Annotated in this window: 54 protein-coding genes (1 of these 54 running past the window's edge); 25 read left to right on the top strand and 29 right to left on the bottom strand. The window is 73.3% G+C overall.

Annotated elements, in window-relative coordinates:
- The first annotated feature begins 6 nt into the window (after positions 1–6).
- On the top strand, positions 7–1,374 hold the full coding sequence (locus K7862_RS05415) for a glycoside hydrolase family 18 protein (RefSeq protein ID WP_222961175.1): 1,368 nt from the start codon (positions 7–9) through the stop codon (positions 1,372–1,374).
- 129 nt (positions 1,375–1,503) lie between these two features.
- Positions 1,504–2,373, top strand: coding sequence for an alpha/beta fold hydrolase (locus tag K7862_RS05420; protein WP_222961176.1), 870 nt, complete (start codon positions 1,504–1,506; stop codon positions 2,371–2,373).
- A 140-nt stretch (positions 2,374–2,513) separates the two neighbouring features.
- Here the strand turns inward: K7862_RS05420 and K7862_RS05425 are convergent, their stop codons facing one another.
- The gene (locus K7862_RS05425; protein WP_308011864.1) at positions 2,514–3,299 is read right to left on the bottom strand and encodes a LysR family substrate-binding domain-containing protein; all 786 of its coding nucleotides are present in this window, start codon (positions 3,297–3,299) and stop codon (positions 2,514–2,516) included.
- A gap of 153 nt (positions 3,300–3,452) precedes the next feature.
- Here K7862_RS05425 and K7862_RS05430 point away from each other — a divergent pair, with 153 nt between their 5' ends.
- A complete protein-coding gene (locus K7862_RS05430) occupies positions 3,453–3,845 on the top strand; it encodes a DUF5997 family protein (protein WP_222961181.1) in 393 nt (130 codons plus the stop codon).
- Positions 3,846–3,909: 64 nt separating this feature from the next.
- Here K7862_RS05430 and K7862_RS05435 read toward each other — a convergent pair whose 3' ends face one another.
- The 5 genes from K7862_RS05435 to K7862_RS05455 all read right to left on the bottom strand — a co-directional run bounded on the left by K7862_RS05435 (position 3,910) and on the right by K7862_RS05455 (position 11,095).
- Positions 3,910–6,663, bottom strand: a complete 2,754-nt coding sequence (locus K7862_RS05435; RefSeq protein WP_222961184.1) for an alkaline phosphatase family protein — start codon at positions 6,661–6,663, stop codon at positions 3,910–3,912.
- 2 nt (positions 6,664–6,665) lie between these two features.
- Entirely contained in the window at positions 6,666–8,045 is a 1,380-nt protein-coding gene (locus K7862_RS05440; RefSeq protein ID WP_222961186.1) for an ABC transporter permease, read from the bottom strand.
- Positions 8,042–9,127, bottom strand: coding sequence for an ABC transporter ATP-binding protein (locus K7862_RS05445; RefSeq protein ID WP_222961188.1), 1,086 nt, complete (start codon positions 9,125–9,127; stop codon positions 8,042–8,044). Before K7862_RS05445 ends, K7862_RS05440 begins: the two co-directional genes overlap by 4 nt.
- A 238-nt stretch (positions 9,128–9,365) precedes the next feature.
- A complete protein-coding gene (locus K7862_RS05450; RefSeq protein WP_222961198.1) occupies positions 9,366–10,130 on the bottom strand; it encodes an alpha/beta fold hydrolase in 765 nt (254 codons plus the stop codon).
- 62 nt (positions 10,131–10,192) lie between these two features.
- Positions 10,193–11,095: a bifunctional helix-turn-helix transcriptional regulator/GNAT family N-acetyltransferase gene (locus tag K7862_RS05455; RefSeq protein WP_222961200.1), complete on the bottom strand. Its 903-nt coding sequence runs from the start codon at positions 11,093–11,095 to the stop codon at positions 10,193–10,195.
- Between the two features lie 225 nt (positions 11,096–11,320).
- Between K7862_RS05455 and K7862_RS05460 the strand changes: the two genes are divergently transcribed.
- Both K7862_RS05460 and K7862_RS05465 read left to right on the top strand, forming a co-directional pair.
- A complete protein-coding gene (locus K7862_RS05460; RefSeq protein WP_222961203.1) occupies positions 11,321–12,271 on the top strand; it encodes a phosphatase PAP2 family protein in 951 nt (316 codons plus the stop codon).
- A gap of 71 nt (positions 12,272–12,342) precedes the next feature.
- A complete protein-coding gene (locus tag K7862_RS05465) occupies positions 12,343–13,479 on the top strand; it encodes an MFS transporter (protein ID WP_222961351.1) in 1,137 nt (378 codons plus the stop codon).
- 108 nt (positions 13,480–13,587) lie between these two features.
- On the opposite strand, the gene K7862_RS05470 is transcribed toward K7862_RS05465, so the two are convergent.
- Together K7862_RS05470 and K7862_RS05475 are read right to left on the bottom strand one after the other, a co-directional pair.
- The gene (locus K7862_RS05470; protein WP_222961205.1) at positions 13,588–14,331 is read right to left on the bottom strand and encodes a polysaccharide deacetylase family protein; all 744 of its coding nucleotides are present in this window, start codon (positions 14,329–14,331) and stop codon (positions 13,588–13,590) included.
- Entirely contained in the window at positions 14,328–15,698 is a 1,371-nt protein-coding gene (locus K7862_RS05475) for a glycosyltransferase (RefSeq protein WP_222961207.1), read from the bottom strand. The genes K7862_RS05470 and K7862_RS05475 overlap by 4 nt, the downstream gene beginning before the upstream one ends.
- A 430-nt stretch (positions 15,699–16,128) precedes the next feature.
- On the opposite strand from K7862_RS05475, the gene K7862_RS05480 reads away from it, so the two are divergent.
- The gene (locus tag K7862_RS05480; protein WP_222961209.1) at positions 16,129–16,824 is read left to right on the top strand and encodes a phosphatase PAP2 family protein; all 696 of its coding nucleotides are present in this window, start codon (positions 16,129–16,131) and stop codon (positions 16,822–16,824) included.
- A 120-nt stretch (positions 16,825–16,944) separates the two neighbouring features.
- On the opposite strand, the gene K7862_RS05485 is transcribed toward K7862_RS05480, so the two are convergent.
- The 3 genes from K7862_RS05485 to K7862_RS05495 all read right to left on the bottom strand — a co-directional run bounded on the left by K7862_RS05485 (position 16,945) and on the right by K7862_RS05495 (position 19,317).
- On the bottom strand, positions 16,945–17,583 hold the full coding sequence (locus K7862_RS05485; protein WP_222961211.1) for a hypothetical protein: 639 nt from the start codon (positions 17,581–17,583) through the stop codon (positions 16,945–16,947).
- A gap of 391 nt (positions 17,584–17,974) precedes the next feature.
- The gene (locus tag K7862_RS05490) at positions 17,975–18,913 is read right to left on the bottom strand and encodes a M56 family metallopeptidase (RefSeq protein ID WP_222961212.1); all 939 of its coding nucleotides are present in this window, start codon (positions 18,911–18,913) and stop codon (positions 17,975–17,977) included.
- 2 nt (positions 18,914–18,915) lie between these two features.
- On the bottom strand, positions 18,916–19,317 hold the full coding sequence (locus K7862_RS05495; RefSeq protein ID WP_222961213.1) for a BlaI/MecI/CopY family transcriptional regulator: 402 nt from the start codon (positions 19,315–19,317) through the stop codon (positions 18,916–18,918).
- Between the two features lie 438 nt (positions 19,318–19,755).
- Between K7862_RS05495 and K7862_RS05500 the strand changes: the two genes are divergently transcribed.
- The 4 genes from K7862_RS05500 (at position 19,756) to K7862_RS05515 (ending at position 23,645) form a co-directional block, all read left to right on the top strand.
- Positions 19,756–20,871, top strand: a complete 1,116-nt coding sequence (locus tag K7862_RS05500) for an LLM class flavin-dependent oxidoreductase (RefSeq protein WP_222961214.1) — start codon at positions 19,756–19,758, stop codon at positions 20,869–20,871.
- 91 nt (positions 20,872–20,962) lie between these two features.
- The gene (locus K7862_RS05505) at positions 20,963–21,994 is read left to right on the top strand and encodes an LLM class flavin-dependent oxidoreductase (protein ID WP_222961215.1); all 1,032 of its coding nucleotides are present in this window, start codon (positions 20,963–20,965) and stop codon (positions 21,992–21,994) included.
- Between the two features lie 92 nt (positions 21,995–22,086).
- Positions 22,087–22,836, top strand: a complete 750-nt coding sequence (locus K7862_RS05510) for an NADPH-dependent F420 reductase (RefSeq protein ID WP_222961223.1) — start codon at positions 22,087–22,089, stop codon at positions 22,834–22,836.
- 236 nt (positions 22,837–23,072) lie between these two features.
- Positions 23,073–23,645, top strand: a complete 573-nt coding sequence (locus K7862_RS05515) for a class IV adenylate cyclase (RefSeq protein WP_222961226.1) — start codon at positions 23,073–23,075, stop codon at positions 23,643–23,645.
- A gap of 52 nt (positions 23,646–23,697) precedes the next feature.
- On the opposite strand, the gene ychF is transcribed toward K7862_RS05515, so the two are convergent.
- Entirely contained in the window at positions 23,698–24,786 is a 1,089-nt protein-coding gene (gene ychF, locus K7862_RS05520) for a redox-regulated ATPase YchF (RefSeq protein ID WP_222961230.1), read from the bottom strand.
- Positions 24,787–24,956: 170 nt separating this feature from the next.
- On the opposite strand from ychF, the gene K7862_RS05525 reads away from it, so the two are divergent.
- Complete coding sequence (locus K7862_RS05525) at positions 24,957–25,508, top strand: DUF6542 domain-containing protein (RefSeq protein WP_308011852.1); 552 nt, start codon at positions 24,957–24,959, stop codon at positions 25,506–25,508.
- Here K7862_RS05525 and ppgK read toward each other — a convergent pair.
- Positions 25,429–26,166, bottom strand: a complete 738-nt coding sequence (gene ppgK / locus K7862_RS05530) for a polyphosphate--glucose phosphotransferase (RefSeq protein ID WP_222961232.1) — start codon at positions 26,164–26,166, stop codon at positions 25,429–25,431. The two genes, K7862_RS05525 and ppgK, sit on opposite strands and share 80 nt — an antisense overlap.
- A gap of 30 nt (positions 26,167–26,196) precedes the next feature.
- Positions 26,197–27,183: a 4-hydroxy-3-methylbut-2-enyl diphosphate reductase gene (locus K7862_RS05535; RefSeq protein ID WP_222961234.1), complete on the bottom strand. Its 987-nt coding sequence runs from the start codon at positions 27,181–27,183 to the stop codon at positions 26,197–26,199.
- Positions 27,184–27,250: 67 nt separating this feature from the next.
- Between K7862_RS05535 and xseA the strand changes: the two genes are divergently transcribed.
- The 3 genes from xseA (at position 27,251) to K7862_RS05550 (ending at position 29,626) form a co-directional block, all read left to right on the top strand.
- Positions 27,251–28,471, top strand: a complete 1,221-nt coding sequence (gene xseA / locus K7862_RS05540) for an exodeoxyribonuclease VII large subunit (RefSeq protein WP_222961236.1) — start codon at positions 27,251–27,253, stop codon at positions 28,469–28,471.
- A 63-nt stretch (positions 28,472–28,534) separates the two neighbouring features.
- The gene (locus tag K7862_RS05545) at positions 28,535–28,801 is read left to right on the top strand and encodes an exodeoxyribonuclease VII small subunit (protein ID WP_222961237.1); all 267 of its coding nucleotides are present in this window, start codon (positions 28,535–28,537) and stop codon (positions 28,799–28,801) included.
- Between the two features lie 231 nt (positions 28,802–29,032).
- On the top strand, positions 29,033–29,626 hold the full coding sequence (locus tag K7862_RS05550) for a malonic semialdehyde reductase (protein ID WP_222961238.1): 594 nt from the start codon (positions 29,033–29,035) through the stop codon (positions 29,624–29,626).
- 53 nt (positions 29,627–29,679) lie between these two features.
- Here K7862_RS05550 and K7862_RS05555 read toward each other — a convergent pair whose 3' ends face one another.
- Complete coding sequence (locus K7862_RS05555; protein WP_308011853.1) at positions 29,680–30,225, bottom strand: DUF4245 domain-containing protein; 546 nt, start codon at positions 30,223–30,225, stop codon at positions 29,680–29,682.
- A gap of 171 nt (positions 30,226–30,396) precedes the next feature.
- On the opposite strand from K7862_RS05555, the gene glpX reads away from it, so the two are divergent.
- Entirely contained in the window at positions 30,397–31,431 is a 1,035-nt protein-coding gene (gene glpX / locus K7862_RS05560) for a class II fructose-bisphosphatase (RefSeq protein ID WP_222961240.1), read from the top strand.
- Positions 31,432–31,510: 79 nt separating this feature from the next.
- Here the strand turns inward: glpX and K7862_RS05565 are convergent, their stop codons facing one another.
- Both K7862_RS05565 and K7862_RS05570 read right to left on the bottom strand, forming a co-directional pair.
- Positions 31,511–31,840 carry a WhiB family transcriptional regulator gene (locus K7862_RS05565; protein WP_262412729.1) on the bottom strand — a complete coding sequence of 110 codons (330 nt, stop codon included), beginning with the start codon at positions 31,838–31,840 and terminating at the stop codon, positions 31,511–31,513.
- 281 nt (positions 31,841–32,121) lie between these two features.
- Positions 32,122–32,808, bottom strand: a complete 687-nt coding sequence (locus K7862_RS05570; protein WP_222961242.1) for a DUF1707 SHOCT-like domain-containing protein — start codon at positions 32,806–32,808, stop codon at positions 32,122–32,124.
- A 259-nt stretch (positions 32,809–33,067) separates the two neighbouring features.
- Between K7862_RS05570 and K7862_RS05575 the strand changes: the two genes are divergently transcribed.
- From K7862_RS05575 to K7862_RS05610, 8 genes are all read left to right on the top strand, one after another.
- Complete coding sequence (locus K7862_RS05575; RefSeq protein WP_222961243.1) at positions 33,068–34,723, top strand: fumarate hydratase; 1,656 nt, start codon at positions 33,068–33,070, stop codon at positions 34,721–34,723.
- A 131-nt stretch (positions 34,724–34,854) separates the two neighbouring features.
- Positions 34,855–36,246: a class II fumarate hydratase gene (locus K7862_RS05580; RefSeq protein ID WP_222961244.1), complete on the top strand. Its 1,392-nt coding sequence runs from the start codon at positions 34,855–34,857 to the stop codon at positions 36,244–36,246.
- A gap of 23 nt (positions 36,247–36,269) precedes the next feature.
- Entirely contained in the window at positions 36,270–36,947 is a 678-nt protein-coding gene (gene fomD, locus K7862_RS05585) for a cytidylyl-2-hydroxypropylphosphonate hydrolase (RefSeq protein ID WP_222961245.1), read from the top strand.
- A 248-nt stretch (positions 36,948–37,195) separates the two neighbouring features.
- The gene (locus K7862_RS05590) at positions 37,196–37,861 is read left to right on the top strand and encodes a class I SAM-dependent DNA methyltransferase (RefSeq protein WP_222961246.1); all 666 of its coding nucleotides are present in this window, start codon (positions 37,196–37,198) and stop codon (positions 37,859–37,861) included.
- Positions 37,862–38,773: 912 nt separating this feature from the next.
- Positions 38,774–40,606 carry an ATP-binding SpoIIE family protein phosphatase gene (locus K7862_RS05595; protein WP_372461513.1) on the top strand — a complete coding sequence of 611 codons (1,833 nt, stop codon included), beginning with the start codon at positions 38,774–38,776 and terminating at the stop codon, positions 40,604–40,606.
- A 381-nt stretch (positions 40,607–40,987) separates the two neighbouring features.
- Entirely contained in the window at positions 40,988–41,512 is a 525-nt protein-coding gene (locus K7862_RS05600) for a PadR family transcriptional regulator (RefSeq protein WP_222961248.1), read from the top strand.
- Positions 41,509–42,192 carry an ABC transporter ATP-binding protein gene (locus K7862_RS05605; RefSeq protein WP_222961250.1) on the top strand — a complete coding sequence of 228 codons (684 nt, stop codon included), beginning with the start codon at positions 41,509–41,511 and terminating at the stop codon, positions 42,190–42,192. The genes K7862_RS05600 and K7862_RS05605 overlap by 4 nt, the downstream gene beginning before the upstream one ends.
- Positions 42,189–44,630 (top strand): FtsX-like permease family protein, encoded by a 2,442-nt coding sequence (locus tag K7862_RS05610; protein WP_262412692.1) that lies wholly within the window; start codon positions 42,189–42,191, stop codon positions 44,628–44,630. The genes K7862_RS05605 and K7862_RS05610 overlap by 4 nt, the downstream gene beginning before the upstream one ends.
- Before the next feature lie 143 nt (positions 44,631–44,773).
- Here K7862_RS05610 and K7862_RS05615 read toward each other — a convergent pair whose 3' ends face one another.
- The 4 genes from K7862_RS05615 to K7862_RS05630 form a co-directional block, all read right to left on the bottom strand.
- Positions 44,774–46,426 (bottom strand): AI-2E family transporter, encoded by a 1,653-nt coding sequence (locus K7862_RS05615; RefSeq protein ID WP_262412693.1) that lies wholly within the window; start codon positions 46,424–46,426, stop codon positions 44,774–44,776.
- Positions 46,427–46,588: 162 nt separating this feature from the next.
- Positions 46,589–47,260 (bottom strand): aggregation-promoting factor C-terminal-like domain-containing protein, encoded by a 672-nt coding sequence (locus K7862_RS05620; protein WP_222961252.1) that lies wholly within the window; start codon positions 47,258–47,260, stop codon positions 46,589–46,591.
- A 473-nt stretch (positions 47,261–47,733) separates the two neighbouring features.
- Positions 47,734–49,053 carry an RNA 5'-3' helicase PhoH2 gene (gene phoH2, locus K7862_RS05625; RefSeq protein WP_222961254.1) on the bottom strand — a complete coding sequence of 440 codons (1,320 nt, stop codon included), beginning with the start codon at positions 49,051–49,053 and terminating at the stop codon, positions 47,734–47,736.
- A gap of 235 nt (positions 49,054–49,288) precedes the next feature.
- The gene (locus K7862_RS05630; protein WP_222961256.1) at positions 49,289–50,050 is read right to left on the bottom strand and encodes an isoprenyl transferase; all 762 of its coding nucleotides are present in this window, start codon (positions 50,048–50,050) and stop codon (positions 49,289–49,291) included.
- Positions 50,051–50,183: 133 nt separating this feature from the next.
- Between K7862_RS05630 and mgrA the strand changes: the two genes are divergently transcribed.
- A complete protein-coding gene (gene mgrA / locus K7862_RS05635; RefSeq protein WP_222961258.1) occupies positions 50,184–51,227 on the top strand; it encodes an L-glyceraldehyde 3-phosphate reductase in 1,044 nt (347 codons plus the stop codon).
- Between the two features lie 100 nt (positions 51,228–51,327).
- On the opposite strand, the gene K7862_RS05640 is transcribed toward mgrA, so the two are convergent.
- Positions 51,328–52,041: a prepilin peptidase gene (locus K7862_RS05640; RefSeq protein ID WP_222961260.1), complete on the bottom strand. Its 714-nt coding sequence runs from the start codon at positions 52,039–52,041 to the stop codon at positions 51,328–51,330.
- A 35-nt stretch (positions 52,042–52,076) separates the two neighbouring features.
- Here K7862_RS05640 and K7862_RS05645 point away from each other — a divergent pair, with 35 nt between their 5' ends.
- Positions 52,077–52,472: a DUF192 domain-containing protein gene (locus K7862_RS05645; RefSeq protein WP_222961263.1), complete on the top strand. Its 396-nt coding sequence runs from the start codon at positions 52,077–52,079 to the stop codon at positions 52,470–52,472.
- A 7-nt stretch (positions 52,473–52,479) separates the two neighbouring features.
- Here K7862_RS05645 and K7862_RS05650 read toward each other — a convergent pair whose 3' ends face one another.
- From K7862_RS05650 to K7862_RS05680, 7 genes are all read right to left on the bottom strand, one after another.
- Positions 52,480–53,004 (bottom strand): hypothetical protein, encoded by a 525-nt coding sequence (locus tag K7862_RS05650; protein ID WP_222961265.1) that lies wholly within the window; start codon positions 53,002–53,004, stop codon positions 52,480–52,482.
- Between the two features lie 173 nt (positions 53,005–53,177).
- Entirely contained in the window at positions 53,178–53,819 is a 642-nt protein-coding gene (locus tag K7862_RS05655) for an OmpA family protein (RefSeq protein ID WP_222961266.1), read from the bottom strand.
- Between the two features lie 7 nt (positions 53,820–53,826).
- The gene (locus K7862_RS05660) at positions 53,827–54,414 is read right to left on the bottom strand and encodes a hypothetical protein (RefSeq protein WP_222961267.1); all 588 of its coding nucleotides are present in this window, start codon (positions 54,412–54,414) and stop codon (positions 53,827–53,829) included.
- 32 nt (positions 54,415–54,446) lie between these two features.
- Positions 54,447–55,070, bottom strand: a complete 624-nt coding sequence (locus K7862_RS05665) for a pilus assembly protein TadG-related protein (protein WP_308011854.1) — start codon at positions 55,068–55,070, stop codon at positions 54,447–54,449.
- 14 nt (positions 55,071–55,084) lie between these two features.
- The gene (locus tag K7862_RS05670) at positions 55,085–55,324 is read right to left on the bottom strand and encodes a hypothetical protein (protein WP_262412694.1); all 240 of its coding nucleotides are present in this window, start codon (positions 55,322–55,324) and stop codon (positions 55,085–55,087) included.
- 183 nt (positions 55,325–55,507) lie between these two features.
- Entirely contained in the window at positions 55,508–56,410 is a 903-nt protein-coding gene (locus tag K7862_RS05675) for a DUF5936 domain-containing protein (protein ID WP_222961270.1), read from the bottom strand.
- Between the two features lie 10 nt (positions 56,411–56,420).
- On the bottom strand, positions 56,421–56,572 hold the 3' portion of the coding sequence (locus tag K7862_RS05680) for a type II secretion system F family protein (protein ID WP_222961355.1). It continues 808 nt past the right edge of the window; the window shows 152 of its 960 coding nt (coding positions 809–960); its start codon lies beyond the right edge, outside the window; its stop codon occupies positions 56,421–56,423.

Genomic DNA, 56,572 nt, shown 5'->3' on the forward strand with positions numbered 1-56,572 from the left:
CCGGCCATGCGTCGTCGAATCCTCGGCCGTATGGCCGCGACGGCCGCCACCCTCTCGGTGGTCGCCGTCCTGCCCGCCCTCGCCGGCGGCAGCTCCGCGCAAGCCCACGACGGTACCGGCTTCCCCGCCAACTCGTCGTACAAGAGCGTCGGTTACTTCACCCAGTGGGGCATCTACGGACGCAACTACCAGGTGAAGAACGTCGAGACGTCCGGCACCGCCGCCAAGCTGACCCATCTCAACTACGCGTTCGCCAACATCGGCGCCGACGGGACCTGCTTCGAGGGCAACGTCCCGGGCCAGGCCGACGCGTGGGCCGACTACCAGCACCCGGTGGACGCCGCCACGTCGGTGGACGGCACCGCGGACACCGCCGACCAGCCGCTGGCCGGCAACTTCAACCAGCTCCGTGAGCTCAAGGCCGCCAACCCCGGCCTGAAGGTCATGATCTCGATCGGCGGCTGGAGCTGGTCCACCCACTTCTCGGACGCGGCCAGGACCGCCGCCTCCCGCCAGGCGCTCGTCGCGTCCTGCCTGGACATGTTCATCAAGGGCAACCTGCCGCTGCTCGACGGCAAGGGCGGCCCGGGCTCGGCGGCCGGCCTGTTCGACGGCGTCGACATCGACTGGGAGTGGCCCGGCTCCGCCGGCGACACCGCCACGGTCTACCGGCCCGAGGACAAGCAGAACTTCACCGCCCTGGCGGCCGAGTTCCGCCGGCAGCTCGACGCCTACGGCCGCACCACCCACAAGCACTACGACCTGTCCGCGTTCCTGCCCGCCGCCCCGGCGAAGATCGACGCGGGCTTCGAGGCACGGAAGATCTTCCGGTACCTCGACTTCGGCACCGTCCAGGGCTACGACTTCCACGGCCCGTACGAGGCGACCACCAACCAGCAGTCGGCGCTGCGCGCCCCGCGCACCAGCCCCGTCCCGAACGACTTCAGCGACAGCCAGGCGATCGGCGACTGGCTGCGCCGGGGCGCCCCGGCCCGCCGGCTCGTGCTCGGCGTGCCGTTCTACGGCCAGGGCTGGACCGGCGTGCCGGACGGCGGCACGGCGGGCCTGTTCCAGCCGTCCACCGGCCCGGCGCCGGCCACCTGGCAGGCGGGCAACGAGGACTACCACGCGCTGAAGGTCCTGGCCCAGTCCGGCACCTACACCGTCCACCGCGACGTCAAGGACGGCTTCGCCTGGCTCTACGACGGCACCGACTTCTGGACCTACGACGACCCGCAGGTCATCGCCCAGAAGACGGCGTTCATCCGGGACGCGCACCTCGGCGGGGCCATGGTGTGGTCGCTGGACGGCGACACCTCCGACGGTGAGCTGATGTCCGCGATCCACAACGGCCTGGCCTCCCACCACCGCTGAGGACCGGCCACCGCCCCTGACGGCGGGTCACCGCACGGTGCCCGGGCTCCCCACCCTGCCGGGGAGCCCGGGCACCGCCGTCCCCGGAAAGGGCTGGCCGCCCGGCCGGAAACAGGTGATCCTCGGGGTATGCCGACCTTCACCGCCCCCGACGGGACCACGCTCGCGTACCGCCTCGACGGCAGGGGCGGGCCCCTGGTCTGCCTGCCCGGTGGGCCGATGCGGGCCTCGGTCTACCTCGGCGACCTGGCCGGCCTCGCGTCCCACCGCACCCTGGTCCTGCTCGACCTGCGCGGCACGGGCGCGTCGCAGAAGCCGGCCGACCCGGAGACGTACCGCTGCGACCGCCAGGTGCCGGACGTCGAGGCGCTCCGCGTCCACCTCGGGCTGGAGCGGATGGACCTCCTGGCCCACTCGGCGGCCGGCGACCTGGCCCTGGCGTACGCCGCGGCGCACCCCGGCCGCGTCAACTCGCTGACCCTCGTGGCCGCGAGGGGCCGCACGCTCGGCATCGACTTCACCCCCGACCACCGCCGCGAGGCGGCGGCGCTGCGCGTCTGCGAGCCCTGGTACCCGGCGGCCGCCGTCGCCCTGGAGAAGTCCTTCGCGGGCACCGCCAGCGACGCCGACTGGGACGCGATGATCCCGCTGTTCTACGGCCGCTGGGACGCCGCCGCCCAGGCGCACAGCGCCGCGGACGTCGTCGAGTCCAACGAGGAGGCCGGCGACCGCTACGCCTCCGCCGGCGCGTTCGAGCCCGCGGCCGCCCGCAGGGCCGTCGCGGGGCTCACCGCGCCCGTGCTGTTCTACGCCGGGGAACTCGACGGCGGCCCGCTCCCCCGGGTGGCCGCCGAGATCGCCTCCCTCGTCCCCGACGCGCGGCTGGTCGTCCAGCCGGGCGGCGGCCACTTCCCCTGGCTGGACGACCCGGACCACTTCAGGCGCACGGTGGTCGCCTTCCTCGACGCGGTGCCGCCCGTCCCGGCGCGCGACGCCTGACGCGCTGACGCACCGCCGCCCGGTCCGCACACTCGGCCGCGGTCACCCGCCCGGCAGCCCGGAGGCGGCCGGTCGCCCGGCGCGCGGTGAGCCCGGGGAGCAGCCGGCCGAGCAGGGCGGGCCGGGCGCGCGGCAGCGGGTCAGGAGCGGCCGCGGGGCTTGCCGCGGCGGGCGCCGGAGCCGGAACGGGACCCCGCGGAACCGGACTGGGGACCGGGGGCGCGCTTGCCCGCCCTGGCGGTCCGGGAGGCGCCCTGGCCGGTCGAGGCGCCCTTGGCGCCCTTCCTGTCCCCCGCGCCCCCCGCCGCCTTGGCCCTGGCGGGCTTGGACTTCTCCGCGGCCCGCTCCTGGGCCGCGCGTCCGCGGGTGCTGTTGACCGTGCGGCCGCGGACGATGCCGATGAAGTCGTCGACCAGGTCGGTCGTCGCGTCCTCCCGCCAGGACAGGGCGACCTGGGACTGCGGGGCGTCGGTGAGCGGCCGGTAGGTCAGGTCCCTGCGGTGGTACAGCCGGGCCAGCGACTGCGGGACGACGAGCAGGCCCACGCCGGCCGCGACCAGCTCGATCGCGTCCGCGGTGGTGGCCGGGCGCTCGAACGCCGGACGTCCGGGGGGCCCGTCGGGCCAGTCGAGGCTGTCGTCGAGCGGGTGCTGCACGATCTCGTCCGCCAGGTCGTCCAGGGTCACCTCGTCGGCGGCGGCCACGAAGTGGTCCTTGGGGACCACCACCACGGTCGTCTCGGTGTAGAGCGGGATGGCGCTGAGGTCGGTGCGGTCGACGGGCAGCCGCAGCAGACCCGCGTCGGCGCCGCGCTCCCGCAGCAGCCCGCCGGCCCCGGTGGCGTCGACCGGGACCAGTTCGAGCCGGACCTCCGGCCGGCGCTCGTTCCAGATCCGCACCCACTTGCCGGGCGTCACGCCGGGCACGTAGGCGAGCCGGAACGGCGGATTCGCGGTGCCGGGCGAGGAACCGGAGGGAGTACCGGGGGCGGAGGGGGAGGGATCCGACGGGCCTGTCACCTGGCCAGGCTATCTCGGGGGCGGCGGGAGAGGGATCCCGCGCTGGTTACCCTGGACGGCATGACGTCGCAGAAGACCACCCAGACGATGAAGCCCGCCACCGCGGCGAAGAAGCTGGGTGTGTACCTCCAGGCCACCCCCGCCGACTTCCAGGAGGGCACCGTCTCCCGCGACGAGCTGAACGCCCTCCAGGCCGATCCGCCCGCGTGGCTGCAGGAGCTGCGCCGCAACGGCCCGCACCCGCGGCCGGTCGTGGCGGCCCGCCTCGGCGTCTCCATCGCGGGACTCGCCCGCGGCGGCGTCACCGAGCCGCTCACCACGACGCAGATCGAGGAGCTCAGGGACGAGAGCCCGGAGTGGCTGCTCCGTGAGCGCGCCACCCAGGCCGAGGTCCGCAAGGAGGCCGAGCGGATCAAGAAGAAGCACCAGGAGCAGGACGCCGCCGGCCACTGAGCACGGCAGGAGGGCCCCCGCCCGGCTTGCCGCCGGGCGGGGGCCCTCCTGTGTGATCAGATGATCAGTCGTCGCTGTCCGACGACGGGATGTACGCGCCGGGCACCTCGTCCGGCGTCAGGATCTTGCTGTCGCCCGGGTACGGCTTGGTCCAGTTGTGGCTGTCGTACCAGGTGTAGCGGTTCATCTGCTCCGGGTTGGCGAAGTCCGGCACCGCCTTGTCGCCGGTCAGCCGCTGGTGCGACTTCCAGGTGTTCCACTGCGCGGCGACGTTCTTCTCGGCCGCGGGCACGACCGCGCTCGTCGGCGCGGGCGCCGCGCTCGGGTCCTGCGCCGCGGGGGTGTCGACACCGCAGGTCGGCGCGGGCGAGACGCCGAGGGTCAGCGAGGTCTTGTTCTGCACCGCGGTGAACGGCGTGAAGTCGGGGTGGTTGGTGAAGGCCCCGTACATCGGCGTGGCGGCGCTGTCGAGCTGGTTCATCGGCTGGATGCCGAGGATCTGCTCGATGGTGCGCATCATCGTGATCTGCGAGTAGTAGTGGTTGTCGACCACGCCGTGCTGGGCGTACGGGCTGATGACCTGGATCGGCGCACGGTGGCCGTCGACGTGGTCGAGGCCGGCCTGGGAGTCGTCCTCGACGATGAAGATCGCCGAGTCCTTCCAGTACTTGCTGTGCGTGATCTCGTCCACCGTCCGGCCGACCGCGAGGTCGTTGTCCGCGACCTGGGCGGCCGAGTTGGCCGGGCCGCCGGTGTGGTCGTTGGAGTACCAGAACATGTTCAGGTTCGCAGGACCGTTCTTCTCGAAGTCCTGCTTCCAGATCTGCTCCTTGTAGACGTCCGGGACGCTGGTGTCGAACAGCGGGAAGCCGGGCGCCGACACCTTGTTCAGCGACGGGATCGCCGAGCCGGTCTGGATCGGGTACTGGGTCGCGGCGCCGGTGGAGTCCATCGTCTTCGCGTCGCAGTACAGGTTCTGCCACGTCGCGCCGGCCGGCTTGCTCTCCAGCGACTGGAACTCGCCGAAGTCCCGGACGGTCTTGCCGGCCGCCTGCGCGCCGGACCAGATGAAGCCGCTCTTCTGGTGGCCGAGGACGTCGTTCTCGGTGTCGTAGCTGCGGGTGTACTCGCCGGCCGACGACTCGGTGTACTCCGGGTTGTCGGACTGCATCAGCCAGTTGTGGCCCTCGGCCGAGTTCGTGCCGACGTCGTAGAAGTTGTCGTAGAGCCCGAACTGCTCGGCCAGCGCGTGCTGGTTGGGCGTGACGTTCTCACCGAACTGCGTCACCGACGGGTCGCCGTTGCCCTGCGGCATGTCACCGAAGACCTGGTCGTAGGTCCGGTTCTCCTTGACGAGCAGGAAGACGTGCTTGATCGTCGACGGGTCGCCGATCCGGCCGGGCACGGCCACGGCCTTGGCCTTCTTGCCCTGGGCCTGCTTGACGTCACCGTTGGTCCAGCCGTTCTGCTGGAAGACCTTGCCGGTGTAGGAGCGGATGACCTTGTCGCTCGGCAGCGTGAACTGCGTGAGGCTCGACGTGGTGTCGTGGGTGCCGTGCCCGGCCGCGGTGGTGGGGCGGCGGGCGTCGATGCCACGCGTGTTGGAGACGACGACGTTCTTGCCGACGGTGGTGATCTCCGCCGGGAAGTAGTCCGTCGGCAGCAGGCCGACGTACGACACCGGCTCCTGCGGGCTGGTGTAGCGGTAGACGGCGACCGCGTTGGCGCGGCCCAGCGTCACCAGCAGCCGGCCGTCGTCGGTGAGCGTCACCGCGTTGGGCTCGTAGCCGACCGACGCCTCCGGCCAGGGCTGGGTGGCGATGGTCTGCACGACCTTGTCACGGGCGGTGCTGATCACCGACACCTTGTTGTCGGCGGTGTTGGTGACGAACACCGCGCCGTTCCTGGCGTAGACGGCGGTCGGGTGCAGACCGACGTCGATGGTGCCGACGGCGGCGGACGCGTCCGCCACGTTGACGACGCTCACGGTGCCGGTGGTGGAGGCGCCCGTGTCGGCGTTGGCGACCACGTCGGTGCCGTACGAGTTGATGGTGGTGTCGCCGGCCTTCGCCGGACGGCCGCCCTCGTTGCTGACGTAGAGCTTGTCGCCGACCAGGGCGAGGCCGCGCGGGGCGTTGCCCACCGCCCAGCTCTGCTTGATGGCGCCGGTCGCGGAGTCGATGGCGACGACGCGGTTCTGGCCGTTGACCGCGGAGTACACGGTCGAACCGTCGGCCGAGAACACCGCGGCGCCGACCAGCGCGTGCTTGGAGCCGTCCACCGGGATCGCGACGTTCACGGGGTTGGCGAGGGTGCCGTCCGCGTTCACGGTGAACTTCGTGTAGCCGTCGCTCTGGCCCAGCCAGAGCTGCTTGCCGTCGGGCGAGTACGTCGGGCCCTCTTGGCCGACGGACGCGCTCTTGATCTTCAGGGTGTCGGCCGCGTTGGTGCCGACCTTCTGCTTCACCGCCCCGGTCTTGAGGTCCATCAGGACCAGCGCCGCGTCACCGTCGGTGACCGCGGCCGCCAGCGTCGTGCCGTCCGGGCTCACCGTCGACGACATGATCTTGCCGTCGTTGATGACGGTGCGGCTGCCGTAGGGGTTGATGTACTGGTCGTCGGCGACGACCTGGCCCTTGGAGGTGACCTGGCCGACCTGCTGGGTGCCGAACTGCTGCGTCGAGGCGACGGCGGTGCCCGTGACGCCCAGGGCGACCGTGATGCACGCCGTCACCAGGGTGGTCCTGCGGCCGACGCGCCGGCCGAGAAGGGTGAGTCCCGCCTTCTCGCTGGTGCGACGCTGCCGTATTACCTGCATGGTTATCCCTTCGGGGTGGTGGACAGCAGGTCGACGTTCCCGTCGAACTGCCACAACGGGTTCGGCGCGTCCCCCTGCGGGGTGTGCACCAGGAAGTAGCCGTTTACTTCCTTCGGTCCGTCGCCGTCGGCGACGTACCGCCCGTCTGCGGTGATGTCGAGCTGGTAGATGGCCGTCCCGGTGAGCTGGACGCCGGGGACGTGCCACGACACGACGCAGCGCCAGTCGTTGCCGGCGCCCTCCGCGTCGTGCTGCACGTCGCTCTTGGCGCACGCGGCCGTCGACCGCAGCTGTGCCTCGGTGACGGCGGGACGGTTGAGTTCGGCGGTCTGCATCCGGTACAGGTGCGCGAAGGCGGTGGCGAGCGAGCGCTCCACCTTCGCCTGGGTGATCCCGGAACTCGTGGAGGGAGTCGCCACGGCGACCACCGCGATCGTGGCGCCGAGCAGGGCGGCCAGCGGCACGAACCCGGCCGCGAACGCGCGGCGGCCGGAGGTGTCGCTGGTCAGGTTGGTGAAGTCGCGTCGCAGGAACAGCAGATACGCCAGCGTCGTGGCCAGCAGCGCCCACAGCAGGCTGACCGCGATGCCGAGCAGCAGCGGGCCGGTCTGCCGCGGGTCGGCGAACAGCCCGTTCCAGGCGATGAACGCGTAGCCGGGCAGCGCGACGCGGACCGCGACCGGCAGCGGCAGCATCTGGGCGAGCTGCATCGTCAGGGCGACCAGCGCGGGCAGCAGCAGCCCCATCGGGGACCGGCCGAGCGTGACCGACCCGAGCAGGCCGATCGCGGCCAGCGCCAGCGTCGGCGCGATGACGCACGCCCAGGCCAGGAAGACGTCCCCCGCGGCGGCCGACGGCGACAGCAGGTGGTCGTCCAGGCCGACCAGCGCGTGGTTGCCCTCCGCGAGGAGACCGCCCACCACACCGGAGACGGCGAGCCCGGCCACCATCAGCAGGATGACGGTGAGGCTGGCGAGCGCCTTCGCCGCGAAGATCCGCCGCGGCGAGCGCACCGCGACCAGCAGGTGGCGCCAGGTGCCGAGCCGGTCCTCGGAGGCGAACACGTCCCCGGCGACCACCGAGGTCAGCAGCGGGAGCGCCCAGGTGCCGGCGAAGCCGAGCACCACGAGCGGACCGGCCCAGCCGGTCGCGTGCATCCAGCGGCCGAAGAGGGTGTCCGTGGGAAGGGTGCTCTGCTGCCCCACGGCCGCGACGAACAGCCCGGGGGCGAGCCAGCAGGCCAGCACGAGGAGGCGGATCCGCCACTGCGAGACCAGCTTGACCACTTCGAAGCGGTAGCCGCGGGCGATGGAGACGGGGTGGGCGCGGGGGGCGGCACCGACAACGTTGTCGTCCTCCAGGGTCGCGGTTGCGGCGGTCATCGGGCGGCCTCCTGCGGCTCCTGCTCGTCCTGCGGGCTGTCCTCGTCCTGATGGTTCTGCGGTGCGTGCGCGGCGTCCGTGGCATGCGTGGTGTGCGCGGCGTGCGCGGTGTGCGCGGCGTGCGGCGCTTGTTCGCCGGGCTCGGCCGGCTCGTCGCGGCCGCCGGTCAGGGCCAGGAACGCGGCCTCCAACGGCGAGACGACGGGGGCGAGTTCACGGACCGCGACGCCGTCGCGGACCAGCCGCGCCACCAGGTCGTCGAGGGCCGGCACCAGGCCGCGCACGACCAGCGCCTCCGCGCCGCGCCACTGCCCGCCGTGCTCGACGACACGCATGCCGGGGGTGGCGGCGGCCAGTTCGCGGGCGGCCCTCGGATCGGAGGTCAGCAGCCGGTAGTCCAGCTCGCGGTTCTCCGCGGCGAGCTTGCCCAGCGGTCCGGAGAAGACGATCCGCCCGGTGGAGAGGATGGTGACCTCGGAGCACAGGGCTTCCAGGTCGTCCATGCGGTGACTGGAGAGCACGACAGCGGTGCCCTCGGCGGCCAGCCGGAGCAGGACGCCGTGCACGTGCTTCTTGCCAGCCGGGTCAAGGCCGTTGGCCGGCTCGTCCAGCACCAGCAGCCGGGGGCTGGTGAGCAGGGCGGCGGCGAGGCCGAGGCGCTGGCGCATGCCGAGGGAGAAGCCGCGGATGCGGTCGTCGGCGACGTCGGTGAGACCGACCTCGGCGAGAGCCCGGTCGATGCCGGGGGTGCCGGAGCCCTGGCCGCGGAGGGCGGCGAGCGCGGCGAGGTTCTGCCGGGCGGTGAGGGAGGGGTACAGGCCGGGGCCGTCGACGAATCCGGCGACACCGTCGGGGGCCGCCAGGGCCCGGCCGACCGGGGTGCCGAGGATCTCCAGGACCCCGCCGTCGGCCGCGGACAGTCCCAGCATCAGACCCAGCAGGGTCGTCTTGCCGGCGCCGTTGGGTCCGACCAGTCCGTGGACCTGACCCCGTGCGACGTCCAGGTCCACCCCGTCGAGCGCGACGACGTCACCGAAGCATTTGCTGATCCCACGTGCCCGTACCGCGAGGGCTGTCTCCATGGGTCCGCCTCCCTTCCCTGAGCCCCAAGGGAGGTTAGGGAGGCCGGAAAGCGCCTGCCTGGACCGGAAGTTGAACGGTCGGCGAACGACAGACGTCCGACCCGGTGCACTCATGTCCCGGGGTGGCGAAGGGAGTTGCGGCTCACCCTACGGAGCGGTAAATGCGCCCTCCGCGACGGACGGCCCCGCGGCCGAGCGGCGGCCCGGCACAGCGGCCACGCGCTCGGGCGGCGGTCGGTCAGACGGCGGCGCGCGGGTCGCGCAGGAAGTCGAGCATCATCCGGGTGACCTCGGCGGGGCGCTCCATGGAGGGCAGGTGACCGGCCCAGGGGAGCTCCACGTGGCGTGCGTCCGGGAGCAGGTCCGGCAGGCGGGCGGCGATGCGGCGGAAGTCGGGCAGGTCATGGGCCCCCGAGACGGCGAGGCAGGGCGCCTTGGCCGCGGCGATGTCGAAGTCGACTTCCAGCGAAGGGACTTCGGCGGCGGCGAGCTGCAGCTCGTAGGCCCGGCGCTGCATCACGCGGACCGCTTCCCTGACGGTGTCGCCTGCCTCCGGGCCGACCCAGGTGTCCACCATCAGCTCGACCGCTCCCGCGACGTCCCCGCCCTCGATCAGCGCGTCCTCGCGGTCGAGCACCGCCCGGAACTCCGGGGACTTCTCCTGCCGCACCGGCGACGCCGCGCACAGCAGGAGCAGTCCGGTCACCCGGTCCGGCCAGCGTGCGGCGACCTCCAGGGCGACGGCCCCGCCGAACGAGGACCCGACGACGACGGCGCGCTCGACACCGAGAGTGTCCAGCAGGTCGCGTACGTCGTCTGCGTCATCGCAGGGCTTATCCGCAGCCGGGCTCTCACCGAACCCCCGCAGGTCGCACCGCACCACCGTGCGTCCGGCCGCGGTCAGGGCGGCCCACTGCGGGTCCCACATCCGCCGGTCGCACACTCCGGAGTGCAGCAGCACCACCGCGGGGCCGTCCCCCGCCACGTCATGAGAAAGTGTCATCGGGCCCACCCTAGGACCCCTCCCCCGGCCCGGGCCGCCCATTTTCCGCGGGCGCCCGCCGGTCACTCCGGCGACGACGTGACGGCGACCCGCTTCTCGAACCAGTGGTGGGCGTAGGGCTCGTCGTTGAAGGCGGCCACCTCCTCGAAGCCGGAGGAGCGGTAGAGGCCGACGGCGGGGGTCAGGGCCTTGTTGGTGTCCAGGCGCAGCGTCCTGCGTCCGTGGGCCGCAGCCCGCGTCTCCAGTTCGGCCAGGAACCGGCGGCCGAGACCGAGCCGGCGCGCCCCGGGTGCGACCCACATGCGCTTGATCTCCGCGGGGGCGTCCGGCGGCAGCTTCAGCCCCGCGCAGCCGACGGGCTCGCCGTGCAGCCGCGCCACCAGGAACAGGCCGCGCGGCGGCCGCAGTTCACCGGCGTCGGGCAGCAGGCTGCGGGCGGGGTCGAAGCCGGTCGGGAACCGCTCGCTCAGCTCGGCGAAGTAGGCCTCCAGGCAGTGCCGGGCGTCGGGGTGACCGGGGTCGACCTCGTCCAGGGTGACCGTGGCGGCGGTCAGCAGCCGTTCGACCTCGTCCATGGCCGCGACCAGCCGGGCGCGCTGCGCCGAGTTGAGCGGTTCGAGCAGCGACCCGGCCAGTTCGTCGCTGCCGGCGTCCAACTGCCCGCGCTCGGAGCGGCCTTCCGCGGTGAGCCGCACGGTGCGCACGCGCCGGTCGTCGTGCTGCGCCTCGACCGTCACCAGGCCGGCGGTCTCCAGCGAGCGCAGCAGCCGGCTGACGTACCCGGAGTCGAGCCCGAGCCGCTCGCGCAGCCGCCGCACATCGGTGCCGTGCTCGCCGATCTCCCACAGCAGCCGCGCCTCCCCGATCGGCCGGTCACGGCCGAGGTAGTGGTCGTGCAGCACCCCCACGCGCTCGGTCACCGTGCGGTTGAACCGCCGTACCAGTTCGATCTGCGCCTGATCCATTCTCTGACTCTAGTCAGAGAAATGCCCGCGGGCTATCCGCGGGAGACCCTCGGGAGACCCGCGGGCCAGGGGAAAGGGGTAGGCCGGGCCGCCGCGAGCAGGAGAAGGCCATGCAACGCGAATCGAGGCCGGCGACCGGACCGCCTCGGGCACTCCCCCAGGCCCCCGGGCCCGTGTAGCGTCTACAGTCCTGTAGACGATGTGAGGTGGTCAGGTGTTTTCCGCATGAGTGCGTTCCCGCGCCGGTGGCCCGTGGTGACGGCGGCGGCCTGGATCCTGTTCGCCGCGCTGGCGGTCGTCCTCGCCGTGCACGGCTGGGGGTCCTTCGGGTTCGAGCGGGCGGCGATCGACTGGAGCGCCCAGCACCGGCCGGCGGCGGCCCGGCACGTCGCGATCGGCGTCACGGTGCTCGGCACGGGAGCGCCGCCCTACCTCGTCGCCCTGGCCGCCGGAGCCGTCCTGACCCTCATGGCGCGCGGCCCCCGGACCCGCAAGACCGACCTCGCGCTCCTGCTGACCCCGGTGCTCTGGCTGATCGCCGGGCAGCTCGTCCGCGAAGGGCTCATGCACGCCTTCGCCCGGCTGCGGCCCTCGTCCGTGCACTGGGCGACCACGGCGACCGGCTTCTCGTTCCCCTCCGGTCACTCCTTCTCCTCGGTGGTCTGCGCGGGCCTCCTCGTCCTGGCGATCGCCCGCCGCCGCCCGTCCTGGACCCGGGCCGCCTGCGCGGTGGCCGTCGTGTACGGGATCGCGGTCGGCCTCAGCCGCGTCTACCTGGGGGTGCACTGGCCGCTCGACGTCCTCGGGTCCTGGCTGCTGGCCGCCGGCTGGCTGGCCGCCGGGGCCGCCGTCCTCGCCCGCGTCGATCCGGTGGGCCGGGACGGGACGGGGGATCCGGGACGGGGTTCCGGTGCGGCGGACGGCCCCGGACGCGGAGCGGGCGACGGGGACGACGCCGGATCGGGCGCGGACGGCGCTGCCGGCGCTGACGGCACGGATGAACCGCAGGCGCCCGACGGCGGGGGCGGCCCGGAGCGAGCCGGCGGCGCAGCCGGCCCGGAGCGCGGGTCCGCCGGGCGGCGGGGACGCGCGGAACGTACGGGGCGCCCGGGACGGGCGGAAGGGCGGGGCCGCCTCGGACGCGGTGGCCGGCCGGGACCGGCGATCGCGTCGTGAGCGCCGCCGAGCCCGCGCGCACCGAGCCGCCGGTGACGCGGCCGGCCGGCGCCACCCCGCCCAGGCGCCACATGTGGCCGTTGTACGCGGCCGGGTTCACCACCGCCTTCGGCGCGCACGGCATCGCCGCCAACCTCGGGGCCCGCGGCGAGGGCGCGGTCACCTCGCTGCTGGTGCTGGGCGGGCTGCTGGCTCTGTACGACGGCGCCGAGGTGCTGCTCAAGCCGGTCTTCGGGACGCTGGCCGACCGGGTCGGCGCGCGTCCGGTGCTGGTCGGCGGCCTCGTCGCGTTCGCCGCCGCGTCGGCCGCTTACGCCGTCGCGGACAGTCCTGGCTGGCTGTGGGCGGCGCGGCTCGGCCAGGGCGCGGCCGCGTCGGCCTTCTCACCGTCGGCCTCGGCGCTGGTCGCCCGGCTCAACCCGGCGGCCGAACGCGGGCGGGCCTTCGGCAGTTACGGCTTCTGGAAGTCGGTCGGCTACACCCTGGGCCCGCTGCTCGGCGGGGTGCTCGTGTGGGGCGGCGGCCGGCGCCTGCTGTTCGTCGTCCTGGCCGTGCTGGGGGCCGCCGTGGCCGCCTGGGCGGCGCTGGCCGTCCCCGCGGTGCCGCCGCTGCCCAGGACCCGCCAGACGGTGGTGGACCTCGCCCGGCGGCTGGCCGACCCCGCCTTCCTCACCCCGACCGCCGCGCTGGCCGCGGCGACCGCGGCGCTTTCGGTCGGGGTGGGCTTCCTGCCGGTCTCGGGACGGGCGGCCGGCCTGGGGACCGTGGCCACGGGTGCGGCCGTGTCGGTGCTGGCGGCCTGCGCGGCCTTGGTCCAGCCCCGGGCCGGACGTGCCCTGGACCAGGGCGCCCTCACCACCCGCTCGGGCATCACGGCGGGACTGCTGCTCACGGCGGGCGGCCTGGCCTGCGCGATGCTGCCCGGCCTCACCGGGGTGCTGCTGGGCGCGGCCCTGATCGGCGTCGGCACGGGCCTGATCACCCCGCTCGGGTTCGCCGCCCTGGCCGCCGCCACCCCGGCCGCCCGGCTGGGCCAGACCATGGGCGCCGCCGAACTCGGCCGCGAACTCGGCGATGCGGGCGGCCCCTTGCTCGTCGCCGTGGTCGCCTCCCTGACGACCCTCACCCACGGCTACGCGGTCCTGGCGGTCCTCCTCGCCGTCGGCCCGGCGGTCGCCTGGGTCCGCGGACTCCGGGTCACGGTGTAAGGGGCCCGGCACACCTCACCGGCCGGAACCGGCACCCCGACGCCCGCGCCCGCCCCGACCGCTCGAGGGCGAGCACCCCATCGGGACAGCCCGGAGAGCCCCTGCGCCTCAGCCCGCGCTCAGCCCGGGGACCCCGTGGTCCCGCAGGGGTCCGACCTCCCAGCCGCGGGTGTGGCAGGTGTCGAGGATGGCGGGCAGGGCCCGCAGGGTCGTGCGCCAGGAGCCGGTGGCCGAGGTGCAGTCGGAGTCGTGCAGCAGGATCGTGCCGCCGCCGCGCAGGTCCCGCAGGACGGTGTCCTGGACGGACCGCGGGGTGGCGCGCCGGCGCCAGTCCTCGCCCCAGCAGGTCCACAGCACCGGCGTGAGGCCGAGGCGGCGGCAGGCCACGTGGGCCGCGGTGGACATCACCCCGTAGGGCGGACGGAAGAGCACCGGCGGGCGGCCGGTGACGTCGGCGACGGCGTCGCGCGCCCGGGCCAGGTCGTCGTAGGCGGCGCGCGGGCCGCGCAGCAGCAGCGGGCTGTGGTGCCAGCCGTGGATGCCGATCTCGTGCCCGGCGTCGGCCATGTCCCGGGCGAGCCCGGGCGAGCGGGCCAGCATCGAGCCGAGCAGGAAGAAGGTGGCGCGGAGTTCGCGGCGCCGCAGCAGGGCCAGGAAGTGCGGGGTGGAGAGGTGGTCGGGGCCGTCGTCGAAGGTGAGCGCGACGTGGCCCGGGCGCCCCTGTCCGGACAGACGCGGCATCGTCCTGGTGCGCAGCGGGCCGAACGTGGAGATCACCGGTGCGGCGTGCAGCGCGGCGAGCGCGGGCACGACGGCGGCCGAGGCGAGCAGGGCGGCGCGGGCGGGCGTCATGACCGGTCTCCGTGCAGGTAGTGGGTGACGGCCGTGAAGCGCCCCGGCGCGTGCTCGTAGGCGCAGGCCAGTGGTGCGAGGACGCCGAGCGAGAGGGTGGCGGCCACGGTGACCGCGGCCGCGCCGAGCCGGCGCCGGTCGCGGCGGCGTCCGCGGGCGGACGGCCCCTTGGGCCCGGACGAGGGCGGTGCCGGGGTGGACGCCGGCGACGGCGGGCGGTTCCCGGTCCGCGCGGCGACGGCGGGCACCGGGCCCGGCGCCGACCGGTGCAGGGCGAGGCCCGCCGCGCGCTGGTCGCCGCCGCGGCTTCCGTTGAGGAGTTCGGCGAGCACCGGGCCGAGGTCGTCGGGCCGGCGGACCCAGGCGGCGAGGCCGGCCTCCTCCAGGGCTTCGGCGTTGGTGCGCCCGTGGCCGGGGATGCAGCGGTAGCTCGCCACCGGCAGCCCGGCGGCGAACGCCTCCAGCGAGGTGAGCCCGCCCGCGTTCTGGACCAGGACGTCGCAGGCGTGCATCAGGCCTGGCATGTCGTCGACCCAGCCGAAGGCGTGCTCGACGCCGTCCTGCCGCAGGTGCCCGGCCAGCGCGCTGTTGCGCCCGCACACCACGACCGGGACGGCCAGTCCCGTCGCCCGTATCTCCGCGGCGGCCTCCCGGACCGGGCCGACCCCCCACGAGCCGGCCACCAGCAGCGCGAGCGGGGCGTGTGCGGGCAGGCCGAACCGGGCCCGCGCGGCGGACCTCTGGCCGTCGGCGGGCGGGCTGAACCGCGCGTCGGTGACGGGACCGGCGACGGTGACGGCGGCCGCGCCCTGGGCGTGGGCCTGCGCGGCGGGCACGGCGTGGACGGCCAGGTGGGCGTCGACCCCGTCGGCTATCCACAGGCCGTGGACGGAGAAGTCCGTGAGGTACGTCAGGGCCGGGACGGTCAGCAGACCGCGCCGGCGCAGCGCGCCGAGGACCTGACTGGCTCCCGGGTACGTCGACACGACCGCGCGGGTGTCCGGCGGCAGGCCGCGCAGCAGCCGGCGTTCGGCGCTGCGGAACAGCGCCCGCCATATCCAACTCGGCCGGGACGTGCGGTCGGTGGCCCGGTAGAGGTGCTGGTAGCCCTCCGGGGCCCAGGTCAGCAGGCGGTGGTACGTGCCGCACACCAGCCGGCCGGCGCCCGCGGGCAGCAGGTCCAGGAAGTTCTGCCGGTCCACCAGGTAGCCGTGGGCCCGCAGCCGTTCGGTCAGCCCCGCCGCCGCGCCGTCGTGCCCGGCGCCGACGCTGGCGGAGACGACGACGATCCGCCGGGGGCCCGGGTCGTGGTGGGCGGCGGGCGGCGCGAGTGCCGGGCCCGGCAGCGGGTCGGGGCGGTCGGGCACGGTGGATCAGCCTCCTGACGGCGACGGGGACGGCCGGGCAGGCCCATGGCCGGGTCGGACCGCGGGCAGGCCGAAACTGGCCCTTGCACGGGCCAGGGCGATGGCGCGGATGCGGCGGCACCGAGAGGCGAAGCTACTACATCATGTAGAAATTGGGGAGCGGGCAGCCGGGCCGGATAGGCGCGTGGAGGCAGGTCGGCGCCGGACGGCCGGTGGGCGCGCGCGACCGGGGCGGCGTTGGGCCCCGAGGGCTGACGGACCGGGTGCCGCTCTGCCCTTCTACAACATGTAGTAAGTTACCGGTGCAGTCACCTCAACGTCACCGCGATGTCATCGGCATGCCACCGCGGACCGGAGCGCCGGCCCGCCGCGTGTCGCCCCGCCGCGCCCCTCGCGCTCACGACGTGCCCATACGGAAGGACGTCTCGCTATGACCGCGGCCGCCACCGCGCAGCTGGCCTTCGACGGATCAGGGATCGACGGCTCCCTGTTCACCTCCGTCACCGATTTCGCCCGTGACACCAAGTGGCTCAACACCCCCATGGAGGTGTGGACCAACCTCGGTCTGGGCGTCTTCGCGGTGCTCATGGTCATGGGCTGGTGGAGCGCGCGCCGCCGCGGCCCGCAGGCGATGACGGTCGCGCTCGCCGCGCCGGTCGCCGTCGTGACCGCCTTCGCCGTCGCCGAGGTGGTCAAGAAGATCGTGGGCGAGGTGCGCCCCTGCCGTTCGATGCCGCACGCCTACCTGGTCGACACGTGCCCCGCGCCCTCGGACTACGCCTTCCCCAGCGGCCACAGCACCGTGGCCGCCGCGACGGTGGCCGCCCTGTTCCTGCTGAACCGCCGGCTGTGCGCGATCGCCACGGTGTTCGCCCTGGTCGAGGGGTTCAGCCGGGTCTACGTCGGAGCGCACTACCCGCACGACGTCCTGGGCTCGGCCGTCCTCGCCCTGCCTGTCGCGTTCCTCACCAGCCTGGCGCTGCGCCGCTGGGCCACTCCGCTCGTGGCGTCCCTCAGCCGGGGCGCGCTGCGTCCCGTGCTGACCGCCGGGCCGGACGCGGGGCCCTGGGCCGAAGGAGCCGAACCCGCCGCGGAACCGGCCGCCGTCACCCAGACCGCCGGCTGACGGTCCCCTCGCGACTCCGGGCGCCCGGCCTTCCCCCGGGCCGGGCGCCCGGCCCTTCCTCGCGCCGCGGACCGGCCACGGACGTCACCCCTTTCGTACGGCCGGTCCGCGGCGCGAAGGTCACTCCTCTCCCCGCTCCGCCCGATAGGCGCGCAGCGTCAGCGACGCGGCCGGCCAGGGCTGCGGAAGGGGACGCAACCGCCGCCAGTCGTACGGGGGATGCCCGAGCTTCGGCCGACGCCGGTCGTAGACGTTGATCAGCGCCCAGCCCGTGACACACGCGACGATGCCCGCACGGGCCGCGACGTCGCCGGGACCCGCGCCCGGCGCCAGCAGCCCGCCGAGCCCGGCCGTCCACAGCCACGAGCCGAGCACGGGATAGACCACCAGCTGGTGCCACACCTTGGTCGGGGCGAACGCCTGCCGGCGGGTGAAGAAGCCCTTCCGCAGCTCCCCCCGCCACTGCACAAGGCCGAAGCACAGCCATCCCGCGGCGGAGACCAGCGCCGGCCACGGCCCCGCGGCTCCGTCCGGCCGTCCCGCGCCGATCCGCCAGACGCCCAGGCCGACCGCCGCGGCCAGCAGCGGGTCGCCGAGGAGCACGGCGACGAACCCGGTGCGCGGACCCATGAGGCGCCGCTCCAGCACCAGCGCCAGCAGCCACAGCCCCGCGGGCGTGACCCCGAACGCGGCGGCCGCGGCGACCCAGGGCCCGTGCCGCAACGGCGCCGCGGGCCAGCACAGCACGCCTCCGCTCACGGGAAGGACGTTGCCCGCCGGGCCCCTCGCTCATGCCCGGCCCGGGCACGGTTCACGAGGGGGGCGGCACGTGGATCGGACCGGAGGGCGGCCCTGCGGACGGCGACGGCAGGCACCTCGGGCCGGAGGGGGCCTGCGGGCAACGGCAGGCAACTCGGGCCGGAAGCAGGCCTGCGGGCGGTGACGGGCCCCGGATGAGGGCCTGCGGGCGGTGACGGCACCCAGCTCGGACCGGAAGCGGGCCTGCGGGCAACGGCAGGCAACTCGGACCGGAAGCGGGCCTGCGGGCGGTGACGGGCCCCGGATGACGGCCTGCGGGCACTGCGGGCCCCGAACGACGGCCTGCGGGCACCAACGGCACGCAGCTCGGGCCGGAACGGTTCTGCGGGGGTCAGCGGCCGGGGCGGAGGTGGCCGGCCGTGGCGTGGGCGTGCATCGCGGCCTCGAAGAGCCGCTCGGTGTCGTGGGCGGTGACGGCCAGGCTGGCGCAGCAGGCGGTCATCAGGGCGGCGAACGCCAGGGCCGCGCCGTTGCGGCGCGGGATCGGCGGGGCCAGCAGGGCCCGTACGCGCTGCGGGACCGGGCCGCCCGTGGCGGCCAGGGCCGCCCGTTTCGCCCGGCCCGACGCCAGGGCCGCGCGCGCTATCGCCCGCGCCACCAGGGGCCGGTCCTCGACCACGGCGCCCGCGTCCTCGTCCGCCCAGCGCTCGACGGCGAACGCGCCGGCCCGCTCCAGCGGCCGCAGCAGCGGATCGACGACCGCCGCCAGGTGCAGGATCAGCGAGAAGAGGTGGTGGCGGTGGCGCAGGTGCGCCCGCTCGTGCGCGAGCAGCGCGCTCCGCTCCCGCGCGTCCAGCACCCGCAGCATCCCGGACGAGACCACGACCCGCCCCGGCAGCCCGAGCACGGCGAACGCCGCCGGCACCGGATCGTCGACCACCGCGAGGTCGCCGCCTGCCGCCAGTTCCCGGCACTCCCGCCACGCGCTGACCAGCGCCCGGCCGCGGCGCCACGACGCGACCGTCGCACTGACCACCATGGCCAGCACCACGGCGGCGCATCCCACGGCGAACTCCCGGTCCACCGGGTCCTCGGCCGCCAGCACCCGTACCGACCACGGCCCCTGCGCGGCCACCAGCGGCAGCTGGCCGACGACCGTGAAGGCGAGGATCGCCAGCTCGGTCACCCAGGTGCCCGCCGCCACGACGGCGGCGCACGTCATCGCCCAGGCCCCGGCGCGCGGCGGCATCCGGCGGCCCACCCAGGGTGCGGCCACCGCGAGCAGCGCGCTCACCAGCAGCGGGAGATACATCGGCGCCGGCCAGAACACGGCTACTCCTGGTCGGGGAGCCGGTCGGGCAGCGCGCCGTGCAGCAGCTGCTCCAGCAACTGCTCGTCCTCCGCCGACAGGTCCGACACGAAACGGGCCAGCACCGCCGCGCGGTCGCCGCCCTCGTCCAGCAGCGAGTGCATGCCCGCCGCCACGACCCCGGCCCGGTCGTCCACGGGCGCGTAGACGTGGCCGCGCCCGGCACGCCGGCGGGTCACCAGGCCCTTGTCGCACAGCCGCGTCAGGATCGTCAGCACGGTCGTGTAGGCCGCGCCGGTCACGCTCTCCTGGACCACGGCCGCTGTCACCGGGCCGTCGGCCGCCCACAGCGCGGCCAGCACCTCGCCCTCCAGCTCACCGCGCGCCCGTCGCCGGGCCTCCCCCCGGCCGTCCTTCTCCGTCACCCGGCACCTCCTCTTCCTCTCATGTTTCTCTCATCGTCAGGACCGTCGCCGACAAGCTACTACGAGTCGTAGAAAACGGACCATCGGGCCGTCGCCCGGAAGCTCCGGAAGCCCCGGAAAGCCCTCACACTCCGGGGCGGCAAGACGGGCACCGACGCGTTCACGATCAGGTAAGGTAAGGCTTAGTTATCCCTCGTATGGCCGGGAGCGTAGCCGTTCGCCCCCGGCCATACGCCTGCCCGGCGAGCACCGAGGGCCCGCCGCGGGCCGCGCGCGGACGCGTCATCGCCGCCCTCCGCCTCCCGGCACCCCCGTCGCCACCCCCCCTCCCTGTGGCGTGCGCCATGGTCAGCCCGAATTAATTGACGCGTCAAGTACATCGCGGCAGAATGGGAATGTGCTTGACACGTCAAGCATTCGGCGTCACAGGAGGAGACGATGACGACACCGGCCTTCGAGTTCGGCCTCAACAGCTTCGGGGAGATCGCCACCGACGCCGGCCGCACGCTGAGCGACGCGGAGACGCTGCGGCTGCTCGTCGACGAGGCGCGGCTGGCCGACGCCGTGGGCCTCGACGTGTTCAGCGTCGGCGAGCACTACCGGCCCGACCACACCGACACCGCGCCGCCCGTGCTGCTCGCCGCGATGGCGACGGCCACCGAGCGCATCCGGCTCGGCACCTCCGTCACCGTGCTGAGCACCAACGACCCGGTCCGGCTCTACCACGCGTTCGCCACGCTGGACGCGGTCTCGGACGGCCGGGCCCAACTCGTGCTCGGGCGCGCGTCGGTGACGGAGTCCTTCGCCCTGTTCGGCTACGACCTCGCCGACTACGACAGGCTCTTCGAAGAGAAGCTGGACCTCTTCCTGCGGCTGCAGCGCGAGGAGTCGGTGACGTGGTCCGGCACCGTCCGCGGCCCGCTCGCCGACCAGCGCCTGCGCCCGCGGATGCGCCCGGGCGGCATCCCCACCTGGATCGGCGTCGGCGGCAACGCGCACTCGGTGGTGCGCGCGGCCCGCCACGGTCTGCCGCTGATGCTCGCGATCATCGGCGGGCGCCCGCAGCGTTTCGCCGGGCACGTCGAGCTCTACCACCGGGCGCTCGCCGAGGCCGGACAGCGTCCGCTGCCCGTGGGCCAGCACTCGCTCGGGCTGGTCGCCGAGACCGACGAGGAGGCGGTCGAGACCTGGTGGCGCCACTGGCAGCCGGTGGTGGCGGGGGTGGCCGCGGAGCGCGGCTTCTACGCGCCCACCCGGGACCGCTACCTGGCCGAGGTCGACCAGGGCGCGCTGTTCGTCGGCTCCCCGGAGACGGTGGCGCGCAAGATCGCCCGCGTCGCCCGTGACCTGGGGCTGAGCCGCTTCGACCTCAAGTACGACATCCTCGGGCTGCCCCGCGAGGCCCGCGCGCGGACGATCGAGCTGCTGGGACGTGAAGTGGCGCCGCGGGTCCGGGAGTTGCTGGGGGCTGCCGCTCCCGCGCCGACGGCCGGGCGGCCCACGGCCGCTGCGCCCGGCGCGTCCTCCGCGGGAGCCGGCTCCCCCATCGGCTGACGCCGCTCCCGCCGCCCGCGCCACCGCCGCCCTCCGGCCGGCACGGCCGGCCCCGCACCCACCACCCACCCGGTCCCTCTGGACGGACACCATGACTGACCTGCTCTTCGGCCTCGACACCTTCGGCGACCTGCCGCTCGACGACGACGGCCGCACCGTCTCCCACGCCGCCGCGATCCGGCACGTCGTCGATGAGGCGGTGCTGGCCGACGAACTCGGCGTGGACGCCCTCGCGCTCGGCGAGCACCACCGGCCCGAGTACGCGATCTCGACCCCCGAGACCGTGCTCGCGGGCATCGCCACCCGCACGTCCCGGATCCGGCTCGGTTCCGGCGTGACCGTGCTCAGCTCCGACGACCCGGTGCGCGTCTTCCAGCGCTTCGCCACCGTCGACGCACTGTCCGGGGGCCGGGCCGAGGTCATCCTGGGCCGCGGCTCGTTCACCGAGTCCTTCCCGCTGTTCGGCTACGACCTGCGCGACTACGACCGGTTGTTCGAGGAGAAGCTCGACCTCTTCGTCAAGCTGCTGGACGAGAAGCCGGTGAGCTGGCAGGGCACCCTCCGTCCGCCGCTGGAGAACGCCGACGTCTTCCCGAAGACCGACTCGGGGCGGCTGACCACCTGGGTCGGGGTCGGCGGCTCCCCGCAGTCGGTGATCCGCACCGCGCGCTACGGCCTGCCGCTGATGCTCGCCGTCATCGGCGGCCCGGCCGCCCGGTTCCGGCCGCTGGTGGAGCTGTACCGGCGGGCGGCGGACGAGTTCGGCACCACCGCGCACCCGGTCGGCATGCACTCCCCCGGGTTCCTCGCGGACACCGACGAGGAGGCCCGCGAGATCTTCTGGCCGCACTACCGGGTGATGCGCGACCGCATCGGCGCGCTGCGCGGCTGGCCGCCGGTCCGGCGCCTGGAGTACGACACCGAGATCGCGCACGGCTCGATGTACGTCGGCTCGCCCGAGACCGTCGCCGTGCGCATCGCGGACGCCGTACGGACGCTGGGCGTGGGGCGGTTCGACATGATCTACAGCGTCGGGACGGTGCCGGCCTCGGCCCGGCTGCGCGCGGTCGAGCTGTACGGGTCCCGGGTGATCCCGCGGGTGCGCGAGCTGCTGGCCGGCTGAGGCGCGGGGCGGCGGAGGACGACAGGCCCGGAGCGGGGCCGCCGGCGGACGGCGGCCCGGCCGGCCGGGACACTCAGGCAGGGAGAACGGACATGGACACGACGGTGGGTGCCGCCGACCGGGCGGCGGAGGCCATCGAGGCAGTGGCGGCCGAGGCAGCGGCGGCCGAGGCACCAGCGACTCAGGTATCCGCGACTCAGGTGTCCGCGGCGACGACGCTGGCCGTGCTCGGCGCGGGCAAGCTCGGCACGGTGCTGGCCCGGCTGGCGGTCGCGGCGGGGCTGCGGGTGCTCGTCGCGGGTTCGGGGGATCCCGCGCGGATCGCGCTGACCACGGAGGTGCTCATGCCGGGGGCCGAGGCGACCACCGCGGTAGACGCCGCACGGCGCGCCGACGTGGTGGTGCTCGCGCTCCCGCTCGGCAAGTACCGGACGGTCCCCGCCGGGGAGTTGCGCGGCAAGCTCGTGGTGGACGCGATGAACCACTGGTGGGAGGTGGACGGCGCCCGGGAGACCCTCGTCGCCCCGGACACCTCCTCCAGCGAGACGGTGCAGGCGTTCCTGCCGGAGTCCCGGGTGGTGAAGGCGTTCAATCACATGGGGTACCACGACCTGGAGGACGAGGCCCGGCCGGCCGGTGCGCCCGGCCGCAAGGCCATCGCCGTCGCGGGTGACGACCCGGCGGACGTCGCGGCCGTCTCCGCCCTGGTGGACGCCCTCGGCTTCGACCCCGTACGGGCCGGGCGCCTCGCGGACGGCATCCGGCTGGAGCCCGGCACCAAGCCGTTCGGCGCCAACGAGGAAGCCCCGACGCTGCGTTCGATGCTCAGCCCGGCCGCCTAGCCCCGGCCGTCCGGCACCCGGCGGTTCCTCGGCCGCCGCCGCCGGGGCTGCCACGCACGGACGACGTCCTCCGGCCCCCAGTGCGCCGCCGGCGGCAGGCCCTCGGTCACCCCGCACCGGGAGACGGCGGCCAGGGGCGGGTCTCCACCGGAAATCGGCTCGGCGCCGCGCGGGCGAACCGCTACGTTGCGGTGGGACGGGCCACGGTGCGAGGGGCCGACGGGGAAGGGCACATCGTGAAGCACGAGTACGAGGCGAAGTTCCTGGACGTCGACGTGACAGGGCTCCAGGGCGGGCTGGCGGCGCTCGGGGCGGTGCGGGCGTTCCCCCGCACACTGCTCACGCGGAAGATCTACGAGGGGGCCGGCCTGACCGGCGACCGGTGGGTACGGCTGCGGGACGAGGGGACCCGGACCACGCTGACCCTGAAGGAGGTCACCGACGGCGATTCGATCCACGGCACGACCGAGATCGAGACCGAGGTCGGGGACTTCGCCGCGACCGCCGAGATCCTGACCGCGCTGGGGCTGCGCGAGGTGGGGCACCAGCAGAACTACCGCGAGGAGTGGCGGCTCGGGGACGTGGCCTTCGACTTCGACACCTGGCCCGGCCTCGCCACCTTCCTGGAGATCGAGGGCCCCGACGAGGAGTCCGTCCGCAGGGCGGCGTCCGCACTGGACCTGGACTACACCCTGGCCCGGTTCGGCAGCGTCGGCGCCCTCTACCGGACGGAGGCGGGCCGCGACATCAGCACCGAGCCCACCCTCCTCTTCCCCGGCCCCGACGAGGCCGCCGATCCCGCCCGCTGAACGCCGTCACACCGGCACGGCCTTCGCCGGACATACGAGGACGCCGGACGCGTCACACGTTGAAGCGGAACTCCACCACGTCGCCGTCCTGCATGACGTAATCCTTGCCCTCCATGCGGGCCTTGCCCTTCGCGCGGGCCTCGGCGACGGAGCCGGTGGCGACCAGGTCGTCGTAGGAGATGACCTCGGCCTTGATGAAGCCCTTCTGGAAGTCGGTGTGGATGACACCGGCGGCCTCGGGGGCGGTGGCGCCGCGCTTGATGGTCCAGGCGCGGGACTCCTTGGGGCCGGCCGTGAGGTAGGTCTGCAGGCCGAGCGTCTCGAAGCCGACCCGGGCGAGCGTGGCCAGACCCGGCTCGGTCGCGCCGACCGACTCCAGGAGCTCCATGGCGTCCGCCTCGTCCAGCTCCGCGAGGTCCGCCTCCAGCTTGGCGTTGAGGAAGATCGCCTCGGCCGGCGCGACCAGCGCGCGCTGCTCGCCCTTGAAGCCCTCGTCGGTCAGCTCCTCCTCGTCGACGTTGAAGACGTAGAGGAACGGCTTGGTGGTGAGCAGGTGCAGGTCGTGCAGGAGCTCCGCGCGCTCGGAGCCCTGCAGGATGCCCTGGGAGAACAGCGTGTCGCCGCGCTCCAGGATCGCCTGGGCCTCCTCGACCGCCGCGACCTTCGGCGCGACGTCTTTCTTGATCCGGGACTCCTTCTGAAGCCGCGGCAGGACCTTCTCGATGGTCTGCAGGTCGGCGAGGATCAGCTCGGTGTTGATCGTCTCGATGTCGTCCTCGGGCGACACCTTGCCGTCCACGTGGACCACGTTCTCGTCCCGGAAGGCCCGGATGACCTGGCAGATCGCGTCGGACTCACGGATGTTCGCCAGGAACTTGTTGCCCAGGCCCTCGCCCTCGGAGGCGCCGCGCACGATGCCGGCGATGTCCACGAAGTCGACCGTGGCCGGCAGCACCCGCGCGGAGGAGAAGAGCTCCGCGAGCTTGGCCAGCCGCGCGTCCGGCACGCCCACCACGCCGACATTGGGCTCGATGGTGGCGAACGGGTAGTTGGCCGCCAGGACGTCGTTCTTGGTCAGGGCGTTGAAGAGCGTCGACTTGCCGACGTTCGGCAGGCCGACGATTCCGATGGTGAGCGACACGTTGGCGACTTCCGTTAAGGCCGTGGACAGCCAGCAGGCAGGAGAGGGACGACGACCAGTCTACGGTCCGCGTCCGGCCCGCCCGGCCGCCCGTCGAACACCGCCCCCACGAGGGGGAATGCGCGTGTCCCGGTATGCGATCACCCGGCCGCCGTGCCTACTGTACGTAGGTGGACCAACACAGCGCGCGCACAGGAACCGAGCCTGTGCCCGGCGGCGAGGCCGCCGCCGGGGTCTACCGCCCCCCACCCCGCCCCGCCCACCCCGTCACCGCCGCCCTGCGGCGGCTGCGGGCCGTCCAGCGCCCGCGCCCGCGGCTGACCGGGCTCGGCACCGGCCTGCTCACCACCGTCGTGACGGTGCTCGGCGGCGCCGTCGACTCGTTCCTGTTCGACGGGCCCGGCGTGCTGTTCGGCCTGGTCTTCCTGGCAGCGAGCATCGCCGGCGCCGTCTATGTCCGCCCCTACGACCTGCTGGCCGCGCCGGTCGCGGCGCCCATCGCCTTCGCCGTCGGGATCACGCTGACCGGCGACAGCGGCGGCGGGGGGTTCGCCGGCCATGTGATCGGGGTGTTCACCGGGCTGGCCACCATGACGGGCTGGCTCTACGCGGGCACCGCGCTGGCCGCGCTGATCGCGGGGGTCAGAGCGCTGCGGCTGCCATCGCGGCGCCGACGATCCCCGCGGAGTTCTGCAGCTCCGCGGGAACGATCTCGGCGCTGATCCCCTGGATCAGCGGCAGGAACTTCTCCGCCTTGCGGCTGACGCCGCCGCCGATCACGAAGAGGTTCGGCGAGAAGAGCATCTCGACGTGCGCGAGGTACTTCCGCAGCCGGTGCGCCCAGTGCTCCCAGCTCAGGTCCTCGTCCTCGCGGGCCTTGACCGACGCGCGCTTCTCGGCGTCGTGGCCGTGCAGTTCGAGGTGGCCGAGCTCGGTGTTGGGCACCAGGTGCCCGTCGACGAACAGCGCGCTGCCGATGCCGGTGCCCAGGGTGAGCATGAGGACCACGCCGCCCCGGCCGCGGCCCGCGCCGAACGTCATCTCGGCGACGCCGGCGGCGTCGGCGTCGTTGAGCACCACGACCGGCAGCCCGAGCCGCTCGCTGAGCAGCTTGCGGGCGTCGCAGCCCACCCAGCCCTTGTCCATGTTGGCGGCGGTGCGGGTCACGCCGTCGACGACCACGCCGGGGAAGGTGACCCCGAGCGGGCCGGTGTGGCCGAAGTGCTGGACGACCTCGTGGACGCCCTCGATCACGGCCTCCGGTGTCGCCGGTTGCGGAGTTGCGATCTTGAGCCGCTCGTCCGCAAGGTCGCCCCGGTCGAGATCGACCGGAGCGCCCTTGATTCCCGTACCGCCGATGTCCACACCGAACACGTTCATGCCCTCCACGTTAGAGGTGCGCGGAAAACGTCACCTCTTGGCCGATTCCCTGTCGGCCAGCTCCGCACGCAGATCACGACGGAGTTCCTTGGGGAGCGAGAACTGGATGGACTCCTGGGCGGAGGTGACCACCTGGACGTCGCCGAAACCGCGTGCGGCCAGCCACTCCAGCACGCCGTCGACGAGGATCTCCGGGACGGAGGCGCCGGAGGTGACGCCGACCGTGGTCACGCCCTCCAGCCAGGCGTCGTCGCACTCGTCGGCGAAGTCCACCAGGTACGAGGCGCCGGCCCCGGCCTGCAGGGCCACCTCGACGAGGCGGATGGAGTTGGAGGAGTTGCGCGAGCCGACCACGATGACCAGGTCGGCCTCGGCGGCGATCTGCTTGACCGCCACCTGACGGTTCTGGGTGGCGTAGCAGATGTCGTCGCTGGGCGGGGAGAGCAGCTGCGGGAAGCGCTCCTTCAGCGCGTCCACGGTCTCCATCGTCTCGTCGACGGACAGCGTGGTCTGGGAGAGCCAGACGACCTTGGACTCGTCGCGGACCCGGACGTTCGCGGCGTCCTCGGGGCCGTCGACCAGGTGCATCCGCTCCGGGGCCTCGCCCATGGTGCCGATGACCTCCTCGTGGCCCTCGTGGCCGATGAGCAGGATGTCGTAGTCGGAGTCGGCGAACCGACGGGCTTCCTTGTGGACCTTGGTGACCAGCGGGCAGGTGGCGTCGATGGAGGCGAGGCTGCGCCCGGCGGCCTCCTCGTGGACGACGGGCGCCACGCCGTGCGCGGAGAAGATGACGATGGCGTTCTCGGGCACCTCCTCCGTCTCGTCGACGAAGACGGCGCCCTTCTTCTCCAGGGTCTGGACGACGTACTTGTTGTGCACGATCTGCTTGCGCACGTAGACCGGGGCGCCGTACTGCTCGAGCGCCTTCTCGACGGTGATGACGGCGCGGTCCACGCCCGCGCAGTACCCCCGGGGGGCGGCGAGCAGGACGCGGCGGCTGGAGTCAGAGGTCATGGGCCCATCGTACGGGGGCGGCCGCGGCGGCCGTCGGGGTGTCGGCGGGGCGCATTAGGGTGCGGTCATGGCTCTGAACACCTCGGCGGAGACGCCGATTCCGGTCGGTGAGGTGTCCCGCCTGATCGGCGGGTGGATCGATCGGCTCGGTGCGGTGTGGGTCGAGGGCCAGATCACCCAGCTCTCCCGGCGGCCGGGCGCGGGCGTGGTGTTCCTGACGCTGCGCGATCCCTCGCACGACATCTCGATCCCCGTGACGTGTTTCCGCGGGGTGTTCGAGCAGGTCACCGACGTGGTCGGGGAGGGGGCGCGCGTCGTGGTGCTCGCCCGGCCGGAGTGGTACGCGCCGCGCGGCACGCTCTCGCTGCGCGCGACGGAGATCCGGCCGGTCGGGATGGGCGAGCTCCTGGCCCGGCTGGAGCAGCTCAAGCGGACGCTGGCCGCCGAGGGGCTGTTCGCGCAGGACCGCAAGCGGCCGGTGCCGTTCCTGCCGCAGCTCATCGGCCTGGTGACCGGCCGTGCCTCGGCCGCCGAGCGCGACGTGCGGGAGAACGCCCGGCTGCGCTGGCCGGCGGTGCGTTTCGAGGTGCGCAACGTGCCGGTGCAGGGCGCGAGCGCGGTGCCGCGGATCGTGGAGGCGGTGCGGGCACTGGACGCGCACCCCGAAGTGGACGTGATCATCGTGGCGCGCGGCGGCGGCAGTGTGGAGGACCTGCTGCCGTTCTCCGACGAGCGGCTGGTGCGCACCGTCGCGGACTGCCGTACCCCGGTCGTCTCGGCGATCGGCCACGAGCCGGACAGCCCGTTGCTGGACCTGGTCGCGGACCTGCGGGCGTCGACGCCGACCGACGCGGCGAAGCGGGTGGTGCCCGACGTGCGCGAGGAGCTGGCCCGGGTCGAGCAGGTGCGGGACCGGGCGCTGCGGGTGATCCGCGGCCTGCTGGACCGCGAGGAGCGCGGCCTGACGGCCGCGGTCAGCCGCCCGTCGATGGCCGCGCCGTACCGGATGGTCGACGAGCGGGCGGGCGAGGTCGCGGACCGGCTGGACCGCGCGCGGCGCTCGCTGCGGCACGTTCTGGAGCGGGCGGACGCCGACCTCGCCCACACCCTGGCGCGAGTGGTGGCGCTCTCCCCCGCGGCGACGCTGCGCCGGGGGTACGCGGTGCTGCAGCGTGCGGACGGTACGGCCGTGCGCAGCCCGGAGGACGTCGGGGAGGCCGAGGAGCTGCAGGCCCGCGTCGCCGAGGGGCGGTTCACCGTCCGGGTCACCGAGCGGCCCGCGCCCTGAGGGCCGCCGGCCGCCCCGGGCGGGGCGGGCCGCCGTGTCGGGGGGAGGTCTTAGGCTGCCCCCATGGCTGACAGCACTTTGGGGTACGAGCAGGCGCGGGACGAGCTGGTCGAGGTCGTCCGGCGGCTGGAGGCGGGCGGCGCCACCCTGGAGGAGTCGCTCGCCCTGTGGGAGCGCGGCGAGGAGCTGGCGAAGATCTGCCGGCGCTGGCTGGAGGGCGCCCGGGCCCGGCTGGACGCGGCGCTGGCCGCGGAGGAGGCCGAGGAGCTGGCCGCGGGCGAGGCGGAGCAGGCGGAGGTCGACGCGGAGGAGGCCGCGGACCAGCGCTGACGCCGGTGCCGGCCACTGCATCGCGCAGCACCCCACAGCACCTCACCGCACCCCACAGCACCGCATCACCGCAGCACCGCACCGCGGCAGCGGGAAGTACCTGCATCATGCATCGAATCTGGTTGTATAGTACACGTGTGTGCCGAGTTTTTAGTTGAACTCGGAATGATTGAATCTTCACCCACGTTGAGGGATGCGTCTCTGCCGCTCCCCGAAAGGCCAGGCACCCCGATGTCCCTCGTCCTCGACCCCACCGCTCAGGACCTGCTCTTCCGCGAGGCCCGCACCGCGAACACCTTCACCGACGAGCCGGTGACCGACGAGCAGATGCAGGCGATCTACGACCTGGTGAAGTACGCCCCCACCGCCTTCAACCAGCAGCCGCTGCGCGTGCTGCTGGTCCGCTCCCCCGAGGCGCGCGAGCGCCTGCTCACGCACATGTCCGAGGGCAACCGGCCGAAGACCGCCGCCGCCCCGCTGGTCGCCGTCCTCGCGGTCGACAACGAGTTCCACGAGGAGCTGCCGACCCAGTACCCGCACTTCCCGCAGGCCAAGGACGTGATCTTCGGCGAGCGTCCGGTGCGGGAGCGGTCCGCCGCGCTGAACGGCGCGCTCCAGGTCGGCTACTTCATCATCGGCGTGCGGGCCGCCGGGCTCGCCGCCGGCCCGATGACCGGCTTCGACGCCGAGGGCATCAACAAGGACTTCTTCACCGACGGCGACCACTCCGTGCTGGCCGTGGTCAACATCGGCAGGCCGGGTGAGAACGCATGGCGCCCGCGCCACCCGCGGCTGTCCTACGACGAGGTCGTCACGACCGTCTGACGTCGGGCCCCGCGCCGGACAGCCGGCGCGGCGCCCCTGGCCCCGAACGGCTCCTACTGGCCGCCGCGCTCCCGCAGCGCGGCGGCCAGCTGCTTGAGCTGGGCGTCCGGCGCGGTGCCGAGCACCACCGTGGTGACCTTGGGGTCCTTGCGGACGAGGGCGGTGTAGCGGCCGCCGGTCCAGCGCTCCCAGGTCTGCCCGCCGGCGGCGACCGTGCCGGTGCCGTCGCGGTGCGAGTTCAGCGTCACCGAGGCGATGAACGCGTCGGCGGCGCCGTTGCTCTGCTCGATCGCCACGTACTGGCTCTGCGGGTCGACGAAGCCGAGGTGCCAGGTGACGTTCTTCCGGTCCGCCCCGTTGTAGCTGACCGAGGTGGACCGCCAGTCGGCGCCCAGGCCCTCGGGGCCGGCCACCGGGTAGGGGGCGTCGCGCCGGGCCTGCCCCAGCTCGACCGAGTACGAGACGGCGACGCCCTTGACCGGGTCCGCGTGCGAGTCGTGCGGGATGAACAGGTAGATCACCCCGACGACGAAGCCCAGGACCACCAGCGAGAGCAGGAGGTCCCGCACCGTGTTGTTGCCACGCTTGTCTGCTGCCACGCCCCTATCGTCCCCCATGTCCCAGGGCGCCCCGACCGCCGGGTGGCGGCAGCGGGCCCGCGGAGTCACCATGGCGCTCATGTGACATGCCCCCTGCTCATATTGGCGGGCACCCGATAGGGTCACAGCACCCTCATATCCGGCCGTCCTCGTACAGAAAGGTGCGCTGTGATGACCGAGCAGCATCTGCCCCCGCAACTCGAAGTGAGCCCGGAGGCCCCCGACCGCAACCTGGCCCTGGAGCTGGTGCGGGTCACCGAGGCCGCCGCCATGGCGGCCGGCCGGTGGGTCGGCCGCGGCGACAAGAACGGCGCGGACGGCGCGGCCGTCAAGGCGATGCGGACCCTGGTGCACACCGTGTCGATGAACGGCGTCGTCGTGATCGGCGAAGGCGAGAAGGACGAAGCGCCGATGCTCTTCAACGGGGAGCGGATCGGCGACGGGACCGGCGCGGAGTGCGACGTCGCCGTGGACCCGGTGGACGGCACCACGCTCACCGCCAAGGGCATGCCGAACGCGGTGTCGGTGCTGGCCGTCGCCGACCGCGGCACGATGTACGACCCGTCGGCGGTGTTCTACATGGACAAGCTCGTGGTCGGGCCGGAGGCCGCGGAGTTCGTCGACATCACCGCCCCCACCGAGGTCAACATCCGCCGGGTCGCCAAGGCCAAGGGCAGCGCCCCCGAGGACGTCACCGTGGTGGTGCTGGACCGGCCGCGGCACGACCGGCTGGTGCAGGAGATCCGCGAGACCGGCGCTCGGATCAAGTTCATCACCGACGGCGACGTGGCCGGCGCGATCATGGCGGTCCGCGACGGGACGGGCGTGGACATGCTGATGGGGATCGGCGGCACGCCGGAGGGCATCATCTCGGCCTGCGCGATCGCCTGCCTGGGCGGCACGATCCAGGGGCGGCTGTGGCCCAAGGACGACGCCGAGCGGCGCAAGGCGCTGGACGCCGGACACGACCTGGACCGGGTGCTGCACACCCACGACCTGGTCAGCGGCGACAACGTGTTCTTCGTGGCCACCGGCATCACCGACGGCGAACTGCTGCGCGGTGTGCGCTACCGGGCGGAGACCGCCACCACCTCGTCCCTGGTGATGCGCTCCAAGTCCGGCACGATCCGGCAGATCGACTCGGTGCACCAGCTGTCGAAGCTGCGCGCGTACAGCGCCGTCGACTTCGACCGCGGCAGCCACTGACGGACCCCGCTCCGGCTCCCGCCCCCTCCGCCGCCGTCCGGGCCCCGTATTCCCGGATCGCGGCGGTGGGAGCGGCGGTTCAGCCCGCGGCGGCTATCTGGGCGGCCGGGCGCTGGAGTTCGACTTCGCGGCGCCGCCGGCGGGCCAGCACCACACGGCGCTCCGCGGCGGTCATCCCGCCCCACACCCCGTAGGGCTCGGGCTGCAGCAGGGCGTGTTCACGGCATTCGAGCATCACCGGGCAGCGAGCGCAGACGCGCTTGGCCGCTTCCTCGCGCGACAGCCGGGCCGCCGTCGGCTCCTTGGAGGGAGCGAAGAACAGCCCCGCCTCGTCACTGCGGCAGGCGGCCTCCGAGTGCCATGGGCCGCCCAGATCCCGCGGGTGACCTGGCGGGAAGGACGGGTCCATGACGGGCTCGATCGGTTGAAGCACGGGAAACTCCTGACGACGGCTCGGCGGGGGCCACGCTGGCCTGCCGTCTTGCCGGCACCCGGACCGGGCCCGCCGGGTCGACGGCGCGTGACGTGCTCCTTCCCCTACCCGCTGTGCGCGACTTCATGCGCACCGTGTTCGCCACCGTCACATCAGCCCCATCCGCGCCGTCCAACGGGCCTGTCACAGAGGCGAGTCGAGCGGCCGGCCCCGGGTGTCGGCCGCGTCCTGAGTCACGTCGGCCGCGGGGACGCGGTTCAGTCGTCGAGCTGCTTCTTCGTCCAGTCGCGGATCTTCTTGCCGCGCTTGGCCTTGGCCTCCACGCCGCCCCAGAAGGCGAATCCGTCGACGCGGACGACCGGCGCGCCGGGGTCGGGCGCCTCGAACGCCTTGACGTCGGAGCCGCCCATGATGCCGACGACCCCGCCGCCGCGCAGTGTGACGTTCTCCGGCAGCTTGATGCTGACGCCGCCCATGACGGCCGTGCAGTGGATGACCAACTCCGGTGAGGTGAAGGTGGCTTCGGTCAGGTCGATCTCGACGCCGCCCATGATCGCCACCGCGGTGATCCGGTTGCCCACCCGCCAGCGGCCCTTGCGCTCGGCGCCGCCGAGGATGCCGACCAGGTTCGGGTTCTCGCCGCCCGAGCCGGGGGTGAACGGACGCGGCGCGGGGGCGGGTTGGGGCCGCCCGGCCGCACCGGCGGGCAGATCCCTGACGAGCGGCTCCAGTTCGCCCTGGGTCTTGGCCGCGTAGACGCGGTCGAGCCGCTCGGAGTGCTCGGTGGCGTCGAGGCGGCCCTCGGCGAGCGCCTCACGCAGGATGTCGGCGATCCGGTCCCGGTCGGCGTCCGACGCGCGCAGGTCGACGGCCTCGGCCGGCCCCCCGGTGCGGGCCGGTGCATCCGCCGGCTGCGGGCGCTTCTGGAGCTGCGATTCATCCACGCGCTCACCGTACACAGACGCGATAGATCGCGACTACCCCGAGGCGCGCCGGACCCCACCCGGAACCGCCCCTTAGGGGGCGCCCCCTTCCCCCTCCACCCCGGGTCGCACCCCGGCCCCTTCGCCCGGTGACCGGGCGGGCGCTCGGTGAGCCGTAGCTCACGCCGGGATGAGCCCTACCTCACAGGTTCCGGGCCGCCGGGACGTTCTACGCTTGATGCGCTTCAGCGTCGACGCAGCCGAGTGAGGAATGCCGCCCATGCCCGAGTTCGCCTATACGGATCTGCTCCCCCTCGGCGAGGACACCACCCCGTACCGTCTCATCACCTCCGAAGGGGTCAGCACCTTCGAGGCCGACGGCCGGACGTTCCTGAAGGTCGAGCCCGAGGCGCTGCGGCGACTGGCCGCCGAGGCGATGCACGACATCTCCCACTACCTGCGGCCCGCGCACCTGGCGCAGCTGCAGCGGATCCTGGAGGACCCGGAGGCCAGCCCCAACGACCGCTTCGTGGCGCTGGACCTGCTGAAGAACGCCAACATCGCCGCGGCCGGCGTGCTGCCGATGTGCCAGGACACCGGCACCGCGATCGTCATGGGCAAGCGCGGCCAGAACGTGCTGACGTCGGGCGGGGACGAGGAGGCGCTGTCCCGCGGCATCTTCGACGCGTACACCAAGCTGAACCTGCGCTACTCCCAGATGGCCCCGCTGACCATGTGGGAGGAGAAGAACACCGGCTCCAACCTGCCGGCGCAGATCGAGCTGTACGCGACCGACGGCGGCGCCTACAAGTTCCTCTTCATGGCCAAGGGCGGCGGCAGCGCCAACAAGTCCTTCCTCTACCAGGAGACCAAGGCGGTCCTCAACGAGGCGTCGATGATGCGCTTCCTGGAGGAGAAGATCCGGTCGCTGGGCACCGCCGCCTGCCCGCCGTACCACCTGGCGATCGTCGTCGGCGGCACCAGCGCGGAGTTCGCGCTGAAGACCGCCAAGTACGCGTCCGCGCACTACCTGGACGAGCTGCCCGCCGAGGGCTCGGCGGCCGGGCACGGCTTCCGCGACAAGGAGCTGGAGCAGCAGGTCTTCGAGCTCACCCAGAAGATCGGCATCGGGGCGCAGTTCGGCGGCAAGTACTTCTGCCACGACGTGCGCGTGGTGCGGCTGCCTCGGCACGGCGCGTCCTGCCCGGTCGCGATCGCCGTCTCCTGCTCCGCCGACCGCCAGGCGCTGGCGAAGATCACGCCCGAGGGCGTGTTCCTGGAGCAGCTGGAGACCGACCCGGCGCGCTTCCTGCCGGAGACCACGGACGAGCACCTGGACGACGACGTCGTCCGCATCGACCTCAACCGGCCGATGGACGAGATCCGTGCCGAGCTGACGAAGTACCCGGTCAAGACCCGGCTGTCGCTGTCCGGCCCGCTGGTCGTGGCCCGCGACATCGCGCACGCCAAGATCAAGGAGCGGCTGGACGCGGGCGAGGAGATGCCGCAGTACCTGCGGGACCACGCCGTGTACTACGCCGGGCCGGCCAAGACGCCCGAGGGCTACGCGTCGGGTTCGTTCGGCCCGACCACGGCCGGGCGGATGGACGCCTACGTCGAGCAGTTCCAGGCGGCCGGCGGCTCGATGGTGATGCTCGCCAAGGGCAACCGGTCCCGGCAGGTCACCGAGGCGTGCGCCGCGCACGGCGGCTTCTACCTCGGCTCGATCGGCGGCCCGGCCGCGCGGCTGGCCCAGGACTGCATCAAGAAGGTGGAGGTCCTGGAGTACGCCGAGCTGGGCATGGAGGCGGTCTGGAAGATCGAGGTGGAGGACTTCCCGGCGTTCGTCGTCGTCGACGACAAGGGCAACGACTTCTTCACCGACCCGGCCCCCGCCCCCACCTTCACCTCCATCCCCGTCCGCCCCTCCGCCTGACCGGCCCGGCGCCTCCGACCGCGCCCTACCGCGTCCCCCTACGCACGACCGCGGCACCCCCGCCCCGCCCGCCGAGGGCCGGACGGGGGCACGGGGGAACAAAAGGGTGCGGGCTGGGCACTGTTACAGGTATGGGTGATGACGCATACCGGGTGGAGCACGACTCGATGGGGGACGTCCGCGTGCCCCGTGAGGCGAAGTGGCGGGCGCAGACGCAGCGGGCGGTGGAGAACTTCCCGATCTCCGGGCAGCGCATCGAGCGCGCCCACATCGAGGCGCTGGCGCGGATCAAGGCGGCCGCCGCCAAGGTGAACGCCGAGCTCGGCGTGCTGGACAAGGACGTCGCCGAGGCGATCCAGGAGGCCGCCGCCGAGGTCGCGGAGGGCCGCTGGGACGAGCACTTCCCGGTCGACGTCTTCCAGACCGGTTCCGGCACCTCCTCGAACATGAACACCAACGAGGTCATCGCCACCCTGGCCACCGAGCGCCTGGGCCGCGGCGTCCACCCGAACGACGACGTCAACGCCTCGCAGTCGTCCAACGACGTGTTCCCCTCCTCGATCCACATCGCCGCCACCGCGGCGGTCACCCGCGACCTGGTCCCCGCGCTGACCCGCCTCGCCGAGGCCCTGGAGGCCAAGGCCGCGGAGTTCCAGGACGTGGTGAAGGCCGGCCGCACCCATCTGATGGACGCCACGCCCGTCACCCTCGGCCAGGAGTTCGGCGGGTACGCGGCCCAGGTCCGGTACGGCGTCGAGCGGCTCCGGGCGGTGCTGCCGCGGCTGGCCGAGCTCCCGCTGGGCGGCACCGCGGTCGGCACCGGCATCAACACCCCGCCCGGCTTCCCCGCCGCGGTGATCGCCGAGGTCGCCCGGGCCACCGGCCTGCCGCTGACCGAGGCCCGCAACCACTTCGAGGCGCAGGGCGCCCGCGACGCGGTGGTCGAGACGTCCGGCCAGCTCCGGACCATCGCCGTCGGCCTGACCAAGATCGCCAACGACCTGCGCTGGATGGCCTCGGGACCGCGCACCGGCCTCGCCGAGATCAGCCTGCCCGACCTGCAGCCGGGCTCCTCGATCATGCCCGGCAAGGTCAACCCGGTGGTGCCCGAGGCGGTGCTGATGGTCGCCGCGCAGGTCACCGGCAACGACACCGCGATCACCGTTGCCGGTGCGGCGGGCAACTTCGAGCTCAACGTCATGCTGCCGGTCATCGCCCGCAACGTGCTGGAGTCGGTGCGCCTGCTCGCCAACGTCTCCCGGCTGCTGGCCGACCGCACGATCGACGGGATCACCGCCCACCCGGAGCGGGCCCGCGAGTACGCGGAGTCCTCGCCGTCCGTGGTGACGCCGCTGAACCGCTGGATCGGCTACGAGGAGGCCGCGAAGGTGGCGAAGAAGGCGCTGGCGGAGCGGAAGACCATCCGGCAGGCGGTCATCGAGGGCGGCTACGTCGAACGCGGGCTGCTGACGGAGGAGCAGCTCGACGCGGCACTCGACGTGTTGCGTATGACCCGTCCGTGACGGGTGATCCGTAAGCTCTGTTCATGACAGCCGACGTCGACACCTCGATCCGTAACGGACAGCAGCGGCACTTCTGGGCCCCCGGCGACCAGGTGCTGTGGCGCTATCGCGGCAACGGCACCGACGCGGTGCACATCTGCCGGCCCGTGACGGTGGTGCGTGACGACACCGAGCTGCTGGCGGTGTGGATGGCCCCGGACACCCCGGTGGTGCGGCCGGTGATGGCCGACGGCACGCCGGTGTACCGCGAACCGCTGGAGACGCGGTACCGCAAGCCGCACGTGCCGAGCGTGGAGCGCTGGTGGGGCACCGGCGTGCTGAAGCTGGCGCGGCCGGGCGAGCCGTGGTCGGTGTGGCTGTTCTGGGAGCCGGGATGGCAGTTCCGCAGCTGGTACGTCAACCTCGAGGAGCCGCTGCGCCGCTGGTCGGGCGGGGTGGACTCGGAGGACCACTTCCTCGACATCTCCGTGCACCCGGACCGCAGCTGGCACTGGCGGGACGAGGACGAGTTCGCCCAGGCGCAGGCCGACGGGCTGATGCCGGCCGCGCTCGCCGCCGGGGTGCGCGAGGCCGGTCACCGGGCGGTCGGGGTGATCCGCGCCTGGGGCCATCCGTTCCGTGACCACTGGCAGGACTGGCGCCCCGATCCGGCGTGGCCGGTGCCGTCGCTGCCGGCGGACTGGGCCCGTCCGGGGGTCTGAAGCCGCTGACCGGCAGGTCCGCGGCACGAGCCAGGGAACCGCGGAGCCCCTTGTTGCGTCCCTGTCGGTCAACCGTAGGATCGTGCTCCGGAACACTGCACAATTGCCGAGCACAGCCCAGAGTTTGACACTGCGTCATGGGCAGGTGCGGGCCCGCGCACGTCGCAGCACAGCCAGCACACACGCCGATGACGCCTCTGCCGGGCGTCGTCCACCGGACGGATGAGCAGTCAGGGAGGCCCTGAGCAGTGGGAACCGGCGGCTACGAGGACCTGGAGAAGGACCGGACCGGGCAGGCCGAGGCGTTCGACGCCATCGGCGACCGGTACGACGAGGCCTTCCCGCACAAGGAGGGCCAGATCGAGGCCGGGGGCTGGCTGACCGCCTCGCTGCCGCGGGGCTCCCGGGTGCTCGACCTCGCCTGCGGTACCGGGATGCCCACCGCCCGCCAGCTCACCGACGGCGGCCTCCGGGTCACCGGGATCGACCTCTCCCCCAGGATGCTGGAACTGGCCCGGCGCAACGTGCCGGAGGCCGAGTTCGTCCGCGCCGACATGGGCGATCTGGTGGGCGGCGGCGCGCTGGCCGGGGGCAGCTTCGCCGGCGTCGCCGCGTTCTTCGCACTGCTCATGCTGCCCCGCCCGGAGATCCCCTACCTGCTGCGCACCGTCCACGACCTGCTGGAACCCGGCGGGCTGCTGGCGCTGTCCATGGTCGAGGCCGACGTGGACGACATGCAGATCCCGTTCCTGGGGAACACGATCCGGGTATCCGGTTATCTACGGGACGAACTGCGCGACGTGGTGACGGATGCGGGCTTCGAGGTGATCAAGGAGGAGTCGTTCGCGTACGCGCCGGCGAGCTCCGACGTACCTCCGGAGCTGCAGCTCTTCCTCTACTGCCGACGTGCCTGAACCGGCCAGGTTCGAGCCCCGCCGCGCGGTGGTCGCGGCGGCGCACCGACGGATGGATCGACTCGCGTGACCACGGACCAGCCCCGCCCTCCCCGAACCCCTGCCGCGCCGCCGGACCCGCGCGGCGGCTTCGGCCTGGACTCGCTGCCGCAGACCCCGCCGGACGCGGCGCCGCACGCCGCGCCCGGCCGCCCCTGTCCGCTCCCGGCCGATCCGCACGCCCGCGGCGGCGACCCGGCCGGCGCCGAGGAGGCCGGCGGCCCGCGTGGCCATGCCGCGGAGGCGGCCGGCGCGAGCGGTCCGGCCGGTCCCGGCGACGGTGCCGAACACGATGAGCGGGGAGCCGCCGGCCCGCCTGGCGGGCAGGTCGCGGGGGGCGAACCGGTTGAGCGCGGCGATCACCGGGAGTCCCCGGCCGACTCCGCAGCGCAGTCCGCAGGCCCCGTCGGCGGGGAGACCGGGACCGACCCTGCCGGACCAGGCACGCCGGATGCGCCTGGGTCGTATGGTGAGCGCGTGGCCGGACAAGAAGCGGCAGACCCGCAGGGAGCGACGAGTCCCTACCGCGACGCCCCGTCCGACCCTGCCCAGGGCGCGGCCGCGTCCACCCCGCCCGGCGAGGACCCGCACGAGCAGGGCCGGCACGCACAGAACTCCCACGGGCAGAATCCCCCGGAACGCAACCCCCACGGGCAGAACGCGCACGGGCAGACCCCGCCCGCCGATGACCCGTACGGGCAGCGGCCCCACCGGCAGGAGTACGGCAAGGGCGCGTCCGGGCCGCGGGATCCCCGGCCGGAACCCCAGCCGCAGCCGCAGCCCCAGTCGCCGCCGCACGAGGAACGCGGCCGGCACACGTCCGAGGGCCAACTCCCGCCGCTCCCGCCCATCCCGGCGCACGGCAGCGGCTGGATGCCGGGGACGCCGGACGGCGGCGAGGTGCTGGGGTCCTTCGTCAGCACACCGCCGCGGGGCACTCCGCTGGAGGCCGCCGGGCACCCCGGGGACGAGGACTCGGTGGGCATGCGCATTCCGATGCCGGCACAGACCGGCCCCGAGGCCGACCGCCTGCGGTACGTCGGGGCCGCCACCCGCCGGATCGCCCGCGGTCTGGACCTCGACGAGATCCTGCTGGGCCTGTGCCGGTCCGCGGTGCCCGCGTTCGCCGACGCGATCCTGGTCTATCTGCGCGACCCGCTGCCGGTCGGCGACGAGCGGCCGTCGGGTCCGCTGCGGCTGCGGCTGCGCCGCGCGGACGGCGGGCTGGACGGGCCCGACCCGGCCGGTGACGCGCCGGTCGGCGCGGTCCCGCTGGTGCCCGCCCTGGAACCGGCGTACGCCTCCGAGACGATCGGGGTGCTGCTCGACGGCCCGCTGGCCGAGGTGCTGCGCGGTGTCCGCCCGGTGTTCGCGGAGTCCCCGCGGGCCGCGGACGCGCTCGCCGAACTCCTCGGCAACCCCGCGAGCCCGCTGCCGACCGGCCGCCGGGCGCTGCTCGCGCCGCTGCGTGGCCGCCGCCGCGTGATCGGCGCGGCGGTGCTGCTGCGCCGGCCCGACCGGCCCGCGTTCGAGGCCGACGACCTGCTGGTGGCCGCCCAACTGGCCACCCACACCGCGCTCGGCGTCGACAAGGCGGTGCTCTACGGCCGCGAGGCGTACATCGCCGACGCCCTGCAGCGCGAGATGCTGCCGGACTCCCTGCCGCAGCCCACCGGCGTCCACCTCGCCAGCCGTTACCTGCCGGCCGCGGAGTCGGCGCGGGTCGGCGGCGACTGGTACGACGCGATCCCGCTGCCCGGCAGCCGGGTGGCGCTGGTGGTCGGCGACGTCATGGGCCACTCCATGACGTCCGCGGCCATCATGGGTCAGCTGCGGACGACCGTGCAGACCCTGGCCGGGCTGGACCTCGCGCCCCAGGAAGTGCTGTACCACCTGGACGAACAGGCCCAGCGGCTCGGCCAGGACCGCATGGCGACCTGCGTCTACGCCGTCTACGACCCCATCGCGCACCGCATGGTGGTGGCCAACGCCGGTCACCCGCCGCCGGTACTGCTGCACGCGGACGGCCTCGCGGAGGTGCTGCGGGTGCCGCCGGGCGCGCCGATCGGCGTGGGCGGCGTGCCGTTCGAGGCGGTGGAGCTGCCCGCGCCGGCCGGGGCGACGCTGCTGCTCTACACCGACGGGCTGGTGGAGTCGCGCAGCCGCGACGTGTGGGGCGGCATCGAGCTGCTGCGCGAACGCCTGCACGACGCGGCGACGGTGCTGTCGCCGCCACCGCTGGAGCCGCTGTGCGACGAGGTGCTGGAGATCCTCGGGCCCGGCGACCGCGACGACGACATCGCGCTGCTCGCCGCGCGGTTCGCCGGGATCGCGCCGAGCGACGTGGCGTACTGGTTCCTGGAGCCGCAGGCGCAGACCGCGGGCCGGGCCCGCCGCCTGGTCCGCCAGGCGCTGCGCCGCTGGGACCTGGAGGACCAGGTCGACGCGGCGGAACTGCTGGTCAGCGAGATCGTCACCAACGCGGTGCGGTACGCGGAACGGCCCATCACGCTGCGGCTGCTGCGCACCGACGTGCTGCGGTGCGAGGTCGGCGACGACGCGCCGCTGCTGCCGCGCATGCGGCATGCCGCTCCCGAGGAGGAGGGCGGGCGCGGGCTGTACCTCGTCAACCGGATGGCTCAGCGCTGGGGTGCCACCCGGCTGGGCGCAGGCAAGGTCGTCTGGTTCGAGCTGCCCATCATCTGACGTGAGCCGTCGTGCCGGGTCCCGCCGCGGGGGCCCGGCACGCCTGTGCGGTGGGGGCGGTCGCGGGCGCGACAGCAGCCGGGGCTTGCGGTCACAGTGGGGGCAGCCGCGCGGAGGTCCGAGGGAAGGCGAGCGCTGAGGCCCGCGCCCGGCGGACGCAGTCCCGGGGCCGGTGTGGATGGCCTGTGCCCCGGGACTGCATCGCGCGCACCTCTCGCTGCGCCGCGTCATCGACCGCGCCCCCATCGGGGCTGAGGCCCGCCGTCAACTGCCCGCCTCGACGGGCGAAGGGGGGCCCGGCGCAAGGGCGCGAACCCGGGCGGAAGGGGTATGCGCGGGGGGTATACATGGAGGGTATACACGGCGTGTAGTGTGGGCGGCATGTCAATCGGCCACACCCTCCTCGGACTCCTGGAGTCCGGCCCGCGCCACGGATACGACCTGAAGCGCGCGTTCGACGAACGGTTCGGGCACGACCGCCCCCTCGCCTACGGCCAGGTCTACTCGACGATGGCCCGGCTGCTGAAGAACGGCCTCGTCGAGGTCGAGGGCATCGAGCCCGGCGGCGGCCCGGAACGCAAGCGGTACGCCATCACCGACGCCGGCATCACCGACGTCGAGGCCTGGCTGGCCCAGCCCGAGCGGCCCGAGCCCTACCTGCAGACGACCCTGTACACCAAGGTCGTCCTGGCGCTGCTCACCGGCCGCTCGGCCGCCGACCTGCTCGACACGCAGCGCGCCGAGCACCTGCGGCTGATGCGCGAGCTGACCCGTCGCAAGTCCTCCGACGACCTGGCGGACCAACTCATCTGCGACCACGCCCTGTTCCACCTGGAGGCCGACCTGCGCTGGCTCGAGCTCACCGCCGCCCGCCTGGACCAGCTCGCCGCGGCGGTGACCCGATGACCACGGAACCCCTTCTCCAGGCGACGGACGTCCGCAAGTCCTACGGCCGGACCGCGGCGCTGGACGGCGCCGACCTGACCGTGCGGGCCGGTGAAGTGGTGGCCGTGATGGGCCCGTCGGGGTCCGGGAAGTCCACCCTGCTGCACTGCCTGGCCGGCATCGTGCGGGCCGACTCCGGCGAGCTGCGCTACCGCGGGCAGGACCTGACCGCGATGTCCGACGGCCGGCGCAGCGCCCTGCGGCGTTCCGACTTCGGCTTCGTCTTCCAGTTCGGCCAGCTCGTCCCTGAGTTGACCTGCCTGGAGAACGTGGCGATCCCGCTGCGGCTGGCCGGTGAGCGGCGCAGGGCCGCCGAGGCCAAGGCGGCGGCCTGGCTGGAGCGCCTGGAGGTCGCGGACGTCGCGGGCCAGCGGCCCGGCGAGGTGTCCGGCGGTCAGGGCCAGCGGGTCGCGGTGGCCCGCGCGCTGGTGGCCGGCCCGCGGGTGATCTTCGCCGACGAGCCGACCGGCGCGCTGGACTCGCTGAACGGCGAGCGGGTGATGCGCCTGCTGACGGACGCCGCGCACGACACCGGCGCCGCCGTCGTCCTGGTGACCCACGAGGCGCGCGTGGCCGCCTATTCCGACCGGGAGATCGTCGTGCGGGACGGGAAGTCGCGCGACACGGAACGGGTGTCATGAGCGCGCCCCACGAGCCGTTCGCCGGCTTCGACCGGGCGCCGTCCGGCGCCGGCCCCGACCGCGCCCCCGACTCGGGCGCCGGCGTGCGCACCTGGGCCCGCGACCTGGCGCTCGGCGCGCGGTTCGCGGCCGGCGGCGGCCGCGAGGGCTGGACCCGGACGGTGCTGACCGCGGTCGGCGTGGGCCTCGGCGTCGCACTCCTGCTGCTGGCCGCGGCGGTGCCCCCGATGATGACCGTGCGGGACCACAAACGGGTCGCCCGAGACGCGATGTCCTCCGGTTACGTCGCCAAGCCCACCGACAGCACGCTGCTGTCGGCCGAGGCCGACACCACGTACCACGACAAGGACATCACCGGCATCCTGCTGCAGCCGGACGGGCCGAACGCCGCCACGCCGCCGGGCGTGACGAAGCTGCCCGCGCCCGGGCACATGGTCGTCTCCCCCGCGCTGCACCGCCTGCTGGACGGTTCACCGCTGTTGCGCCAGCGCATCCCGTACACGATCGACGGCGCCATCGGCCGCGCCGGCCTGATGGGTCCCGCCGAGCTGTACTTCTACGCCGGCAGCGACCGGCTGACCGCGCGCGACGCCGAGTACCGCAACGGCAACGCCGACCGGATCACCGGCTTCGGGCACCGCAGCAACTCCGCCGTGATGGGGCCGACGTTCGACCTGCTGCTGGTCATCATGCTGGTGGTGCTGCTGCTGCCCGTCGGGGTGTTCATCGCCACCGCGGTCCGGCTGGGCGGCGAACGCCGTGACCGGCGGCTGGCCGCACTGCGCCTGGTCGGCGCGGACAACCGGATGACACGCCGGATCGCGGCCGGGGAGGCGCTGTTCGGGTCGGTCCTCGGACTGCTGGTCGGCGGCGGGCTGTTCTTCGCCGGCCGGCAACTCGCGTCGCATGTCACCATCCGCGGCATCTCCGCGTACCCGGCCGACATGACGCCGGCCACCACACTGGCCGTGCTGATCGTCCTGGCGGTGCCGCTGACCGCGGTCGCGGTGACGATGCTGAGCCTGCGCGGGACCGCGATCGAGCCGCTCGGGGTGGTCCGGCAGGGTGTCGGCCGCGGCCGCCGGGTGTGGTGGCGGCTGGTGATCCCGGTGGTCGGACTGGTGCTGCTGCTCCCGCAGTTCGGGCACGTCCACGGCGACAGCAACCTGAACGTGTACCAGACCGCCACGGGCGCGGTGCTCATGCTGATCGGCGTCACCGCCGTACTGCCGTGGGTCGTCGAGCAGGTGGTCGGGCGGCTCCGCGGCGGCCCGGTCGCCTGGCAACTCGCCACCCGGCGGCTGCAGCTCAGCAGCAACGCCGCGGCCCGCATGGTCAGCGGCGTCACCGTCGCGGTGGCCGGGGCCATCGCCCTGCAGATGCTGTTCACCGCGGTCGACGGCGACTTCGTGCACGAGACCGGGGGCGACCCGAGCCGGGCGCAGGTCATGGTCGACGCACCCGTCGCGAACGGCGCGCAGGCACGGGACTTCAACCAGCGGATCGCCGCGACCCGCGGCGTCCGGCAGGCGTACGGCTACGTCAACGCCGACGCCACCCAGCCGGACGCGGACCGGGTCCGGGACGGCGACTTCGCGTACCTGCCCGTGGTGGTCGGCGACTGCCCGACGCTGCGGCAGATGGCCCAGGTGTCCGCGTGCTCCCCGGGCAGCGTCTTCATCGTGCCGCCGGCCGACGGCATGGGCGACCCCGGGTCGGCCCGCTCCTACCTCAGGCCCGGCTCGCGGCTGGACCTCAACGGGCCGCCGCAGTCGGCCTACGTCGGCACGCCCCGGCTCTGGACGATCCCGCGGACCGCGCGCACGGCCGCGCCCCGGACGGACCCGACGGGCAGCCTGTCGTGGGGCCTGTTCGCCACCCCGCAGGCGCTCGACACCTCGCTGCTGTCGTCGCCGACGGCGAACTCCATGGTGGTCCTGGACCCGCGGCAGCCCGAGGCGGTGGAGTACGTGCGCAACACCACGGCGAAGCTGGGGATCGGCGTGGACGTGTTCACCGTGCACTCCACCACCCAGCAGAACTCCTACACCCAGCTGCGGCGCGGCCTGTTCGCCGGTGCGGCCCTGACCATGGCGCTGATCGGCGCGAGCCTGCTGGTGATGATGCTGGAGCAGCTCCGTGACCGGAAGAAGCTGCTCGCGGTCCTGGTGGCGTTCGGCACCCGGCGCAGTGCGCTGGCCTGGTCGGTGCTGTGGCAGACCGCGATCCCGGTGGTACTGGGTCTGGTGCTGGCCTGCGCCGGCGGTCTGGGCCTCGGGGCCGCGCTGCTGGCGATGACCAGCCGGCCGTTCCACCCGGACTGGAGCGGGATGGCCGCGATGTCGGCCATCGGCGCGGCGGTCGTCCTCGGGGTGACGCTGCTGAGCATGCCGCCGCTGTGGCGGCTGATGCGGGCGGACGGCCTGCGCACCGAGTAGCCGTCCACCGCCGCAGTCAGGAGGGGCCCGGCCGTCGTGCGACGGCCGGGCCCCTCCTGGGAGTTCGGGCCGGCGGGGATCGGACCACAGTTCAGTCCGGTCAGCCCGGTCAGTGCGTCAGTCCGGTCAGTGCGTCAGTCCGGTCAGTGCGTCGGGGCGTCCGCGGTCGGGGCGCTGTCCGCGGAGGGCTCGGCGGCGGGCGGGACTCCGTTCTCGCCGGTCTCACGGGTCTCACCCGTCTCACCGGTCGTGCCCGCCGGTCCGGCCGGCCGCGGCTCGGCGCCGGCCCGGGTCGCCGTCCCAGCGGCCGCGTCGGGCGCCGAGACGTGAACGGCGGCGGGTGCGGTCGCGAGCGCCGCGTCGTGCGCCGCGTCGTCGGCCGGCACCGCGGCCGCGTGCTGCGCCGGCGCGGCGAGCACGTCCCCGTCGACGGTCCCGGCCGCCGCGGCCGTGGCCTCCCGGTGGTGGGCGCGCAGATAGCCGACGACGGTGTTGCCCACCGCGACGAGCGGCACGGCGACGACCGCGCCGCCGATCCCGCCGACCAGCGAGCCGGCGGCCACCGACAGCACCACGGCCAGCGGGTGGACCCGCACCGCGCGGCCGAGGATGAACGGCTGCAGGATGTGACCCTCGATCTGCTGCACGGCCAGCACCACCGCGAGCACCAGCACGGCGGTGAACGGACCCTCGGTCACCAGCGCCACGACCACCGCGACCGCGCCCGAGGTGACCGCGCCGACCAGCGGCACGAACGACGACAGGAAGATGACCACGGCCAGCGGGACGGCCATCGGCACGCCGAGGAAGAAGATGCCGATGCCGATGAAGATGGCGTCGATCATCGCGACGATCACGGTGCCGCGCACGTACAGGGTGAGGGTGCGCCAGGCGCGCGGACCCGCACCGCCGAGGGCCTCGCGCGAGGCCTCGGGGAACAGCCGCAGCACCCAGTTCCAGATGTTGGGGCCGTCGTAGAGCAGGAAGATCGTGCTGAACATCGCCAGCAGCATGCCGGTCAGCAGCTCGACGATGAAGGTGACGCCCTCCAGGCCGGCGTCGGTGAGCTGCTTGGTGTTGTGGCTCAGCGCGTTGCTCAGGTTGTTCGCGACCTGGTTGATCTGGTCGTCGGTGACGTGGAAGGGGCTGTTCAGCAGCCACTTCTTGCCCTCGGCGATGCCGTCCTGGAGGCTGCCGGACAGGTTGTCGACGTTGTCCATCACCTGCCAGACGACGAACCAGCCGACCAGGCCGATGACGACGAAGCCCCCTATGCAGACCATGGCCGTGGCCAGTCCGCGGGGAACCCCGGCTCGTTTGAGGCGGGCCACGAAGGGCTGGAGCAGCGCGCTGATGAGCAGGGCGGCGACGAACGCCAGGACGACCAGGCGGACCGCGTCGATGACCCGCATCAGCACGTACACGCTGCCGGCCAGGATCAGCAGCCGCCAGCCGATCTCGGCGGCGACCCGCATGCTCCACGGCACGGCCGAGACCGGGCTCACGGAGGCCGCGGTGCGCTGGGCCGGGACGGCGCGCGGCACGGCGGGCCGCTCGGCGGTGGCGACGGCCGCCGCCGGAGCGGGGGCCGGGGTGGCTCGTGCCGCGGCCGGGGCGGACCGGGCGGCCGGCTCCGCCGTGGCGGAGCCGGCGTCGTGCCCGGGTGCGGCAGGGTCCGTGCCCTGCCGGGCGTCGGCGTCGCGTGCGCTGACCTCGGCCTGCCGTTGTTCGATGCGCCCGGCGAGGTTGGCCAGCCCTGAGGCCAGCGCGACGCTCCAATGGCGCTTTTCCGGCATGGTGCTCCCCTGACCCCTTCGGCCGTCGCTGTGGCACCGCTGTGCCACCACATCCCTGTGGGAGACGACGTTACCCGGGATCGGGGTTGCTCAGGCCGGACGGCGGCGTGACATCCCGTACCCGAGGGGCGCGGGGTACGCCGGTGCCGTGACGAGGCCGGCCTAGTAGTAGTTGTGCGCCTGCCAGAACTGCCAGGCGCCGCAGGGGCTGCCGTAACGACTGTTCATGTAGTTCAGGCCCCACTTTATCTGCGTGGCCGGATTGGTCCGCCAGTCCGTGGCGACCGAGGCCATCTTGGTGCCCGGGTTGGCCTGCACGAGGCCGTAGGCGCCCGAGGACGGGTTGACGGCGGTGTACCGCCAGCCGCTCTCACGGGTCACGATGTTGGAGAAGCAGGCGAACTGGCCGGAGCCGACGATCTGCTTCGCCATCGCCTGCACTTGGGCGATGGAGTAGGAGCTCTGCACGGGGAACGTCGCCCGTGAGTCTCCCCGGCTGGCCGCTTCCTCCCGGGCCTTCGCCGCCTTCTCGTCGGCCGCCTTCTTCTTGGCTGAGGCGTCCTTGGCGGCCTGCAAACGGGCGGCCTGCTCGGCGCTCTGGCGCGCTGCCGTGTCCGCGGCGTCCGACTGAGCCTGGATCTGCTCGGTCAGTGATGCCTGCTGAACCTGTTGCCCCTCGGGGATGTCCGCGAGGAGGGTCGTCGTGCCGGCTGCTTCGACGGGCTCGCTGGGGCCGCCCTTTTCCGCACCTGACGCGACGCCGACGACGGCGCCCACAGTGGTGACTGCCGTGGCCGAGGCCACTGCCAGTCCCCGGACCGAGATCCGGCTCACACGGTTTCCTTCCGGAGTCGCCCGCTTGGTGACCGCACGGACGCAATCGTGCCCCTGGCTCGGTCCCCCTGTCCGGTCCGCCGTACGGGCCGGTCGGTCACGGGGGCACTGTCCCGGTGCGAAGTCCCTTGCGGGTTCCGCGTGTTGCTCGGGCGGCTCATGGCGGTCGATGTGATGTTGTGTGGTGCTGTATCCCGTGCCCTTGCGGGCGCAGGGGTGCCATGAGCGGGGCCTGACAGCCTCACACCCTGCCGTACGGGGACGCGTTGCGGCAATTTCCGGTTGAGTGGCAAAGCTCACACGCCGCGGACGGCGGTAATTGCCTGCGGATCGTTCACCCAAACGCTAGGCTGCTGCGCCCTCCTGGGAGGGCGCAGCAGCCTCAACTCATCGCATTACCCGTCAAATAGGACGGGGCTTTTGCCCGGCTTGTCCGATGCCGACGGACATCGGCCGGGATGCTCCCCGGCTGGTCAGCCGACGCCGTCCTCCAGCATCTCGGTGACCAACGCGGCGATGGGAGACCGCTCGGAACGCGTGAGCGTCACGTGGGCGAACAGCGGATGGCCTTTCAGCTTCTCCACCACCGCGACGACACCGTCGTACCGGCCCACCCGGAGGTTGTCGCGCTGCGCCACGTCGTGTGTGAGCACCACGCGGGAGCCGGCGCCGACACGCGACAGCACCGTCAGCAGCACGTTGCGCTCCAGCGACTGCGCCTCGTCCACGATCACGAAGGCGTCGTGCAGCGAACGGCCCCTGATGTGGGTGAGCGGCAGGACCTCCAGCATGCCGCGGGCGACGACCTCCTCGACGACCTCCTTGGTGGTCACCGCCGAGAGGGTGTCGAAGACGGCCTGGGCCCACGGGCTCATCTTCTCCGCCTCGGTGCCCGGCAGATAGCCCAGTTCCTGCCCGCCGACCGCGTACAGCGGGCGGAAGACCATCACCTTGCGGTGCTGACGGCGTTCCAGGACCGCCTCCAGGCCCGCGCACAGCGCCAGCGCCGACTTGCCGGTGCCGGCCCGGCCGCCCATCGAGACGATGCCGACCTCGGGGTCGAGCAACAGGTCCAGGGCGATGCGCTGTTCGGCGCTGCGGCCATGGATGCCGAACGCCTCACGGTCGCCGCGCACCAGCTTCACCCGGCCGTCCGGGGCCACCCGGCCCAGCGCCTTGCCGCGGTCGGACTGCAGCACCAGACCGGTGTGGACGGGGAGGCCGGCCGCCTCGGGCAGCTCCACGGTGTCCTGGGCGAAGAGCGCGTCCACGTCGTCCGCGGAGACCACGAGCTCCTCCATGCCCGTCCAGCCCGAGGTGATGGCGAGCTCGGCCCGGTACTCCTCGGCCAGCAGGCCGACCGAGGAGGCCTTCACCCGCAGCGGCAGGTCCTTGGAGACGACGGTGACGTCGTACCCCTCGGCCTGCAGGTTGCGCGCGACGGCGAGGATCCGCGAGTCGTTGTCGCCGAGCCGGAATCCCGCGGGCAGCACCCCGGGGTCCGAGTGGTTGAGTTCGACACGCAGGGTGCCGCCGATGTCCCCGATCGGGATCGGCGCGTCGAGCCTGCCGTAGCGGATCCGGAACTCGTCGAGCTGGCGCAACGCCTGGCGGGCGAAGTAGCCGAGCTCCGGGTGGTGGCGCTTGGCCTCCAACTCCGTCACCACGACGACCGGAAGCACTACCTCGTGCTCGTCGAACCTGGCGAAGGCGTTGGGGTCGGCGAGCAGCACGCTGGTGTCGAGTACGTACGTGCGCCGGTCGTGATCACGGCGATTCTTGCTGGTCACCACGTGTGGACGAACCCCCTCGGGAGAGGTGAGTCTGCGGTCCGGCACCCAGGGCCAGGATGCCGGTCTGCCTGTGATATGCCCGGGAAAACGCGACCCCATGCGAATGCATATGACAGTCATCCGTCGGTCATCGACCGGTCACCGACCGCTCATCGTCCATTCCGCGCCACCGGGGGAACCGGCAACACCCCTGGCGGGGCGGGTCCCGGCCCGGGATCAGGCGGCGAAACCGCGGTTACGATCCGTAGCGGCGGTGTCGGGCGGCGTAGTCGCGCAGCGCCCGGAGGAAGTCGACCTTCCGGAACGCGGGCCAGAAGACCTCGCAGAAGTAGTACTCCGAATGGGCGCTCTGCCAGAGCATGAAGCCGGACAGCCGCTGCTCGCCCGAGGTGCGGATCACCAGGTCCGGGTCGGGCTGGCCGCGGGTGTAGAGGTGCTCGGCGATGTGCTCGACGTCCAGGATCTCGGCCAGGTCCTCGATGGAGGTGCCGCGTCCGGCGTGCTCGTGCAGCAGGGAGCGCACGGCGTCGGCGATCTCCTGCCGGCCGCCGTAGCCCACGGCGACGTTGACCAGCAGGCCGCTGCTGCCGTAGGTGGCCTGCTCGGCCTCCTTGAGCACCCGCTGGGTGTGCGAGGGCAGCAGGTCCATGGTGCCGACGTGGTGCACCCGCCAGCGGCCGGTCGCCGCCAGGTCGGTCACCGCGTCCTCGATGATGCCCAGCAGCGGGACGAGTTCCTCGCCGGGGCGGTCCAGGTTGTCGGTCGACAGCAGCCACAGGGTGACCACCTCGACGCCGGTCTCCTCGCACCAGCCGAGCATCTCGGCGATCTTGTCCGCGCCCGCCCGGTGGCCCTGCACGGTGGTGCCGCCCGCGGCCTTGGCCCAGCGCCGGTTGCCGTCCAGGATCACGCCGACGTGCTTGGGGGCCTGCGACACGTCGAGCCGGCGTTCCACCCTGCGGGAGTACAACCCGTACACCAGGTCGCGCAGATTCATCGCGTACCAGCCCCTCCTGCGCTTAGACGCCCGGCGGCCACACTACTGCGCGAACGCCCTGGCGGACGAACCGGGGCGGCCGCACCGGGCGCGGGTAGTAAGCGGTTCAACCTCCCGTGATAAGCAGGGGAGCGTGAACATCCGCACCCTTTACCGCGCCTCCGACGAGCGCTACGACTCGATGGAGTACCGCCGCACAGGCCGCAGCGGCCTCAAGCTTCCCGCCATCTCCCTGGGCCTCTGGCACAACTTCGGTGACGACCGCACCCTGGATTCCCAGCGGGCGATCCTCCGCCGTGCCTTCGATCTGGGGATCACCCACTTCGATCTGGCGAACAACTACGGCCCGCCGTACGGCGCCGCCGAGGCCAACTTCGGCACCCTGTTCGCCCAGGACTTCCGTCCCTACCGCGACGAGCTGGTCATCTCCAGCAAGGCCGGCTACGACATGTGGCCCGGCCCCTACGGCGAATGGGGCTCGCGCAAGTACCTGCTGGCCTCGCTCGACCAGTCCCTGGACCGGATGGGCCTGGACTACGTCGACATCTTCTACTCGCACCGCTTCGACCCCGAGACCCCGCTCGAGGAGACCATGGGCGCGCTGGCGTCCGCGGTCCAGCAGGGCAAGGCGCTGTACGTGGGCATCTCCTCCTACGGCCCGGAGCGCACCCGTGAGGCCGCCCGCATCCTGCGCGAGATGGGGGTGCGGCCGCTGATCCACCAGCCGTCGTACTCCATGATCAACCGCTGGATCGAGGACGAGGGCCTGCTGGACATCCTGGACGAGGAGGGCATGGGCTGCATCGGCTTCGTGCCGCTCGCCCAGGGCCTGCTGACCGACCGCTACCTCGGGGGCATCCCGCAGGACTCGCGGGCGGCGCAGGGCAAGTCGCTCGACCCGTCGCTGGTCAACGACGAGACGGTGTCCCGGTTGCGGGCGCTGAACGAGGTGGCCGCCGCGCGCGGCCAGTCCCTCGCCCAGCTCGCGCTGAGCTGGGTGCTGCGGGACCCGCGGGTGACCTCGGCGCTGATCGGCGCCTCGTCGGTCGCCCAGCTGGAGGCGAACGTCGCGGCCGTCGGCGCGCCCGCGCTCACCGCCGAGGAGCTCGCCGAGATCGACCGGCACGCGGTCGAACCGGAGGGCGTCAACCTCTGGTCGGTCAGCAGCGACGCGTAGGCGTCCGCGGCGTCGGCGCGGAACGCGCACGGAAAGGGGTGGCCCGGGCCCGCACGGCCCGGGCCACCCCTTTCCGCCGGCGAGGCGGAACGAGCGGCGTTCAGGTGAGGAGGAGCGCGGCGAAGGCGCCCGCGAGGATGAACGGGCCGAAGGGGATCGGGGTCTTGCGGTTCGCGCGGCGGGTGGCGAGGAGGAAGAGGCCGAGCACCGCGCCCAGGCCGAATCCCAGCATCGTGCCGAGGAACACCGTCCCCCAGCCGTACCAGCCGAGCGCCAGCCCCATCGTCGGGGCGAGCTTCACGTCGCCGAAGCCCATGCCCGCCGGATTGACGAAGAAGAGCACGAAGTAGACCGCGCCCAGCACCGCGGCGGCGATCAGCGCCCGGGTCCATGACCCGTCGTGCGACGGGAGCAGCGTCACCAGGCCGAGCAGCGCCGCGGTCCCGGCCAGCGCGGGCAGCGTGAGGACGTCCGGCAGCCGGAACACCTTCAGGTCCACCCGGGCGAGCACGACGCCGACCGGCACCAGCAGCAGCCAGACCGCGAGTTCGGGGTGCGCGCCGACGACGACCGCGAGCGCCGCACAGGCGGCGGCCGCGGCCGCGGCCGTGCCGTACCCGGGGCCGTACGGGCGCCCCTCCGCGCACGTCGCGCACCGCGCGGGCCCGAGCCATCCCCGTACGGGGTGACCAGCCGGGCACGCCGAGGCCCACGGCTGGTCCGCCTCGACGGCCAGCCGGTAGGCGGCACGCGGCAGCAGCAGGCCGACGGCTATTCCCCAGACGGCCGCACCCGCGATCAGATAGACATGCACCGGCCGACCGTACAGGAGCCCGTTGGGGAGGACGCATGCGCCGACGCCGGCAGGACGGCGAGGGCACGCTGCTGGCGCCCGGCGCCGAAGTGGCGCTGCGGATCGCCGCGTCGTACCGGGCCAGGACCCGCGGCCTGCTCGGCAGTGATGGCGTCGAAGGGGCGCTGCTGCTGACTCCCGCGTCCAGCGTGCACACCGTGCGGATGCGGTTCGCCATCGACGTCGCCTACCTGGACCGGCGGCTGCGGGTGCTGGCGGTGCGGACGATGCCGCCGGGCCGGATCGGCCGCCCCCGGCTGCGGGCCCGGCACGTGCTGGAGGCCGAGGCGGGCGCGATGGCCGGCTGGGGTGTGGTGCGCGGCGCGGTGCTGGAGGTACGGGCCGGATCGGCGGTGTTCTCCGCGCCGCGCACGGGCCGGCGCGCCGGCTGAGCCCGGGTCAGGTGACCGGGAACTCCACACTGTTGACGATCTCCTGGAGCAGGGCCGGGTCGTGGGCGGTGCCGTCGACCGCCCACGCGCGGATCGTGACGGGGTGGCCCTCGCGGTCGCGGACCCGCACCTCGACGTGCCCGGCCGGGCGGCCGTCGGGAGCGGCCTGCGCGAAGCTCAGCACCTGGGCGCGCCGGCCGTCGATCGTCAGCGTCTCGCGCCGGGCGTCCGCCGGGATCCGGCCGGGCTGTGCGGAGGACGCAGTCGATGCGGTGGAGGCCCTGGACGTGCTGGACGCCGTGGACGTGCTGGACGCGGTGGATGCGGTCACGCTGAGTGATGCGTCGGTCCGGCCGTGGGCGCCGGGCAGTTCCGCGCCATCCGGCCGCACGCGCCAGGTCTTGGGCAGGGCGACGGCCACCGGCCCGGTGCGCAGATAGCGCCACCCGTCGGGCGAGCCCTGGCCGACGGAGCAGCCCGCGGCGGTCACCGCGAGTGCCGCCACGACGAGATGTCCCGCTCTGGTCCGCATGCCGGAAATCTACCGTTCCGGTACCTGGGACGCCTGCCACCAGGCGTCCGTTCCGGGACCCGCAGGCCGAAAACCGCCCCACAAAAAAACGGGCCGGTTCGCAGGGGGGGGAGAGCGAACCGGCCCGAGGGGGGGAGTTACACCGTACCGCGTCCGCACGCTCCTTCAGGACGTTACGCGGCAGGTGGCGTGAAAGTGATCTCCACGCGGCGGTTCTGGCGGCGGCTGGTTTCGGTGGAATTGTCCGCTATCGGATAGTCCTCGCCGTAGCCACGTACTTGAAATGTGTGGGAACCGTCACCGAGTGCGCCCAGTTCCCTTGCCAGGACTTTGTACACGGCGTCCGCCCGCTGCTTGGACAGCACCAGACCGTGGGCGCTGGTGCCCAGATCGTCGGTGAACCCGAAGACACGGATGGGTGACGTGACGTGACGGGCGTTGATGTCGGAGGCGATGGCCTGCAGCCGCGAGGTCGCGCTCGGCGAGAGCTGCGCGCTGTCCTTGGGGAACAGCACCTCCGACTGCAGCGCGTAGGTGATCGTGGAGTTGGACGTCTCCTGCCGCTGCTCGGGCTGGCTCGCGGCGACCGAGCTCTGGTCGCTGACCGACACGATGTCCAGCACCTTCGGCGGCGCCAGCGTCGCGCCCTCGGGCAGACGCAGCCCGGGCGACGTCGGGTCCACCCGCACCGGCGCGGTCGGGGTGGGCTCCCCCGCGCTCGGCGGCGGGTTGGGATCCGCGAGGGCGGCGGGCGCGCTCAGGGTGGCGGCACCGGCGGTCAGCAGGACGACCAGCACGGCGGCTGCGGGCTTCATACCGGGCTCACCCCTCTCCGTCCGAGAGCGTGATCTTGGCCGGGGGCATGGTGGGCAGGTCGAACTCGACCTGGGTCGTCGCCGCGGGCGGGGCGGGGAACTGGGCGAAGAAGGGGCGGGACTCCTTGGGCTGAATTCCGACCAGTCCCATGGTGCACAGGCAACGCCCGTCCGTGTCCCGCAGTACGTAGTACCGCTTCTTGCCCGCCTCGTCCACCAGGACCGCGCCGGCCACGGAGGCCCCTGACTTCTGCAGCGCCACCTCAGGACCGTTCCAGTACGTGGCGTCGAACGAGCTGCTGCCCTCGTTGTCGACGGTCCCCTCGACGGTCACGAATCCGCCGGAATCGCGCTCGGCGGAGGTGATGGTGACCACCATGTCGTGCTCGCCCTTCATCTGGGCCAGCACCGTGGTCGGCGACCCGGACGGGGTCGCTCCGGCGCTACCGGCCGACGCGGCGGCCTTGCTCGGCGCCGAGTCCGTCGGCTTGTCTTCGGCCTTCTTGCTCCCGCCTCCGCCACCGCAGCCCGCGACCGTCACCGCCGCCATGACGGCGACCGCCGCCACGGCAACGGAGTTGCGTCCGTATCGCATCGTTCCCCGCTCTCTCGGCCGTCTGCCGGTGGTCACTTGCTCAGGTGGACGGAATAGAAGTCCGCGAGGTCCAGCAGGAAGCCGCTCGCGGTCGGATCGATGGTCAGGTCACCATCGTCGCAGGTGAACCGAACGCTGTTGCCGTCCTTGTCGCCCGCCTGGCAGCGCGGCTCGACCACGGCCGTGGCCGACGCCACCGCGTGCATGTTCTGCGTTCCGTGAATCACCGAACTCCCGACCGTGCCAGTGGACCTGACACCGACCGTGTAACCGGGAGGACCATTCACCTGCTGACAGGACTGCACTTCGGCGTCGTTGTCCCCCGCATACGATCCCGCTGCGGAACAGGCCGCGCCGTCGTCCGGTCCCAACCGATTGAGGAGGTTGCCCAGTTCCGTCAGATCGCCGCTGGTCAGCGCGTGGAGGAAGTCGGTCTTGACCTCATCCCGGTACTGCCGGGCCGCGGCGAGCGCGGCCGCGTCCGCGGCGGTCTGTGCGCCGTTGCGCTTCACGGTGGCTTGTCCGACCGCGAAGTACGCGAAGGCGAGAAAGAACAGTGCTGCCATCGCGACGACGTACACACCGACCGTCTGTCCGCTGTCGCCGCCGGGACGACGGGACCCCCTCGCCCGCAGCGGGCGTCCCCCCCTCCTCACCCGTCCCCACCGCCTCAGCCGCCGGTGATCTTCCCGATCTCGTTCAGGATGCCGTCCTTGATCTTCTGCCCGATGTCCGTCGTACCGGCCAGCACGCCGATGATCACCACGATCACCACGGCAATACCGAGGTACTCGATCGAACCCTGCCCCCGGTCGCCTCGCGGGGCGCCGTGCCGAGCCGCGAACCGGTCCGAGCGTTCGCGGAGCAGGGCTCCCGCAGCCACATAGAGCTGAAGTGCCCACTTGTTCATGCTTGTTCGCCCCATCCCTTGTCACCTGACTGGTCAGCGACCACAGCCGCGCCAGGTTCGAACCACTGTTCACATCGTCGACACGCGTCCCGTCAGCATGACGGTTGATCACGTCCTGTGGCACCCCCGTCACGCAATCACCTCCCCCAAGCGGACCGCCTTCATCCGCGGGGCGCCGCGGCGTCATCCGTTGCCCCCGAAAAGGTCGCCGAAGTGGATCTGGGAGCCGATGACGGTGCCGGCCATGAGGAGGATCATCGTGGCCGGGACCAGGAGGGTGGTGACCACCAGGGTCGCGCGGGGGACCATGCGGGCCGCGCGGCGGCGGGCGTTCTGGGCCTCGGTGCGGCGCATGTCCGTGGCGATCTGCAGCAGGGTGCGCGCGATGGGCGCGCCCAGCTCCTCACCCTGCTGGAGCGCGGTGACGAACTGCCCCACCTGCTCACTGCGGTTGCGCTTGCGCAGCTGGTCGAAGGCGTCCCGGCGGCTGACGCCGACGTCCATCTGCCGCAGCGCGATGCGTACTTCGTCCGACCAGGGGCCCTGGTAGACCGCGTTGACGCGCTCCAGGGCCTGACGGAAGCCGAGTCCGGCGCTGACCACGACGGCAAGGACGTCCAGGAAGTCCGGCAGGGTCCGCTCGATGTCGTCGCGGCGGCGGCGGATGGCGACCCAGATGCCGAGGTCGGCCCACCACCAGCCGTAGGCCAGGAGCATCAGGGCCAGCAGCCAGCTGCCCCGGGTGAGCAGCAGCAGCGCGCACAGCAGGCCGAGCCCGCCGTAGACGGCGCGGCGGGCCGCGTACCGCTCGACGGTCAGGCCGTAGGGGTGGCCGGCGTGCTCGATGCGGGCCCGCATCCGGGCGATGCGGGCCGGTCCCATCAGCCGCAGCACGGTCGGCGCCCAGCGGATGCCGGCCCGGTCGATGAGGCTGCCGGTGCGGGTGGTCCGGGTGCGTCCGACGTCCAGGGCGAGCTGGAGGTCCTCCGGCAGCCTGACCTCGGCGCGCATCATGCCGACCGCGTGGACGACCGCGGCCACGCACACCGCGACCACGAGTCCCAGGGCCAGTCCGAGCAGGGTCATCGCGCGCTCCTCACACGTCGATCCGGGACATGCGGCGGATGAGTGCGAAGCCGACGACGTACAGGGCCAGCGAGATCAGCACGCAGACCCGGCCGACGTTGGAACCGGTGAGGGCGCCGAGCGAGCCGGGCATGATGCGGTCGAGCAGCAGCAGGGAGCCGA

This window comes from Actinacidiphila acidipaludis (genome assembly GCF_019890725.1).
Taxonomy (GTDB): Bacteria; Actinomycetota; Actinomycetes; order Streptomycetales; family Streptomycetaceae; genus Actinacidiphila; species Actinacidiphila acidipaludis.

Coding starts and splice junctions, on each gene's coding strand:
- K7862_RS05535 (WP_222961234.1), bottom strand. CDS start 27,183: ATGACCTCTGACTCCAGCCGCCGCGTCCTGCTCGCCGCCCCCCGGGGG.
- K7862_RS05465 (WP_222961351.1), top strand. CDS start 12,343: ATGTGGCCGTTGTACGCGGCCGGGTTCACCACCGCCTTCGGCGCGCAC.
- K7862_RS05545 (WP_222961237.1), top strand. CDS start 28,535: ATGGCTGACAGCACTTTGGGGTACGAGCAGGCGCGGGACGAGCTGGTC.
- K7862_RS05595 (WP_372461513.1), top strand. CDS start 38,774: ATGCCGGGGACGCCGGACGGCGGCGAGGTGCTGGGGTCCTTCGTCAGC.
- K7862_RS05510 (WP_222961223.1), top strand. CDS start 22,087: ATGGACACGACGGTGGGTGCCGCCGACCGGGCGGCGGAGGCCATCGAG.
- K7862_RS05615 (WP_262412693.1), bottom strand. CDS start 46,426: ATGCCGGAAAAGCGCCATTGGAGCGTCGCGCTGGCCTCAGGGCTGGCC.
- K7862_RS05675 (WP_222961270.1), bottom strand. CDS start 56,410: ATGACCCTGCTCGGACTGGCCCTGGGACTCGTGGTCGCGGTGTGCGTG.
- K7862_RS05630 (WP_222961256.1), bottom strand. CDS start 50,050: ATGAATCTGCGCGACCTGGTGTACGGGTTGTACTCCCGCAGGGTGGAA.
- xseA (WP_222961236.1), top strand. CDS start 27,251: ATGGCTCTGAACACCTCGGCGGAGACGCCGATTCCGGTCGGTGAGGTG.
- K7862_RS05470 (WP_222961205.1), bottom strand. CDS start 14,331: ATGACGCCCGCCCGCGCCGCCCTGCTCGCCTCGGCCGCCGTCGTGCCC.
- K7862_RS05435 (WP_222961184.1), bottom strand. CDS start 6,663: ATGCAGGTAATACGGCAGCGTCGCACCAGCGAGAAGGCGGGACTCACC.
- K7862_RS05605 (WP_222961250.1), top strand. CDS start 41,509: ATGACCACGGAACCCCTTCTCCAGGCGACGGACGTCCGCAAGTCCTAC.
- fomD (WP_222961245.1), top strand. CDS start 36,270: ATGACAGCCGACGTCGACACCTCGATCCGTAACGGACAGCAGCGGCAC.
- K7862_RS05430 (WP_222961181.1), top strand. CDS start 3,453: ATGACGTCGCAGAAGACCACCCAGACGATGAAGCCCGCCACCGCGGCG.
- K7862_RS05600 (WP_222961248.1), top strand. CDS start 40,988: ATGTCAATCGGCCACACCCTCCTCGGACTCCTGGAGTCCGGCCCGCGC.
- K7862_RS05445 (WP_222961188.1), bottom strand. CDS start 9,127: ATGGAGACAGCCCTCGCGGTACGGGCACGTGGGATCAGCAAATGCTTC.
- K7862_RS05415 (WP_222961175.1), top strand. CDS start 7: ATGCGTCGTCGAATCCTCGGCCGTATGGCCGCGACGGCCGCCACCCTC.
- K7862_RS05460 (WP_222961203.1), top strand. CDS start 11,321: ATGAGTGCGTTCCCGCGCCGGTGGCCCGTGGTGACGGCGGCGGCCTGG.
- K7862_RS05660 (WP_222961267.1), bottom strand. CDS start 54,414: ATGCGATACGGACGCAACTCCGTTGCCGTGGCGGCGGTCGCCGTCATG.
- K7862_RS05650 (WP_222961265.1), bottom strand. CDS start 53,004: ATGCGGACCAGAGCGGGACATCTCGTCGTGGCGGCACTCGCGGTGACC.
- K7862_RS05420 (WP_222961176.1), top strand. CDS start 1,504: ATGCCGACCTTCACCGCCCCCGACGGGACCACGCTCGCGTACCGCCTC.
- ppgK (WP_222961232.1), bottom strand. CDS start 26,166: ATGAACGTGTTCGGTGTGGACATCGGCGGTACGGGAATCAAGGGCGCT.
- K7862_RS05565 (WP_262412729.1), bottom strand. CDS start 31,840: ATGGACCCGTCCTTCCCGCCAGGTCACCCGCGGGATCTGGGCGGCCCA.
- K7862_RS05450 (WP_222961198.1), bottom strand. CDS start 10,130: ATGACACTTTCTCATGACGTGGCGGGGGACGGCCCCGCGGTGGTGCTG.
- K7862_RS05610 (WP_262412692.1), top strand. CDS start 42,189: ATGAGCGCGCCCCACGAGCCGTTCGCCGGCTTCGACCGGGCGCCGTCC.
- K7862_RS05480 (WP_222961209.1), top strand. CDS start 16,129: ATGACCGCGGCCGCCACCGCGCAGCTGGCCTTCGACGGATCAGGGATC.
- K7862_RS05655 (WP_222961266.1), bottom strand. CDS start 53,819: ATGAAGCCCGCAGCCGCCGTGCTGGTCGTCCTGCTGACCGCCGGTGCC.
- K7862_RS05575 (WP_222961243.1), top strand. CDS start 33,068: ATGCCCGAGTTCGCCTATACGGATCTGCTCCCCCTCGGCGAGGACACC.
- K7862_RS05645 (WP_222961263.1), top strand. CDS start 52,077: ATGCGCCGACGCCGGCAGGACGGCGAGGGCACGCTGCTGGCGCCCGGC.
- glpX (WP_222961240.1), top strand. CDS start 30,397: ATGACCGAGCAGCATCTGCCCCCGCAACTCGAAGTGAGCCCGGAGGCC.
- K7862_RS05550 (WP_222961238.1), top strand. CDS start 29,033: ATGTCCCTCGTCCTCGACCCCACCGCTCAGGACCTGCTCTTCCGCGAG.
- K7862_RS05580 (WP_222961244.1), top strand. CDS start 34,855: ATGGGTGATGACGCATACCGGGTGGAGCACGACTCGATGGGGGACGTC.
- K7862_RS05455 (WP_222961200.1), bottom strand. CDS start 11,095: ATGGATCAGGCGCAGATCGAACTGGTACGGCGGTTCAACCGCACGGTG.
- K7862_RS05505 (WP_222961215.1), top strand. CDS start 20,963: ATGACTGACCTGCTCTTCGGCCTCGACACCTTCGGCGACCTGCCGCTC.
- K7862_RS05500 (WP_222961214.1), top strand. CDS start 19,756: ATGACGACACCGGCCTTCGAGTTCGGCCTCAACAGCTTCGGGGAGATC.
- K7862_RS05670 (WP_262412694.1), bottom strand. CDS start 55,324: ATGAACAAGTGGGCACTTCAGCTCTATGTGGCTGCGGGAGCCCTGCTC.
- K7862_RS05440 (WP_222961186.1), bottom strand. CDS start 8,045: ATGACCGCCGCAACCGCGACCCTGGAGGACGACAACGTTGTCGGTGCC.